This is a genomic window from Microbacterium istanbulense, assembly GCF_037204145.1.
GTDB classification, from domain to species: domain Bacteria; phylum Actinomycetota; class Actinomycetes; order Actinomycetales; family Microbacteriaceae; genus Microbacterium; species Microbacterium istanbulense.
In genome coordinates this window covers 1-54,584 of the sequence record NZ_JBBDGN010000010.1, presented here as the reverse complement: position 1 = coordinate 54,584, position 54,584 = coordinate 1, and the positions used below count along the sequence as shown (strand labels likewise).

General features: G+C 68.9%; 58 protein-coding genes, 2 tRNA genes and 1 pseudogene (1 of these 61 running past the window's edge). 34 read left to right on the top strand and 27 right to left on the bottom strand.

Translation table 11 applies throughout. The features are described from left to right. Positions 1-280, top strand: partial view of a phosphate signaling complex protein PhoU gene (gene phoU, locus WDU93_RS11080; RefSeq protein WP_337320577.1) — the 3' end only. The gene continues 416 nt to the left of window position 1, outside the view; 280 of the gene's 696 nt are visible here — the last part of the coding sequence; its start codon lies off the left edge, out of view; the stop codon is at positions 278-280. Positions 281-385: 105 nt separating this feature from the next. On the opposite strand, the gene WDU93_RS11075 is transcribed toward phoU, so the two are convergent. Next, positions 386-1,135, bottom strand: coding sequence for a phosphoglyceromutase (locus WDU93_RS11075; RefSeq protein WP_337320575.1), 750 nt, complete (start codon positions 1,133-1,135; stop codon positions 386-388). 51 nt (positions 1,136-1,186) lie between these two features. On the opposite strand from WDU93_RS11075, the gene WDU93_RS11070 reads away from it, so the two are divergent. After that, a complete protein-coding gene (locus tag WDU93_RS11070) occupies positions 1,187-2,011 on the top strand; it encodes a class I SAM-dependent methyltransferase (RefSeq protein ID WP_337320573.1) in 825 nt (274 codons plus the stop codon). A gap of 33 nt (positions 2,012-2,044) precedes the next feature. Here the strand turns inward: WDU93_RS11070 and ygfZ are convergent, their stop codons facing one another. The 3 genes from ygfZ to WDU93_RS11055 form a co-directional block, all read right to left on the bottom strand. After that, on the bottom strand, positions 2,045-3,139 hold the full coding sequence (gene ygfZ / locus WDU93_RS11065; RefSeq protein WP_337320571.1) for a CAF17-like 4Fe-4S cluster assembly/insertion protein YgfZ: 1,095 nt from the start codon (positions 3,137-3,139) through the stop codon (positions 2,045-2,047). A 2-nt stretch (positions 3,140-3,141) separates the two neighbouring features. Continuing rightward, a complete protein-coding gene (locus WDU93_RS11060; protein WP_337320569.1) occupies positions 3,142-3,744 on the bottom strand; it encodes a nitrobindin family protein in 603 nt (200 codons plus the stop codon). A gap of 142 nt (positions 3,745-3,886) precedes the next feature. Continuing rightward, the gene (locus WDU93_RS11055) at positions 3,887-4,180 is read right to left on the bottom strand and encodes a hypothetical protein (RefSeq protein ID WP_337320567.1); all 294 of its coding nucleotides are present in this window, start codon (positions 4,178-4,180) and stop codon (positions 3,887-3,889) included. 70 nt (positions 4,181-4,250) lie between these two features. Here WDU93_RS11055 and WDU93_RS11050 point away from each other — a divergent pair, with 70 nt between their 5' ends. From WDU93_RS11050 to WDU93_RS11015, 8 genes are all read left to right on the top strand, one after another. After that, positions 4,251-4,922 (top strand): response regulator transcription factor, encoded by a 672-nt coding sequence (locus tag WDU93_RS11050; RefSeq protein WP_337320565.1) that lies wholly within the window; start codon positions 4,251-4,253, stop codon positions 4,920-4,922. Between the two features lie 40 nt (positions 4,923-4,962). Next, entirely contained in the window at positions 4,963-7,128 is a 2,166-nt protein-coding gene (locus tag WDU93_RS11045) for an RNA degradosome polyphosphate kinase (protein WP_337320563.1), read from the top strand. Beyond that, the gene (locus WDU93_RS11040; RefSeq protein WP_337320561.1) at positions 7,125-8,078 is read left to right on the top strand and encodes an NUDIX hydrolase; all 954 of its coding nucleotides are present in this window, start codon (positions 7,125-7,127) and stop codon (positions 8,076-8,078) included. Before WDU93_RS11045 ends, WDU93_RS11040 begins: the two co-directional genes overlap by 4 nt. 142 nt (positions 8,079-8,220) lie before the next feature. Then, positions 8,221-9,321, top strand: a complete 1,101-nt coding sequence (locus tag WDU93_RS11035; protein WP_337320559.1) for a phosphate ABC transporter substrate-binding protein PstS — start codon at positions 8,221-8,223, stop codon at positions 9,319-9,321. 103 nt (positions 9,322-9,424) lie between these two features. Next, the gene (gene pstC / locus WDU93_RS11030) at positions 9,425-10,408 is read left to right on the top strand and encodes a phosphate ABC transporter permease subunit PstC (protein WP_337320557.1); all 984 of its coding nucleotides are present in this window, start codon (positions 9,425-9,427) and stop codon (positions 10,406-10,408) included. Between the two features lies 1 nt (position 10,409). Further along, positions 10,410-11,504: a phosphate ABC transporter permease PstA gene (pstA, locus tag WDU93_RS11025; RefSeq protein ID WP_337320556.1), complete on the top strand. Its 1,095-nt coding sequence runs from the start codon at positions 10,410-10,412 to the stop codon at positions 11,502-11,504. Positions 11,505-11,535: 31 nt separating this feature from the next. Then, a complete protein-coding gene (pstB, locus tag WDU93_RS11020) occupies positions 11,536-12,315 on the top strand; it encodes a phosphate ABC transporter ATP-binding protein PstB (protein ID WP_337320555.1) in 780 nt (259 codons plus the stop codon). A 223-nt stretch (positions 12,316-12,538) separates the two neighbouring features. After that, positions 12,539-13,393 carry a type IV toxin-antitoxin system AbiEi family antitoxin domain-containing protein gene (locus WDU93_RS11015; protein ID WP_337320553.1) on the top strand — a complete coding sequence of 285 codons (855 nt, stop codon included), beginning with the start codon at positions 12,539-12,541 and terminating at the stop codon, positions 13,391-13,393. An 83-nt stretch (positions 13,394-13,476) separates the two neighbouring features. On the opposite strand, the gene WDU93_RS11010 is transcribed toward WDU93_RS11015, so the two are convergent. The 5 genes from WDU93_RS11010 to WDU93_RS10990 form a co-directional block, all read right to left on the bottom strand. Further along, the gene (locus WDU93_RS11010) at positions 13,477-14,358 is read right to left on the bottom strand and encodes an aminodeoxychorismate lyase (RefSeq protein WP_337320551.1); all 882 of its coding nucleotides are present in this window, start codon (positions 14,356-14,358) and stop codon (positions 13,477-13,479) included. A gap of 168 nt (positions 14,359-14,526) precedes the next feature. Then, entirely contained in the window at positions 14,527-15,156 is a 630-nt protein-coding gene (locus WDU93_RS11005) for a DNA-directed RNA polymerase subunit beta (protein ID WP_337320549.1), read from the bottom strand. A 20-nt stretch (positions 15,157-15,176) separates the two neighbouring features. Beyond that, the gene (locus WDU93_RS11000) at positions 15,177-15,953 is read right to left on the bottom strand and encodes an anti-sigma factor (RefSeq protein ID WP_337320547.1); all 777 of its coding nucleotides are present in this window, start codon (positions 15,951-15,953) and stop codon (positions 15,177-15,179) included. Beyond that, positions 15,950-16,549: an ECF RNA polymerase sigma factor SigK gene (gene sigK, locus WDU93_RS10995; protein ID WP_337320545.1), complete on the bottom strand. Its 600-nt coding sequence runs from the start codon at positions 16,547-16,549 to the stop codon at positions 15,950-15,952. The genes WDU93_RS11000 and sigK overlap by 4 nt, the downstream gene beginning before the upstream one ends. Before the next feature lie 44 nt (positions 16,550-16,593). Continuing rightward, complete coding sequence (locus tag WDU93_RS10990) at positions 16,594-18,300, bottom strand: cytochrome c biogenesis protein DipZ (RefSeq protein ID WP_337320544.1); 1,707 nt, start codon at positions 18,298-18,300, stop codon at positions 16,594-16,596. 151 nt (positions 18,301-18,451) lie between these two features. Here WDU93_RS10990 and WDU93_RS10985 point away from each other — a divergent pair, with 151 nt between their 5' ends. After that, complete coding sequence (locus tag WDU93_RS10985; protein WP_337320542.1) at positions 18,452-19,111, top strand: fasciclin domain-containing protein; 660 nt, start codon at positions 18,452-18,454, stop codon at positions 19,109-19,111. Between the two features lie 71 nt (positions 19,112-19,182). Further along, positions 19,183-19,255, top strand: a tRNA-Lys gene (locus tag WDU93_RS10980). A gap of 16 nt (positions 19,256-19,271) precedes the next feature. Here the strand turns inward: WDU93_RS10980 and WDU93_RS10975 are convergent. The 3 genes from WDU93_RS10975 to WDU93_RS10965 are packed head-to-tail and all read right to left on the bottom strand — an operon-like array spanning position 19,272 to position 21,313. Next, positions 19,272-19,559, bottom strand: a complete 288-nt coding sequence (locus tag WDU93_RS10975) for a hypothetical protein (RefSeq protein ID WP_337320540.1) — start codon at positions 19,557-19,559, stop codon at positions 19,272-19,274. Between the two features lie 39 nt (positions 19,560-19,598). Beyond that, positions 19,599-20,612, bottom strand: coding sequence for an NADPH:quinone reductase (locus tag WDU93_RS10970; RefSeq protein ID WP_337320538.1), 1,014 nt, complete (start codon positions 20,610-20,612; stop codon positions 19,599-19,601). A gap of 41 nt (positions 20,613-20,653) precedes the next feature. Continuing rightward, entirely contained in the window at positions 20,654-21,313 is a 660-nt protein-coding gene (locus WDU93_RS10965) for a YigZ family protein (protein ID WP_337320537.1), read from the bottom strand. A gap of 56 nt (positions 21,314-21,369) precedes the next feature. Here WDU93_RS10965 and WDU93_RS10960 point away from each other — a divergent pair, with 56 nt between their 5' ends. Genes WDU93_RS10960 through WDU93_RS10950 form a run of 3 tightly spaced genes read left to right on the top strand, consistent with a single transcriptional unit; the run spans position 21,370 to position 24,280 of the window. After that, positions 21,370-22,047: a response regulator transcription factor gene (locus tag WDU93_RS10960; RefSeq protein WP_337320535.1), complete on the top strand. Its 678-nt coding sequence runs from the start codon at positions 21,370-21,372 to the stop codon at positions 22,045-22,047. After that, positions 22,047-23,348: a sensor histidine kinase gene (locus tag WDU93_RS10955; protein ID WP_337320534.1), complete on the top strand. Its 1,302-nt coding sequence runs from the start codon at positions 22,047-22,049 to the stop codon at positions 23,346-23,348. Before WDU93_RS10960 ends, WDU93_RS10955 begins: the two co-directional genes overlap by 1 nt. A 56-nt stretch (positions 23,349-23,404) precedes the next feature. Then, complete coding sequence (locus WDU93_RS10950; protein WP_337320532.1) at positions 23,405-24,280, top strand: flagellar basal body-associated FliL family protein; 876 nt, start codon at positions 23,405-23,407, stop codon at positions 24,278-24,280. A gap of 4 nt (positions 24,281-24,284) precedes the next feature. Here WDU93_RS10950 and WDU93_RS10945 read toward each other — a convergent pair whose 3' ends face one another. The 8 genes from WDU93_RS10945 to topA all read right to left on the bottom strand — a co-directional run bounded on the left by WDU93_RS10945 (position 24,285) and on the right by topA (position 32,521). Continuing rightward, the gene (locus tag WDU93_RS10945) at positions 24,285-24,977 is read right to left on the bottom strand and encodes an aspartate/glutamate racemase family protein (protein ID WP_337320530.1); all 693 of its coding nucleotides are present in this window, start codon (positions 24,975-24,977) and stop codon (positions 24,285-24,287) included. Further along, the gene (locus WDU93_RS10940) at positions 24,974-25,525 is read right to left on the bottom strand and encodes a DUF1697 domain-containing protein (RefSeq protein WP_337320528.1); all 552 of its coding nucleotides are present in this window, start codon (positions 25,523-25,525) and stop codon (positions 24,974-24,976) included. The genes WDU93_RS10945 and WDU93_RS10940 overlap by 4 nt, the downstream gene beginning before the upstream one ends. Then, entirely contained in the window at positions 25,522-26,103 is a 582-nt protein-coding gene (locus WDU93_RS10935; protein WP_337320526.1) for an isochorismatase family protein, read from the bottom strand. Before WDU93_RS10935 ends, WDU93_RS10940 begins: the two co-directional genes overlap by 4 nt. A 62-nt stretch (positions 26,104-26,165) precedes the next feature. Then, positions 26,166-26,241, bottom strand: a tRNA-Thr gene (locus WDU93_RS10930). Between the two features lie 70 nt (positions 26,242-26,311). Further along, the gene (locus WDU93_RS10925; RefSeq protein WP_337320524.1) at positions 26,312-27,853 is read right to left on the bottom strand and encodes an alpha/beta hydrolase; all 1,542 of its coding nucleotides are present in this window, start codon (positions 27,851-27,853) and stop codon (positions 26,312-26,314) included. Further along, a complete protein-coding gene (locus tag WDU93_RS10920; protein WP_337320522.1) occupies positions 27,850-29,007 on the bottom strand; it encodes a DNA polymerase III subunit delta' in 1,158 nt (385 codons plus the stop codon). The genes WDU93_RS10925 and WDU93_RS10920 overlap by 4 nt, the downstream gene beginning before the upstream one ends. Before the next feature lie 59 nt (positions 29,008-29,066). Continuing rightward, positions 29,067-29,693, bottom strand: a complete 627-nt coding sequence (gene tmk, locus WDU93_RS10915) for a dTMP kinase (protein WP_337320520.1) — start codon at positions 29,691-29,693, stop codon at positions 29,067-29,069. Continuing rightward, the gene (topA, locus tag WDU93_RS10910) at positions 29,690-32,521 is read right to left on the bottom strand and encodes a type I DNA topoisomerase (protein WP_337320519.1); all 2,832 of its coding nucleotides are present in this window, start codon (positions 32,519-32,521) and stop codon (positions 29,690-29,692) included. Before topA ends, tmk begins: the two co-directional genes overlap by 4 nt. 292 nt (positions 32,522-32,813) lie before the next feature. Here topA and WDU93_RS10905 point away from each other — a divergent pair, with 292 nt between their 5' ends. Beyond that, complete coding sequence (locus WDU93_RS10905) at positions 32,814-34,157, top strand: DUF222 domain-containing protein (protein WP_337320517.1); 1,344 nt, start codon at positions 32,814-32,816, stop codon at positions 34,155-34,157. Positions 34,158-34,173: 16 nt separating this feature from the next. Here the strand turns inward: WDU93_RS10905 and WDU93_RS10900 are convergent, their stop codons facing one another. The 3 genes and pseudogenes from WDU93_RS10900 to WDU93_RS10890 all read right to left on the bottom strand — a co-directional run. Then, positions 34,174-34,500 (bottom strand): Rv3654c family TadE-like protein, encoded by a 327-nt coding sequence (locus WDU93_RS10900; protein WP_337320515.1) that lies wholly within the window; start codon positions 34,498-34,500, stop codon positions 34,174-34,176. A 1-nt stretch (position 34,501) separates the two neighbouring features. Beyond that, the gene (locus WDU93_RS10895) at positions 34,502-34,840 is read right to left on the bottom strand and encodes a TadE family type IV pilus minor pilin (RefSeq protein ID WP_337320513.1); all 339 of its coding nucleotides are present in this window, start codon (positions 34,838-34,840) and stop codon (positions 34,502-34,504) included. Then, a pseudogene (locus tag WDU93_RS10890) lies at positions 34,837-34,941 on the bottom strand (DUF4244 domain-containing protein); the annotation flags it as partial. The pseudogene WDU93_RS10890 and the gene WDU93_RS10895, both read right to left, overlap by 4 nt. A 175-nt stretch (positions 34,942-35,116) precedes the next feature. On the opposite strand from WDU93_RS10890, the gene WDU93_RS10885 reads away from it, so the two are divergent. Continuing rightward, positions 35,117-35,824, top strand: a complete 708-nt coding sequence (locus WDU93_RS10885) for a hypothetical protein (RefSeq protein WP_337320511.1) — start codon at positions 35,117-35,119, stop codon at positions 35,822-35,824. Further along, on the top strand, positions 35,821-36,369 hold the full coding sequence (locus WDU93_RS10880; protein WP_337320510.1) for a helix-turn-helix domain-containing protein: 549 nt from the start codon (positions 35,821-35,823) through the stop codon (positions 36,367-36,369). Before WDU93_RS10885 ends, WDU93_RS10880 begins: the two co-directional genes overlap by 4 nt. Before the next feature lie 387 nt (positions 36,370-36,756). On the opposite strand, the gene WDU93_RS10875 is transcribed toward WDU93_RS10880, so the two are convergent. Then, positions 36,757-36,972, bottom strand: a complete 216-nt coding sequence (locus WDU93_RS10875; protein ID WP_337320508.1) for a hypothetical protein — start codon at positions 36,970-36,972, stop codon at positions 36,757-36,759. Positions 36,973-37,045: 73 nt separating this feature from the next. Between WDU93_RS10875 and WDU93_RS10870 the strand changes: the two genes are divergently transcribed. Beyond that, entirely contained in the window at positions 37,046-37,705 is a 660-nt protein-coding gene (locus WDU93_RS10870) for a hypothetical protein (protein ID WP_337320506.1), read from the top strand. Here WDU93_RS10870 and WDU93_RS10865 read toward each other — a convergent pair. Beyond that, on the bottom strand, positions 37,592-38,788 hold the full coding sequence (locus WDU93_RS10865) for a DNA-methyltransferase (protein WP_337320504.1): 1,197 nt from the start codon (positions 38,786-38,788) through the stop codon (positions 37,592-37,594). The two genes, WDU93_RS10870 and WDU93_RS10865, sit on opposite strands and share 114 nt — an antisense overlap. A 643-nt stretch (positions 38,789-39,431) precedes the next feature. On the opposite strand from WDU93_RS10865, the gene WDU93_RS10860 reads away from it, so the two are divergent. The 14 genes from WDU93_RS10860 (at position 39,432) to WDU93_RS10795 (ending at position 50,121) form a co-directional block, all read left to right on the top strand. Then, entirely contained in the window at positions 39,432-40,421 is a 990-nt protein-coding gene (locus WDU93_RS10860) for a bifunctional DNA primase/polymerase (RefSeq protein ID WP_337320503.1), read from the top strand. Further along, positions 40,418-41,989 (top strand): hypothetical protein, encoded by a 1,572-nt coding sequence (locus WDU93_RS10855; RefSeq protein WP_337320501.1) that lies wholly within the window; start codon positions 40,418-40,420, stop codon positions 41,987-41,989. Before WDU93_RS10860 ends, WDU93_RS10855 begins: the two co-directional genes overlap by 4 nt. 720 nt (positions 41,990-42,709) lie before the next feature. Further along, positions 42,710-43,075 carry a hypothetical protein gene (locus WDU93_RS10850; RefSeq protein WP_337320499.1) on the top strand — a complete coding sequence of 122 codons (366 nt, stop codon included), beginning with the start codon at positions 42,710-42,712 and terminating at the stop codon, positions 43,073-43,075. Positions 43,076-43,155: 80 nt separating this feature from the next. Beyond that, a complete protein-coding gene (locus tag WDU93_RS10845) occupies positions 43,156-43,626 on the top strand; it encodes a hypothetical protein (protein ID WP_337320497.1) in 471 nt (156 codons plus the stop codon). 57 nt (positions 43,627-43,683) lie between these two features. Continuing rightward, positions 43,684-44,061, top strand: coding sequence for a hypothetical protein (locus tag WDU93_RS10840; protein WP_337320495.1), 378 nt, complete (start codon positions 43,684-43,686; stop codon positions 44,059-44,061). Continuing rightward, on the top strand, positions 44,061-44,345 hold the full coding sequence (locus WDU93_RS10835; protein ID WP_337320493.1) for a hypothetical protein: 285 nt from the start codon (positions 44,061-44,063) through the stop codon (positions 44,343-44,345). Before WDU93_RS10840 ends, WDU93_RS10835 begins: the two co-directional genes overlap by 1 nt. Before the next feature lie 178 nt (positions 44,346-44,523). Next, positions 44,524-46,380 carry a phage tail protein gene (locus WDU93_RS10830; RefSeq protein ID WP_337320491.1) on the top strand — a complete coding sequence of 619 codons (1,857 nt, stop codon included), beginning with the start codon at positions 44,524-44,526 and terminating at the stop codon, positions 46,378-46,380. Between the two features lie 209 nt (positions 46,381-46,589). After that, positions 46,590-47,171: a WhiB family transcriptional regulator gene (locus tag WDU93_RS10825; protein ID WP_337320489.1), complete on the top strand. Its 582-nt coding sequence runs from the start codon at positions 46,590-46,592 to the stop codon at positions 47,169-47,171. A gap of 102 nt (positions 47,172-47,273) precedes the next feature. Further along, on the top strand, positions 47,274-47,546 hold the full coding sequence (locus tag WDU93_RS10820) for a hypothetical protein (RefSeq protein WP_337320487.1): 273 nt from the start codon (positions 47,274-47,276) through the stop codon (positions 47,544-47,546). After that, on the top strand, positions 47,543-47,764 hold the full coding sequence (locus WDU93_RS10815) for a hypothetical protein (protein ID WP_337320484.1): 222 nt from the start codon (positions 47,543-47,545) through the stop codon (positions 47,762-47,764). Before WDU93_RS10820 ends, WDU93_RS10815 begins: the two co-directional genes overlap by 4 nt. Beyond that, positions 47,761-48,018, top strand: coding sequence for a DUF4314 domain-containing protein (locus WDU93_RS10810; RefSeq protein ID WP_337320483.1), 258 nt, complete (start codon positions 47,761-47,763; stop codon positions 48,016-48,018). The genes WDU93_RS10815 and WDU93_RS10810 overlap by 4 nt, the downstream gene beginning before the upstream one ends. Beyond that, complete coding sequence (locus WDU93_RS10805) at positions 48,015-48,182, top strand: hypothetical protein (protein ID WP_337320481.1); 168 nt, start codon at positions 48,015-48,017, stop codon at positions 48,180-48,182. The genes WDU93_RS10810 and WDU93_RS10805 overlap by 4 nt, the downstream gene beginning before the upstream one ends. After that, positions 48,179-48,430 (top strand): hypothetical protein, encoded by a 252-nt coding sequence (locus WDU93_RS10800; RefSeq protein WP_337320479.1) that lies wholly within the window; start codon positions 48,179-48,181, stop codon positions 48,428-48,430. Before WDU93_RS10805 ends, WDU93_RS10800 begins: the two co-directional genes overlap by 4 nt. Then, complete coding sequence (locus tag WDU93_RS10795) at positions 48,427-50,121, top strand: recombinase family protein (protein ID WP_337320477.1); 1,695 nt, start codon at positions 48,427-48,429, stop codon at positions 50,119-50,121. Before WDU93_RS10800 ends, WDU93_RS10795 begins: the two co-directional genes overlap by 4 nt. A 138-nt stretch (positions 50,122-50,259) precedes the next feature. Here WDU93_RS10795 and WDU93_RS10790 read toward each other — a convergent pair whose 3' ends face one another. Further along, positions 50,260-51,192, bottom strand: a complete 933-nt coding sequence (locus tag WDU93_RS10790; RefSeq protein ID WP_337320475.1) for a type II secretion system F family protein — start codon at positions 51,190-51,192, stop codon at positions 50,260-50,262. Beyond that, entirely contained in the window at positions 51,186-52,187 is a 1,002-nt protein-coding gene (locus tag WDU93_RS10785; RefSeq protein ID WP_337320473.1) for a TadA family conjugal transfer-associated ATPase, read from the bottom strand. The genes WDU93_RS10790 and WDU93_RS10785 overlap by 7 nt, the downstream gene beginning before the upstream one ends. Positions 52,188-52,552: 365 nt before the next feature. On the opposite strand from WDU93_RS10785, the gene acs reads away from it, so the two are divergent. Then, positions 52,553-54,520: an acetate--CoA ligase gene (acs, locus tag WDU93_RS10780; protein WP_337320470.1), complete on the top strand. Its 1,968-nt coding sequence runs from the start codon at positions 52,553-52,555 to the stop codon at positions 54,518-54,520. Positions 54,521-54,584 lie beyond the last annotated feature (64 nt).

Here is a 54,584-nt window from a genome sequence, read left to right as displayed (position 1 = left end):
GCGCACGCAGGACCTGCGCTTCGCCGACGCGATCCGCAACGCGGATGACGACGTCGACGAGCTGCACGCGAGCGTGTTCGAGAAGGTGCTCTCCGACAACTGGAAGGGTGAGGCCACCGCGACCGTCGACGCCACCCTGGCCAGCCGCTACCACGAGCGCTTCGCCGACCACGCGGTCGCCGTGGCGAAGAAGGTCGTCTACCTCGCCACCGGTGACTGGACGGTCGCCGAAGAGGACATCGCCCTCGCCGCATCCGCACAGGACGACGCCGGAGCCTGACCCGCCTGTCGAAGGCCGCCGAGACCCCGCTTTACCGCCGAGACCCCCAGGTGCAGACGTCTGCACCTGGGGGTCTCGGCGGTAGCTGGGGGTGTCGGCGAGGGGTTACTTCTTGCCCTGCGCGGCGACGGCGGCAGCGCCGGCGGCGGCGGCCTCCGGGTCGAGGTACCGGCCGGGGCCGAGCGGGACGTTGTTCTCGTCGAGCTCGTAGACCAGCGGGATGCCGGTGGGGATGTTCAGCTCGGCGATGTCGTCGTCGCTGATGCCCTCAAGGTGCTTGACCAGGCCGCGCAGCGAGTTGCCGTGCGCGGTGACGAGCACGGTCTTGCCGGCCTCGAGGTCGGGCACGATCTCGTCTTCCCAGTAGGGCAGCAGACGGTCGATGACGAGCTTGAGCGACTCGGTGAGCGGAACCTCACCGTCGATGCCCACGTAGCGGGGGTCATCGACCTGGCTGAACTCGCTGTCAGCGGCGATGGGGGGCGGCGGCACGTCGAACGAACGACGCCACAGCTGGAACTGCTCGGGGCCGTACTCGGCGAGGGTCTCGGCCTTGTCCTTGCCCTGCAGGGCACCGTAGTGACGCTCGTTGAGGCGCCACGTGCGCTTGACGGGAATCCACAGCCGGTCGGCCGAGTCCAGGGCGATGTTCGCCGTCTGGATCGCGCGGCTCAGCAGCGAGGTGTGCAGCACATCAGGCAGGATGCCCGACTCGGCGAGCAGCTCGCCGCCGCGGTTCGCCTCTGCCTTGCCCTTCTCGGTGAGGCGGACATCCACCCAACCGGTGAAGAGGTTCAGTTCGTTCCACTCGCTCTGGCCGTGGCGGAGCAGGATGAGGGTGCGCTTCGCAGTCATGCGCCCAGTTTACGGGCGGCCGGGTCGCGTCTGCTGGGGCAGGATGGTCACATGACGTCATCGCCCCTCGGTCACCCCACCAGGGGCACGACGGGCACCAACCGGCTGCGACGCAATGACCGGTGGATCGCGGCGAGCGCAGCCTTCCGTCGGGCATCCGATCCGCTCGTCGTCGACCTCGGTTACGGCGCGAGCGGGGTGACCGCCTTCGAACTCGCGGCGCGGCTGGTGCGGGTGCGGGCGGATGCCGCGGTGCACGGCTTCGAACTCGATCCCGAGCGGGTCGCGACCGCGAACGCCCAGCTCGTCGAGGTGCGCGCGGGCGAGACATCCTTTCCCGCGGACCTGCCCGTGTCGTTCTCGCGCGGCGGGTTTGAAGTGCCGCTGACCGGCGGACGGCGCCCTGCCGTGATCCGCGCGATGAACGTGCTGCGGCAGTACGACGAGGCGGATGTCGCGGATGCGTGGGGGCGGATGACGGCGCGCCTCGCGCCCGGCGGGATGCTGTTCGAGGGCACGTGCGACGAGATCGGACGCATCGCCTCGTGGGTCGACGTGGATGCCACCGGCGCACCGCAGCGCTTCACGATCTCGCTGCGCTTGGCCGCCCTCGAGCGACCCGGCATCGTCGCCGAACGCCTGCCGAAGGCTCTCATTCACCGCAACGTCCCCGGCGAACGCGTGTATGACCTGCTCGTGGCACTCGACCGGGAATGGGAACGCGCCGCTCCCCTGTCGACGTTCGGGCCGAGCCAGCGCTTCATCGCTGCCGTCACGGCACTGCGCGATCAGGGGGTGCCCGTGCAGGGCGACCGTCGCCGGTGGCGTCTGGGCGAGCTCACGGTGCCGTGGGATGCCGTCGCTCCGGCATCCTGACCACCCATCCCCCTAGACGGGTGCGTGAGGGGGTCAGCCGCGGTGGCGCGGGTCTTCGCCGGCGGGGCGCCGCGACAGGCGCGTGAGACGGGGAACGTCGGCGGTCGCGCCGGCATCCGCGGGGACGATCACCTGCTGGCCAGCGGCGATGTCGACGTCCCCGGCGCGCACGATGAGGTCACCTGCGGGCGCACGGCGCGACAGGATGGCGAGCGCGATCGGACCGTCCTCGTAGTGCCGGGCCACCGAGGTCACCCGACCCACCTCGGCGTCGCCGGCGAAGACGGCATCGCCAGGAGAGGGCAGCACGTCGTCGCTGCCGTCGAGCTGCAGCAGCGCGATGCGGCGCGGCGGATGCCCCAGGTTGTGCACCTTCGCGACCGTCTCCTGCCCGCGGTAGCAGCCCTTGTTGAGGTGCACCGCGCTGCGAATCCAGTCGGTCTCATGCGGGATCGAACGCTCATCGACCTCCGCCGCCCAGCGCGGCCGCCAGGCGGCGACGCGCAGAGCCTCGGCTGCCAGCAGACCCGCGAACGGGCCTTCAGGCAGCTCGGCACCGTCAAGAACGGCGACACTCCACGCATAGTCGGACCCAGGGTGCTCCGCGGTCTCGGCGTACTGGTGCCCGCCGGCGCGTACGCCGGTCCACGGGTCGCGCCAGATCACCGGTACGCCCTGCGGGGCGAATGCCCGCACGGATGCCTCGGCATCACCACCAGCGAAGAAGCCGACCAACAGCGCCTCCGGCCGCACTGTGACCGTCACACGCGAGCGGAACACCATGCGCTGCAACCAGGTGGCCAGCGGTTCGGCATCCGCCGCATCCGCGATCAGCCAGGCGGTCTCGCCGTCGTCAAAGACGGCCGCGGCGTGCTCGACGTGCCCCTGGGGGTCGAGCACGAGCAATTCCGTGCTCTCGCCGGGGGCGAGCCGTGCCACCGACTGCGAGGTGATCGAGTCGAGCCAGGTGAGGCGGTCGGGGCCGGTGACCTCGATGAGGGTACGGTCACCGAGCGGCACGAGGGCGGCACCGGCGGCGAGCGCCCGCTGCTCGGTGCTCGGGTTGCCGAAGTGCAGGATGAGCTGCCCGTCTCTGATGGCGCCGGGGATGCCGTCGAAACCGCTCATGCTCAGACGCGCGCCAGCCGGGCCGAGGCGTGCGAGGCGAGCGGCGAGCCGACCGCGGCGATGTCCCACGCCCACAGCAGGTGGCTGTCGACCAGGCCATACATGCGCGAGGCCTCGGTGTACGCACTGGCGCCTTCGGCGCGCAGGATCATGTCGGTGGCGAGGTCGATCCGCGGACCGGCGACCCGGCCGAGGTAGTGCTCGAGCGTGCCGTCGGAGTGCGCGATGGATGCCTCGAGCGGGAAGCCGTCGGCGGTGCGCAGCGCTTCGACGTCGTCGACGGTGCGCTCGGCGCCGGACTCGGCGGCGGGAAGCAGGGCAGGGCCGGGCTCGGATGCCGTGCTCGGGCGGGCCAGACGCCAGTACCCGGTCTCGGCGATCAACGGCACGGGTTCGTCGGTGCCCTCGCGCCCGAGGAACGACGCGGTGGCCGAATAGTTCAGGTAGGAGCCGCCGTCCTGGCTGAAGCTCACGCGGTGGGAGAACTCGCCCTGATAGCGGTGCTCACCGACGGTGTAGTCGATGACACCCGTGCCCTCCCAGACTCCGATGAGCCAGGAAAGCGGTGCGAGATCGGCGGGGAGGTCGGTCGGAAGATCGAGCACGACGTCCTCCTGGTCAGCGCTGGCCGCGGAACAGGTTCAGCAGCACCACGCCAGAGACGAACACGATCGCGAGGCTGGCGAGGCCGAGCAGGCCAAGGAAGAAGAATTCGAGCGCGACGACATCCATGGCACCACTCTAGCTCTAGACGACGGTGGCCAGGGCGGCGAGACCGAAGCCCACCGAGACCAGGCCCATGAGCATCAGCGCCCCGATGACGCTGCCTGCCACCCGCACGATGAATCCCTGCGGCCTGGCGTACCAGAGCTGCACGGCGAACGAGAGCAGCACGATGCCGCCGAATGAGATCAGCAGCCAGCCGACCCGCAGGTCTTCGGCGACGAAGACGCCCAGCGCGATCGATGTGAGCAGCGCCACGATCCAGACCGCGAGCACACCATGGAAGGCATTGCGCGGTGCGAGAGCCGGTTCGGACATGCTCCTATTGTTGCGCATGGCGTCAGGGTGCGACGGTAACCGGAGCATCCGACCCCATTAGCATGGTCGGGTGGCCCAGCTCTTGGTACTCACCTCACGCGCAGAGCCCGTTCTGCCTGCGCTGGAGCTGCTGCCGCACGCGATCCGCGTCCACCCCGCCGACGCCGCGCATCTCGCGCAGGTGCCGGATGCCGAACTGCTCATCGTCGACGCTCTCACCGAGCTCGTCGCAGCCAAGGCGATGTGTGCTCTGCTGCGCACCGCCGGGCACACCGCGCCGATGTTGCTGGTGGTCAGTGAGGGCGGGATGAGCGCGATCTCGGCCGAGTGGGGGTTCGACGACGTGCTGCTGCAGACGGCGGGGCCGGCCGAGACGGATGCCCGCATCCGCCTGCTGCTGGGCCGGGCCGGCGCGGCGGAGCCGTCGCGCGTGCAGGCCTCGGGCATCACGATCGATGAGGACTCGTACTCGGCGAGGCTGCACGGCAAGCCGCTCGACCTCACGTACAAGGAGTTCCAGCTGCTGCACTACCTCGCCACGCACCCCTCGCGGGTGTTCACGCGGGAGCAGCTGCTGAGCGACGTGTGGGGCTACGACTACTTCGGGGGCACCCGTACGGTCGACGTGCACGTGCGGCGCCTGCGCGCCAAGCTCGGCGAGGCCGATCAGATCATCGGCACGGTGCGCAACGTCGGTTACCGCTTCAACCTCTATGACGATGATCACGCCCGCGAAGGCTGAGTTCACCCGCTCGTCGCAAGTGGATGCAAGGATGTACCCCATGATCGAACCCGCACTCGCCGACGCCGGTCTCGGAGATGCCGAGGACGACGACTTCGACGCCGTCGAAGCGCCGGATGCTCTGCTGCCCGACCACCGCTACCTCGACCGTGAGCTCAGCTGGCTCGCATTCAACCAGCGGGTGCTCGAATTGGCCGAAGATCCGACGCTGCCGGAGCTCGAGCGCGCGAACTTCCTGGCGATCTTCGCCAGCAACCTCGACGAGTTCTTCATGGTGCGTGTCGCCGGCCTCAAGCGCCGCATCATCACCGGCCTTGCCGTGCCGACCAACGTCGGCCGCGCCCCCACCGACGTGCTCGGCGACATCTCGCGGGAGGCGCACGCCCTGCAGCTGCGTCACGCGGACGCCTGGACGACCCAGGTGCGTCCGGCGCTGGCGGATGCCGGTATCGAGATCACCGGCTGGGACGACCTGACCGATGCGGAGCGCGCGGCACTGGGCGAGTACTTCCAGGCGCAGGTGTTCCCCGTGCTCATGCCGCTGGCGGTCGACCCGGCGCATCCGTTCCCCTACATTTCCGGACTGTCGCTGAACCTGGCCATCCGCATCCGCAACGCCCGCACCGGCCGCCAGGACTTCGCGCGCCTGAAGGTGCCGTCGATGCTGCCGCGTTTCGTCGAGGTGCCCGGCGGCGGCGAGATCAAGCGCTTCCTGCCGCTCGAAGTGCTCATCGCCAACCATCTCGAAGACCTGTTCCCGGGGATGGAGGTGCTCGACCACCACGCGTTCCGGCTCACCCGCAACGAGGACGTCGAGATCGAGGAGGACGAGAGCGAGAACCTCATCCAGGCCCTCGAGGCCGAGCTGCTCAAGCGCCGCTTCGGGCCGCCGATCCGTCTCGAGATCACCGACGATATGGATGACGTCACCCTCGACCTGCTGCTGCGCGAGCTCGACATCACCGACCAGGAGGTGTACCGCCTCCCCGGCCCGCTCGATCTGCGCGGGCTGTTCGACCTGTCCCGCGTCGACCGTCCCGACCTGCGCTACCCGCCGCATCTGCCGACGACGGCCGTCGCGTTCCAGCCCGGTGACAGCAATGAGCGCTCCGACATCTTCAAGGCCATCGGCAAGGCCGACGTGCTCGTGCATCACCCGTACGAGTCGTTCGCGACGAGCGTGCAGGCGTTCCTCGAGCAGGCGGCCCGCGACCCGCACGTGCTCGCCATCAAGCAGACCCTGTACCGCACCTCGGGCGACAGCCCGATCGTGCAGGCGCTGATCGACGCCGCACAGGCCGGCAAGCAGGTACTCGCGCTGGTCGAGGTGAAGGCGCGCTTCGACGAGGCGAACAACATCGTCTGGGCCCGCAAGCTCGAGAAGGCCGGTGTGCACGTCGTGTACGGCCTGGTCGGCCTGAAGACCCACTGCAAGCTGGCGCTCGTGATCCGCGAAGAGGACGGCGTGCTGCGCCACTACTCGCACGTGGGCACGGGAAACTACAACCCCAAGACCAGCCGCATCTACGAGGACTTCGGCCTGTTCACCGCCGACCCGCAGGTCGGCAAGGACCTCACCCGCCTGTTCAACGAGCTCAGCGGCTACGCGATCGAGAAGAAGTTCAAGCGCCTTCTCGTCGCCCCGCTGCACCTGCGCAAGGGCCTGCTGCGCCTCATCAACACCGAGCGCAAGAACGCCGAGGCGGGCAAGCCCGCGCACGTGCGCATCAAGGTCAACTCGATGGTCGATGAGCAGATTATCGACGCGCTGTACCGCGCGAGCGCGGCCGGCGTGAAGGTCGACGTCTGGGTGCGCGGCATCTGCAGCCTGCGCTCCGACCTGCCCGGCATCAGCGACAACATCACTGTGCGCAGCATCCTTGGTCGCTATCTCGAGCACTCGCGCATCTTCGCGTTCGAGAACGGCGGCGAGCCGGTGGCCTACATCGGCAGCGCCGACATGATGCACCGCAACCTCGACCGCCGGGTCGAGGCGCTGGTGCGGGTGAGCGATCCCGCCCATGTGCAGGAACTCGTCACGCTGTTCGACACCGCGATGGATGACGGCACGACGTCGTGGCATCTCGGCGCTGAGGGCGTATGGACCCGACACTCGACGGATGCCGCCGGCGAGCCGCTGATCGACCTGCAGGACCGGACCATGTCCGAGGTGCAGCGTCGCCGTCGCAAGCGATCGGTGCGATGACCCCGGCAACGAAGACGGACACCGCGGTCTACGCCGCCGGTGCCGTCGTCTGGCGCCTCGTGGACGAGAAGGTCCACATCCTGCTCATCCACCGCACGAAGTACCGTGACGTGACCCTGCCCAAGGGCAAGGTCGACCCCGGTGAGATGCTCGCCGAGACCGCCGTGCGAGAGGTGCACGAGGAGACGGGCATCCGTGTCGCACTCGGCGTTCCGGTGGGGGTCAGCCGGTACCACATGCGCCCCAAACGCCAGAAGATCGTGCATTACTGGGCGGCGGAGGCCACCGACGCGGCCATCCGCGCGTCGACCTTCGTGCCCAACAACGAGATCGCCGCGATCGAGTGGGTGAGCCTGAAGAAGGCCCGCGCCCGGCTGAGCTACCCGGTCGATGTCGAGATCCTCGACGCTTTCACGCACCTCGTCGACGACGGGGTGCTGCGCACCTTCCCGATCATCGCCCTCCGGCACGCGAAGGCCGCCTCCCGCTCGGAATGGGACGGATCGGATGCCTCGCGACCGCTGACCGAACGCGGACGCCGCCAGGCGAAGGCCATCGTCGGCCCGCTGCGCGCCTTCGGTGTGCGCCGGATCGTCACCAGTGACGCGGTGCGCTGCGTCGAGACGGTCACGCCCCTCGCGAAGAAGCTCGACCGCAAGATCGTGCAGACCTCGCTGATCAGCCAGGACTCCTGGGAAGACGGGCACGACGACATCCGCACCGTCGTCGGAAAGCGGGTGCGCGCCCGCAAGCCCGCGGTGATCTGCAGCCACGGGCCCGTGCTGCCTGGCATCCTCTCGGAGATCGCCCTGTCGACGGGCACCCTGCGCGGGTCGTATGTGAACAGCGCGAGCGCGCTCGACGTCGCCGGCTTCTCGGTGGTGCATCTGTCGGCGACCAACCCCGGCTCCGGCATCATCTCGATCGAAACGCACGAACCGCGCGTCTGATCTCCTCGCGGTGCGTCTTCTCGCCGCCGCATCCTGTTCACCTTCCGTTCACCCGCGCGGGACAGTCTCGTTAACCGTCGCTCCTAGCGTCACTGTGTGCCCTGCACCGGGCTCCACCGCACACCCACCGAACGGATCCACAGTGAAGATCTCCCGAATCGCACGTATCGGCGCCATCGGCGCCGTCGCCGCTCTCGCCCTGGCCGGCTGCGCCGCCAACGAGGGCGCTGCTCCCGAGAGCACCGGCGACACCGGAGCCTCGACCCTCGAGGGAACGCTCAAGGCAACCGGCGCATCGTCGCAGGGCGCCGCGCAGGAGGCCTGGGTCGCCGCCTTCCAGACCGCCAACACCGGCGTCACCATCAACTACGAGCCCACCGGCTCGGGCACCGGCCGCGAGAACTTCATCGCGGGCGCCAGCAACTTCATCGGCTCGGACCGCGCGTTCAAGACCGACGAGTTCGCCGACGGCTTCGCCAGCTGCTCCTCCGACGCCATCGTCGAGGTCCCGCTCTACATCTCGCCCGTCGCTGTGGCGTTCAACCTCGAGGGCATCGAGACGCTGAACCTCGACGCCGCCACCATCGCGGGCATCTTCGCCGGCGACATCACCAACTGGAACGACGCGGCCATCGCCGAGCAGAACGAGGGCGTGGAGCTGCCCGACCTCGCCATCGCCCCGGTGCACCGCTCGGACGACTCGGGCACCACCGAGACCTTCACCGCGTACCTGAACGCGACCGCTCCCGACGTGTGGACCGACGAGGCCGACGGCGTGTGGCCGCTCGAGGGCGGCGAGGCCGCTCAGGGCACCTCGGGTGTCGTGCAGGCCATCAAGTCGGGTTCCGGCACCATCGGCTACGCGGATGCCTCGCAGACCACCGGCCTCGGCCAGGTGCACGTCGGCGTCGGTGACGAGTACGTGCCGTACTCGGCTGAGGCCGCCGCGGCGCTCGTCGAGGCATCGCCTCTCGAAGAGGGCCGCACCGCCGGTGACCTCGTCTTCGCTGTCGACCCGGCTGCCGCGCCGGCCGGTGCGTACCCGATCGCCCTGGTGAGCTACCTCATCGCGTGCGAGGAGTACGAAGACACCAACACCGCCGCTCTCGTGAAGTCGTACTTCGAGTACATCGCCAGCGAAGAGGGCCAGCAGGCCGCCGCCGACAACGCCGGCAGCGCTCCGATCTCGGAGAGCCTGCGCGAGAAGGTCCTCGGCGCCATCGACCTGATCAAGGTCGACTGACCGCATATGAGCGCAGGTTGACACCGATGCCCTCGCGTCCGGACGGGCGCGAGGGCATCGGGCGGTCAGCCGGCATCCATCCTCCAGCCCGAAACAGGAGACCATGAGCACGACGACTTCGCAGGCGCCGTCCGCGCCGCCTGCCCCGGCGGCCCCTCCGGCGCCCATCAAGGCCAAGCAGCGCCTCGGCGACCGGATCTTCTCTGGCACCGCCCTGGGCGCGGGGATCATCATCCTGATCGTGCTCGCCGCGGTCGCGACCTTCCTCATCATCCAGAGCATCCCGGCGTTCAACCCCGACACCAGCGACAACCACATCCTCGAGGGTGAGTCGTTCTGGGCGTATGTGTGGCCGCTCGCCTTCGGCACGCTGTGGGCGTCGTTCATGGCGCTGCTCATCGCCGCCCCGATTTCGATCGGGATCGCCCTGTTCATCTCGCACTATTCGCACCGTCGCCTGGCCGGCTTCCTTGGGTATGTCATCGACCTGCTCGCCGCCGTGCCCTCGGTGGTCTTCGGCCTCTGGGGCGGCCTGGTGCTGGCCCCGCTGCTGCAGCCCTTCTACGTGTGGCTGAACGAGAACGCCGGCTGGATCCCGTTCTTCGGAGGCCAGGTCTCCCCCACCGGTCGCACCATCCTCACGGCGGCCCTCGTGCTCGCCGTCATGGTCATCCCGATCATGACCGCCATCTGCCGCGAGGTCTTCCTGCAGACCCCGAAGCTGCACGAAGAGGCCGCCCTCGCCCTGGGCGCCACCCGCTGGGAGATGGTGCGCATGGCTGTGCTGCCCTTCGCCCGCGGCGGCATGGTCTCGGCCGCGATGCTGGCCCTGGGCCGCGCGCTGGGCGAGACGATGGCCGTGACCATGGTGCTCTCGCCCTCGGCCGTGGTCAGCTTCCTGGTGCTCACCTCCACCAACCCGACCCCGATCCCGGCGAACATCGCCCTCGCATTCCCCGAGGCGCACGACACCGGTGTGAACACGCTGATCGCGACCGGTCTGATCCTGTTCGTCGTGACCTTCGCGGTCAACGCGCTGGCCCGCTGGATCGTCGCGCGCCGCGCCGAGTTCTCTGGAGCGAACTGACATGAACACGCTCACCGCGCCGCCCGCCACCTCCGCCCCCGCGTCGTCGCTCACCTCGGGTCGTCTGCCCCGCTGGGCACCGTGGGCTCTGCTCGGCTTCAGCCTGCTGATCTCGTTCACCGTGATCGGTGTCGCCTCGGTCGGTCAGGACCTCGCCGACTTCAACATCGTCGGGGCCGTCTTCTTCGGCGTGATCCTGTACATGGTGCTGATCACCGTCATCTCGTCGATCGCCGAGAGCCGCCGCAACGCCGTCGACCGCCTGATGACCGCCCTGGTCGCCACTGCGTTCGTGATCGCCTTGCTGCCGCTGATCTCGCTGCTGTGGACCGTGGTCGCCAACGGCATCCAGCGCTTTGACGCCGAGTTCTTCAGCTACTCGATGCGCAACGTCGTCGGAGACGGCGGCGGCATCGTGCACGCCATCTGGGGCACCGTGCTGATCACCCTCATGGCCGCCGTGATGGCCGTGCCCGTGGGGCTCATGACGGCGATCTACCTCGTCGAGTACGGCCGCGGCCGCATCGCGAAGACGATCACCTTCCTCGTCGACGTGATGACCGGCATCCCCTCGATCGTCGCGGGTCTGTTCATCTACTCGGTGTTCGCCCTGTTCATCCGCCCCGGCATCTCGATGGGTTTCATGGGTGCGCTGGCGCTGGCCGTGCTGATGACGCCCGTCGTCGTGCGAGGCAGCGAAGAGCTGCTGCGCATCGTGCCCAACGAACTGCGTGAGGCCGCCTACGCGCTGGGCGTGCCGAAGTGGCTGACGATCCTCAAGGTCGTACTGCCCACCTCGATCGCCGGCATCATGACCTCGGTGATGCTCTCGATCTCCCGCGTGATCGGTGAGACGGCGCCGCTGCTGCTGACCGCCGGATTCACCATGAGCCTGAACACGAACCTGTTCAGCGGGCAGATGATGACCCTGCCCGTGTTCGCCTATAACCAGTACATGAACCAGGGCACCAACGCCGACGCCTCCGTCGCACGCGCGTGGGCCGCCGCCCTCACCCTGATCCTCATCGTCATGCTGCTGAACCTGCTCGCGCGCCTGATCGCGAAGTGGTTCGCCCCCAAGACCGCCGGCCGCTGAGCCGCGTCCGACCCGAAGGAAACCCGACACTATGTCCAAGAGCATCGAAGTCAACGACCTCAACGTCTACTACGGCGACTTTCTCGCCGTCGAGGGTGTCTCCCTCGACATCCAGCCACGCAGCGTGACCGCCTTCATCGGTCCGTCCGGATGCGGCAAGTCCACCTTCCTGCGCACCCTGAACCGCATGCACGAGGTCATCCCCGGCGCCCGCGTCGAGGGTGAGGTGCTGCTCGACGGCAAGGACCTGTACGGTCCTGGCGTCGATCCGGTGCTCGTCCGCCGCCAGGTGGGCATGGTCTTCCAGCGCCCGAACCCGTTCCCCACGATGTCGATCAAGGAGAACGTGCTCGCGGGCGTGAAGCTGAACAACCGACGCATGTCGCGCTCGGATGAGGACGCACTGGTCGAGAAGTCCCTGGCGGGCGCCAACCTGTGGAACGAGGTCAAGGATCGCCTCGACAAGCCGGGCTCGGGCCTCTCGGGCGGTCAGCAGCAGCGTCTGTGCATCGCCCGCGCGATCGCCGTCTCGCCCGAGGTGCTGCTGATGGACGAGCCGTGCTCGGCCCTCGACCCGATCTCGACCTACGCGATCGAAGAGCTGATCGGCGAGCTGAAGAACGAGTACACGATCGTGATCGTCACCCACAACATGCAGCAGGCCAGCCGCGTGTCCGACAAGACGGCGTTCTTCAACATCTCCGGCACCGGCAAGCCCGGCAACCTCATCGAGTACGACGACACCGCCACCATCTTCACCACGCCCAGCGTGCAGGCCACCGAGGACTACGTCTCGGGTCGTTTCGGATGATCTGACGCCTGGTTCGTCTCTGGCCCGGCGTTCGGGTCGTGGGATGTGAGGGATGACCTGACGAGGGTGCGGCGTGTCGCAGTGTGACACGCCGCACCCTCTTCTTTTCGTCCCCGGCATCCTGCATCCCTTCTTCGTCCATAGGACGGATGCTGACGGGTGTTGTCCACAGGCCCCGGCCTCCGGCACAGGTGGCCGGGCCTGGGCGCGCCAGGATCGGGGGATGCGAACCCTGTCTGCTGCCGCCGCGCTCCTCGCGTGCGGTGGGATCGCGCGGACAGCGGGGCTACGACGGCGCGGGGTGAGCGAGCGCGAGCTCGCCCGAGCGGTCGGCGCAGGCGAGATCATCCGGATCCGCAAGGGTGTGTACGCGTCGGCTGACGTGTCGCCGATCCTGCGCGGCGCCGCCGAGCGCAGTGGGGTTCCCGCCTGCACGGATGCCGGTCGGCTGATCGGCCTGTGGATTCTCACCGAGACGCCGGGGCATGTGTGGGTCGGCGCGACCGGAACGGTGCACGGCGACGATCAGGGCATGCACTGGGATGCCGGGATGCCGGCGTTCGGCGAGCTGCCGCCGGTGGCCAACGTGCTGTTGCAGATCGCCGTCTGCACCGACGACGAGACGTTCTTCGCCGCGTTGGAGTCGGCCCTGCGCTGGTCGCTGATCTCCCCGGCAGGACTCGCCTGGCTGTGGCATCACCTGCCGGTGCGCATGCGGGAGTTGATGGCGCTGGCTCGCTCCGATGCCGACAGCGGCCTGGAGTCGCTCGTGCGGCTGCGGCTGCACCGGCTGGGCATCCGTGTGCGCACGCAGGTGATGATCGCGAGCGTCGGCGAAGTCGACATCCAGATCGGCGACTGCCTGCTCATCGAGTGCGACGGCCGCGAGAATCATGAGCGGGAGCAGCAGCGCCACAAAGACCTCTGGCGGGATGCTGCTGCCGCGGCCCGCGGATACCAGACCTTGCGCTTCGACTACTCGATGATCGTGCATCATTGGCCGCACGTGGAGGCGGCGATCCTGGCCGTCGTGCGCTCGGGCGCTCACCTGCGCCCGGCCGGACGCGTGGCGTCCTAGAGACCAAACCGGGTCGCCACGGCGCGCCGCGGGGGGACACGCCCGGTGCAGGATGATCCGTCCCCGGCATCCTGCACATCGACTCAGCGGGGCGAGAGCAGGTACGCGTTCAGGGCGGCCGTGAAGGCCGCATCGACCGGCAGGGGTGCACCGTCGACCGCCGTGATCGGGGCAGCGAGGCGAATGCTGGAGACCAGCCAGGCGGCATCCGCCCCGGCCAGGTCGTCGACCGTGAGCGTGGCGTACTCCGCGGTCAGCCCCTGATCGGCGAGGTACTCGTAAACGCTGAGCTGGGTGGTGCCATGCAGGATGCCACCCGACGGCGCCGGCGTGATGAACCGCTCACCACGACGAATGATGAGCGATGCCGTCGGCGCTTCGAGCACGTAGCCGTCGCGCGTAACGAAGACCGCGTCATCGGCACCCCGTCGGTGCGCCTCACGGAGCGCCGCCATGTTCACCGCATACGAGAGCGTCTTCGCGCCGAGCAGCAGCCACGGCGCCCGCTCCCCCGCGCCCAGGTCGTAGCCGCGATCGAGGGTGACGACGCGGATGCCGTCAGTGCGCGCGGCCGAGAAGTCCGATGCCGGCGCAGCCGTCGCCCACGCCGTCGGCGCGGGCCCGTGCTCGACGCCACGGCTGAGGATGAGCTTGATGACGGCCTCACCGGGCCCGCACTCCGCCGCGGCGAGCGCGATCGCCTGCCGCCACTGCTCGAGGTTCGGGGCCGGCAGGTCGCACAGCTTCGCCGAGTGCGCGAGCCGCTGCACGTGCGGCTCGACCTCCTGCGCATGCCCGTCGACCACACCGATCGACTCGAAGACGCCGTCTCCGCGCTGCGTGCTCAGCTCTCCCACGCTCAGCGCGGGGGCGGTGGGGTTGACCGCGGTGAAGCTGTCGGAGAAGTCGGCTCGCTGTTCGTCGGCGTCGACGGGGGTGATCATCAGGGCGAAACGCTGTGCCATGAGATGAGCTTAGGCCGCGGGGAATACTCCCGCCGAGAACGCGTTATTATTGATCGGCCGGGCCGCATAACCCCGGGCTCCAACTTCTGCCGCTGCGAGCGGCCTTCCGCCGAGAGGCGTTCTTGCGGTCCGGCTTTTTTCTTGCCCCGATCAGGGCGATCTGACCCGTCAGGTGAGGGTTCCGCGCCGCCAGGCCACCGCCGACGCACTGAGGTCGTCGGCGTAGGTGCTCAGCCGCAATGCCCGCCGGGTGAGCTCGCCGGCACGACCGGGCTCGGTGTTCTCGTAATCACCGGCCAGATGCACTGCCCCCGCCGCCTGCACCCGGCAGTACGACGCCGCGCGCTCCAACGCGACGGCGAAGTCACCACGGAACACGCCACGCAGAATCGTGTCGACCAGCGCCGCCAACTCCTCGGGAGACGCGGGCGCCGGAGCGCCGGCGATCACCGCATCCGCGCTGCGCAGCTCGACCCGGCCCCGCTCGTACAGCAGCGCGGTCATCCCGGCGTCATCGCGGATCGACACCTGCAACAGGTACAGCCGCCACAAGGCCCCCGGCAGAGAACGGGCCGGCGCATTCGCCCACAGCTCGGCGATGTCGTCGATGCCCTGCTCGGCGGCGAAGGCGATCATCCGCTCCGCGCTCTCACCCGTGATATCCGTACGCGCACGCTCCAGCAGAGCCGATGCCGTGGCGTGCGCGACGCGCGCCTGCTCTGCCGGGTCAGCCTGCGCGACGAGGTTGTCGAAGGCGGCGGTGGGGCGGCGGACGGGACGGTGGAACTGCTCTGGCATCCCTCCAGGCTACGCCGCGCTCAGGCGGTGGGGATGACGAGGATGGGGTCGCTCGTCGGCGCGCCTGTGGGCGAGCCGCCGTCCTGCTCGACCGTGACGGCGATGACATCACCCTCGTGCAGCGCTCCTTCGAGCGGCGCGGTGGCCGCACCCTGTTCCGGGTCGAAGACACCGGCCGCGACGGGCGTATCGCCGCGGACGAACCACAGCTGATAGGTCTGCCCCTCGCCTGCGTCATCCATGCCCGCGGTGACCAGCACGGCCTTACCGAGGTCCTCCGACCAGTAGGCGGTGGCCTCGGCACCCGAGTCCATCTCGACGGTCGCCTCCTGCACATCGTCGGCCCCGCGCACCTCGTCGAGGGCGACGACCTCGTCGGAGCGCAGCAGCTGCGGCACGATCACCGCGGCTCCGACACCGAGGCCGGCGATGAGTACGAGGGATGCCGCGAGGGTGAACAGCCTCCGCGACCAGCCGCGCCGCGGCGCGGCAGCAGCAGCACTCACGACCGGATCGGTCGCGGGATGCTCGGGGAGGGCATCCATCGTCGGATCCGCCTGCGGCTCCCCCTGGGGGGTCTGCGCGATCTGCGCCAGCAGTGCCGCCCTGATCTCTGCGGGAGGTGTCACTGAGGGCGCGACCTCGGCGAGCGCCGCGGCAGCCGCCGCATGCGCGTCGACGCGGTCGCGCCACTGCGGGTTCTCGGCGAGCGCCTCGGCGAAGCGTCGCTCGTCGGCATCCGAGAGCGCATGCAGGGCGTGCCCTGCGGCGAGCTCATCGAATTCTTCCTCGGTCATAGGATCACCCCCAGTTCTGTGCGCAGTCTGGTCAGCCCATCCCGCATCCGTGTCTTGATCGTCCCCAGCGGCGATCCGGTCAACGCGGCTATCTCGCTCTGAGAGTAGCCACCGTAGTAGGCGAGGATCAGCGCCTCCTGCTGCGCCTCGGGCAGTGCGGCGAGCGCGCTCACCACCAGTTCGCCGTCCAGCTGCGACTCGACCGTGTCGGCGACCACGTCGCGCGCGTCGGCCAGGTCGCGGATCCCGATGCGTGTGTCACGATCCGCGCTGGACTGCGACGCACGCACCCGATCGACCGCGCGGCGATGGGCGATGGTGAGCACCCAGGTTCTGCCCTGCCCCTTGTTCGGAGCGAACCGGCCAGCGGATTGCCAGACCTCGAGGAAGACCTCCTGCAGCACTTCTTCGCTCTGCGAGCGGTTGACCAGCACCCGCAGGATGAGCGCGAACACGCGCGGCGAGAGCAGATCGTAGAGTTCGGCGAAGGCGGTCTGGTCGCCGGCGGCAACGCGAACGAGGAGGTCGGCGGCGAGATCCCTCGCCGAACCGTCCTCCGGCACGTCCACGCCGTCGATGACCATCTCCTCCAGCATGCCGCATCCTCCGCTCTGCTTCGTCTTCCTCGGACCGCGTCGTCTCACCCGAAGGTGAACGAATAGACCTGCACACCGGGCGAGACGTCGATCTCGATGGTCCCCGTGCGGGAGGATTCAGCCTTGAGCAGCGCGTACGATCGCGGGGTGCCATCGACCGCGATCACGGTGGGCGCTCCCCCATCGACGCGCACGGTGATCTCTCCCGTGCCGGCGAGCACGGTGCGCACCTCGGCCGCGCGATAGTTCAGGCGGATGCCGGCGCCGCCCTGTTCCGGTGTGGCGTACTGCGTCTCGATGCGCCACTGTCCGTCGAGCGCGAAGCTGTCGGCCGGCTGCTCGTCGGGGAACGTGTAGTCGGCACTGCCGGCCCGGTAGGCGCCGTCACCGCCATAGTTGACGTCCTTCGCCGATCCGAGGAAGGTCTCGCGCGTGGTGCTGCCCACGTCGGGCGTTGCGTCCTCGACGTCAGTCGCCGCGGGTAGGTCGGCCGATGGGTCGGCGTCGAGCAGCAGTTCGCGGATCATCTTCTCCGTCGCGGCGTAGTTCCCCTCCCCGAACGAGATATGCCGCACGGTGCCGGAGGCGTCGATCAGGTAGTGCGCAGGCCAGTAGCGGTTGCGGTACGCCGTCCAGGTGGAGAGCGTGTTGTCGAGCGCGACGGGGTACTCGATGCCGAAGTCGCGGATGCCGGCGGCGACGTTTCCGGCATCCTTCTCGAAGGCGTACTCGGGCGAGTGGATGCCGATGACCTGCAGCCCCGCGTCGCGGTAGGCCTCGTCCCAGGCGACGACGTGCGGGATCGAGCGCTGGCAGTTGATGCATGAGTACGCCCAGAAGTCGATGAGCACGACCTGCCCTCGCAACTCGCCGAGATCGAGTGCGGCCCCGTCGTCGGTGTTGAGCCATTCCTGGATGCCGCGGATCGCCGGAGCCTGCCCGCACTCCTCGAGCACGGTGGCGCCGTTGGTGCAGTTGTCGAGTTCGCGGTTCTCGTCGGTCACCAGGCCGCCGAGGTCGAGGGCGTCGCCCTGCTGTTCGGCGAGATCCTGCTGGATGCCGGCGGTGTAGTCGGGCAGGAGCCGCTGCAGGGCCTGCGGCACGTTGAAGATGAGGCCCACCGCGAGGGCGATCATCGCGATGCCGGCGGCGATGCGCAGGCCGCGCTCGCGGGTGCGGAACGCTCGGATGCGCTCGATCAGTCCCCGCCCGGCGAGGGCGAAGATCAACAGCGGAAGGGCGACGCCGATCGCGAAAGACAGCGTGAGCGTGATGGTGCCGACCCCGATCTGTCCGGTGGCGCCGGCGACGATGATCGCGGCGAGCACCGGACCGGCGCACGGCACGAAGACCGCGCCGAGGGCGAGTCCGACGCCGAAGCCGTTGCCGCGGTTGCTGACTTCTTTGCGGGGCAGCCATTGGAAGGGCTTCTCCAGCAGCTGCTCGAAGCGCGGCACGAGAAGACCGACACCGAGCAGCAGAAGCACGACGATCCCGGCCCAGCGCAGCAGGTCCTGCGGTAGCCCCAGCAGACCCAGCAGCAGCGAGCCGGCGAGGGTGACGAGCGTGAAGCTGAGCACGAGGCCGGCGATCACGAAGTAGGGGCGGCTGCGGCGAGCCGGCACGCTCTCCCCTTCGAAACGTGCCGACTGCGCCCCACCCGTGAGGAAGATCACCGGGAGCACGGGCAGGATGCAGGGCGATATGCCGGTGATGAGGCCGCCGAGCAACCCGATGATGATGAGATCCATGATCCGCCTTCCGTCACCGCCTGTTCGGGTCAGAGGCGGGTTTCGGATTGGATCAGAAGATTTTCGAAGGATCTCCCATCCGATCGGCGAGGGGCGCCGAAGACCTCATGACGCCGCGGGAAGTCCGTGGCCGCGAACCTCGGAGGTTGTCATGTTCAGCACCAAGAAGAAGTTCACCGCAGCCCTCGCCCTCGGCTTCGCCGGCACGCTCGTGCTCGCGGGCTGTGCCGCGGGCAGCAGCTCGGAGTCCACTCCGTCGACGGAGCCCGAGACGACCGAGACCACAGAGGCCACGCCCGACATGATGGACCCGGCGGCGAACCTCGTCGGTCCCGGTTGCGAGGCGTACGCCGAGGCCGTTCCGGATGGCGACGGGTCGATCCAGGGCATGTCGCAGGACCCTGTCGCCGTGGCCGCCTCGAACAACCCGCTGCTGACCACGCTGGTCGCGGCCGTGAGCGGTCAGCTCAACCCGGACGTCAACCTCGTCGACACGCTCAACGGCGACGAGTTCACTGTCTTCGCGCCGGTCGATGATGCCTTCGCCAAGATCGACCCCGCCACCATCGAGGCGCTGAAGACCGACGCCGACACGCTGACGTCGATCCTCACGTACCACGTGGTCCCCGGCCAGATCGAGCCCGCCGACATCGCCGGGATGCACACCACCGTGCAGGGTGCGGACCTCGAAGTGACCGGCTCGGGGGATGAGTGGATGGTGAACGACGCGAACGTCATCTGCGGCGGCGTGCAGACCGCGAACGCCACGGTCTACCTCATCGACACGGTGCTCCTGCCGCCGGCTGAGTGACCCGTTCGTAGACAGGGGCCTGCCGACCGCGCGTCGGCGGGCCCCTTCTGTGCGCCCTAGACTGGAGGCACGGGCCTCTAGCTCAGTTGGCAGAGCATCGGACTTTTAATCCGCGGGTCGTGGGTTCGAGCCCCACGGGGCCCACCGCATTTCTTCCGTGTTATCGAGACACCGTCAACGCCGGTGCATCCGCCGCCATCCGCGCGCGCTCGTTGAGCAGGTGCCGCACGCCGGTGAGGACGACGGCGGCTGTCAGCGCGGCGGCGAGCACGACCACACTGACGATCAGCGCGGTCGTCAAAACCGTGGGCTCCCCCGGATTCGGCGGCGATGACGTGAGACCGAACAGCACGCTCAACACGACCGCGAACGCAACACCGGCGGTCACCCAGGTGACCTTTTCGAACACGGTGGCGGTCATCGCCGCCGCAGCATGAGGACCTGTCATGCCGTGAACATACTCCTCTCGCCGCCGTTTCCGCGAGAGTCAATCGGGTGGCGCCTGCGCCGGTCGCAGCACGAGCTTCACGCCATGCAGCGCACCGGCCTCGAGTCGGGCGTGCGCGTCCCGCGCCGCCGTGAGCGGCGCCTCTTCGATCCGGGGCGGCGTGAGCGTGCCGCTGGCCAGCATCCGGTTGATGAGCTCCGCCGCATCCGCGAGCTCTGCCACGGTCGCCGAGCTGATCGCGAAGCCGAGGATCGAGCCGTCACGGGTATAGAGGCCACCCACGGGCAGCTCCGGCCGCGCCCGCAGACCCGCCATGAGCACAATGCGACCGCGCGGTGCCAGAAGATCGACTGCCAGATCGAGATCGTGATGGCCCGACGTGTCGAGGTGCACATCGGCGCCGTGCGGTAGCGCCTCGCGCAGTAGCGTCCCGAGCACCGGATCCCGGTAGTCGAGGGCGACATCGGCGCCGAGCCGTCGCACGTCGTCGAGATCGGATGCCGATGCGGTGGCGATCACGCGCGCACCGGCCTCTCGCGCGATCTGCACCGCCGCGCGTCCGACGTTCCCCGCGGCGCCGGCGACGAGCGCTGTCTCGCCCGGCCGCACCCGGGCGTGGGTGTGCAGCGCGAGGAAGGCGGTCGCCGCCGCGTGCACGGTGGCGACGAGCGGGAGCTCATCGACGCCGTCGGGGATGCGGTAGAGCCGGTCGACCGGCACCACCGCGTACTCCGCCGTCGCGCCCTGGCGGCCGGCATGCCCCAGGCTGTTCGTCCACACGCGGTCGCCGACCCGAAAGCCGTCGACATCGGCGCCGAGTGCGGCGACCCGCCCCGCCAGGTCGCGCCCCAGCACGAACGGGAACGGCACCTCCGTGGCGTACGACCCGGAGCGCACGAAGGTGTCGACGGCGTTCACCGCGACTGCAGCGACCTGCACGAGCACCTCACCCGCACGGGGCGCCGGGACGAGCAGCTCGCCGATGCGGATCTCCGACACCGGGCCGAGGCGCTCGACGTACGCCGCCTGCATCGACTTCGGCGTGTCGCTCATGCCCTCAGTCTCCCGCACGATCCCACCCGCGGGTACCCGGCTCAGTTGCCGCGCGCCACGTCGATGACCCGCTCGGTGCCGGTGACCTGGGCTGTGACCGCCCCCGCCGATGCCGCAGCGACCTCAGCCACCAGCGCCGTAACGGCCGCATCCGGTGTCCAGACCGCGAATTCCGCGACGGCGGCGTACACCGTCTCGCCCAGCACCGCGCCGTGCCGCGACGTCCACTCGCGCAGCAGGTTGTCGAACCGGCCCGCCTCTGCGTGCGGCACGGCGAGGGTGACCTCGGTCAGCAGCATCCGATCCACGAGCGCCGCGTGATCCAGCGCCTCCGACACCGCCGAGGAGTACGCCCGCACCAGGCCGCCTGCCCCGAGCTTCACCCCACCGAAGTACCGCGTCACCACCGCCACCACATCGGTCAGCTCGCGCCGACGCAGAACTTCGAGCATCGGCATCCCCGCGGTGCCGGACGGCTCGCCGTCATCCGACGACCGGGCACGGTCACCCCGAAGACCCGTTACCTGGGCGCTGCAGTGGTGACGCGCATCCCAGGCCCGTCTGCGCGCTTCTGCAATCACCGCGTCCGCCTCATCCGGAGAGGAGACCGGGGCGAGATGCGTCAGGAAGCGCGACTTCTTGATCACCAGCTCGTGGTCCACCGGCGCCGCGATGGTCGCGGGAAAGGCGGAGGCAGGCACCCCGCCAGGCTACGCGCTTCAGTTGCGCTTCAGCCTCGACCCGACAGACTGTCAGCATGCGGATCCTGCTTGTCGACGACGAGGTGCGTCTCGCCGACGGCATCCGTCGCGGCCTCGAAGCCGAGGGCATGGTCGTCGACGTCGCCCATGACGGCCTCACCGGCCTGCGCCTGGGCACCGACGGCGACTACGACGCCATCGTGTTGGACGTGATGATGCCCGGCATGAGCGGGTATCGCGTATGTCAGGCGCTGCGCGCCGACGACGTGTGGACCCCGGTGCTCTTCCTCACCGCGAAGGACGGCGAATGGGACGAGGTCGAGGGACTCGACACGGGCGGCGACGACTGGCTCACCAAACCGTTCTCCTACCCCGTGCTCGTCGCCCGCCTGCGGGCGCTCGTCCGTCGCGGTGGCCGGGAGCGCCCCGTCGTGCTCGAAGCTGGCGATCTGCGCCTGGACCCCGCCGCACGACGCGTGTTCCGCGGCGATACCGAGATCTCCCTCACCGCCCGCGAGCTGACCGTGCTCGATTTCCTCCTGCGCCGCCGCGGCGAGGTCGTCACCAAACGCGAGGTCATCACGAACGTGTGGGGCGACGACTTCGACGGCGACGCGAACATCGTCGAGGTCTACGTGGGCCATCTGCGCTCCAAGATCGACCGCCCGTTCGGCCGCGCCGCCATCGAGACGGTGCGCGGCGCCGGCTACCGCCTCGCGGCCGGGGGCGGCTGATGCCCCGCCGGGTGTTCCGCTCCCTGCGCGGCCGTGTCACCGCCGGTGCGCTCATCGTCGTCGCCGTCGTGCTCGGCGTCGGCGCCGTCGCCACCGTGGGGCTGCTCGAACGCACCCTCACCGACGGCGTGCGGGTCTCGCTGGAACAGGACCTCAGCAGCATCAGTGAACGGCTCGACGGGCGCGGCGGCCCGCGTCTGGACGACATCGACGATGATCTGCTCGTGCGCCTCTCCGGCCCGCGCGGCGGCGTCAACGATGAGGATGCCGCCGCCCTCCCCACCGTGCCGGAAGACCGCACCGCACGGGTCGTGATCGACGGTGAGACGTATCTCGCCGTCTCCGACGACGTCGACGATCACACCCTCACAGTCGCCCGATCGCTCACGCACGTGCAGGACTCGGTCACCACGGCGACCGTTCTGCTGGTCATCGCCGTTCCGCTCGTGCTGCTGCTCGTCGGTGTGGTCGTGTGGGTGGTCGCCACTCGTGCGCTCGCGCCCGTCGAGCGGATGCGCCGGCAGGTCGACGAGATCGACGCGACCGACCTCGACCGACGCGTCGACGCCGGCGCCGACGACGAGCTGGGCGCACTTGCCGAGACCATGAATCGGATGCTGGATCGCATCGAACAGGGACAGATCACACAGCGTCGTTTCGTCAGCGACGCGTCGCACGAGTTGCGGTCGCCGCTGGCGACGATCCGTCAGCATGCCGAGGTCGCCCGCAGCCACCCCGAATCCATGCCAGTCGAGACCCTCAGCGAGGTCGTACTCGATGAAGGCGCCCGCATGCAGGACCTCGTCGAGGGGCTGCTGCTGTTGGCCCGCCTCGACGAACGTCGCGCGCACCCGCAGAGCCCCACCGACATTGATGACCTGGCCCTGACCGAGGTACGGCGCCTGCGCTCGCTCGGCGTCGAGGTCGATGGGCGCGGCATCGGTCCCGGCCGGGTGCTGGGCACCGAGACGCTGCTCGCGCGTGCCCTGCGCAACCTCGTCGACAACGCCGCGCGGCACGCCCACGCGCTCGTCACGATCCGTGTCTGGACCGACGGACCGTGGGTGCACGTGCAGGTCGAGGATGACGGAGACGGGATTCCCCTCACGGAGCGCGAGCATGTCTTCGACCGCTTCGCCCGCCTCGACGAGGCGCGGGCGCGCGATGCCGGCGGCAGCGGGCTCGGTCTCGCGATCGTGCGGGAGATCGTCCTCGCCCATCACGGCGCCGTCATGGTGGACGACTCCCCCACCGGGGGCGCCCGGTTCAGCATCTCACTGCCGGCCGCGACCGAAGCCTGAAGGCGGCTTCAGGGTTCTTCAGCGGGGCTTCACCGCCCGCGCGCGAGAGTGGAACCATGAACAACGACGACAACAAGACGCCCGACGCCGAGCAGCCCTCCGTGCCCGACACCGCAACTCCCGCAGCGGACTCGTCGGCGGCATCCTCCGAGGCATCCCCCGTCGCGGACGCCGAGACGCAGCGCCTGCCGGAGCAGCCCCCCGCTGCGGTGTCGAGCACCCCCGGGGAGGCGGACGCCGCCCCCGCCTCCTCTGGGCGTCGCCGACGCAACATCCTCTGGGGAGTCGCGGCCGGTGTGCTGCTGCTCGGGGTCGCCGGCGGTGCCTACGCGATCGGCGCGAACGTCGGCGACAACGACGACGATGACCGCACGACCAGCCAGCAGGGCCCCGGACAGGGCGGCCCCGGTCAGGGCGACGGCGGTCAGCATGGCCCCGGCGGACACGGTGATCGGGACGGTGATGACCGCGGCGACCGTGACGACGCCTCGACCGACGCGACCAGTTCGGTGCCCGCTGACGCGGCGTCGCTGAAGGAAGCCGCCGAGGCGGCGGTGGCGGCCGCTGACGCCGAGGGCGTCGTCTCGATCGAGGTCGAGAACGGCGGGTATGAGATCGAGGTGCGCCTCGCTGACGACACCGAACCCGACGTCTTCGTCACGACCGACGGCGCCGCGACGGTGCGCAACGATGACGACACAGACACGAGCCCCGAGCCGCTGCTCGACCTCGACAAGCTCTCGGATCTGATCGCCGCCGCCCTGGAGGCCGCCTCGGCAGAGGCCGGCACCGACGGCACGATCCACTCCGTGTCGACGAGCGATGACAGCACCCACCTGTACGAGGTGGACGTGCGGATGCCCGATGGCTCGGACGTCGACGTCGACCTCGACGCCGACCTCGCCGTGGTCAGCTCCGGCGTCGACAGCTGATCATTCAGCCGGGCAACGCGGCATCCACGACGGCCTCAGCGTGGATCCGCGTGGTCGGGAAGATGGGGATAGGGCTGTCATCAGCCGAGATGAGAAGCTCGATCTCGGTGCATCCGAGGATCACCCCGTCGGCTCCTTCCTGAACGAGGTGCCCGATGACTTCCCTGTAAGCCTGCCGGGACTGCTCCGACACGATGCCGCGGACCAGTTCGTCGTAGATCACCCGATGTACGACGGCTCGGTCTGCGGCATCGGGCGTGAGCGTCTGGATGCCGTGGGCGGCGAGGCGATCACGGTAGAACGTCTGCTCCATCGTGAACGCGGTGCCCAGCAACCCCACCCGGTCGATGCCAGCCGCGCGGATCGGCGCGGCCACAGCGTCGGCGATATGCAGCACCGGCACGGTGACGGCAGCGCTGATCTGATCGATCACCAAGTGCATCGTGTTCGTGCACAGCACGAGCACTTCTGCCCCTGCGCTCTCCAGGGCCCGCGCCCGCGCGGCGAGCAGCGTGCCCGCCTCCGCCCATCGGCCCGCTGCCTGCAGCGCTTCGACGTCGGCGAAGTCGACCGAGTCCACGATCACGCGCGCCGAATGCACGCCGCCCCGTCGATCGCGCACCAACTCATTCACCAGGCGGTAGTACTCCGCGGTCGACTCCCAGCTCATTCCGCCGAGCATCCCAATCAGTTTCATCCGTTCCCCTCGGCGGTGAGCGCGGCCAGCATCTGAACGGTGCGCAGGTTGCGGCCCGTGCCTGCCACCGCGAGCCCGCGGTCGAGCACGGTCTTGGTGAGCTTCGTGGAATGAACGCCGGCGGGTCCGTAGTCGATCCACAGGTCTCGCCCGACCAGGGCGATCCTTTCCTCTGGCAGCAGACGCGGCAGGAGGGCGTCGATCGCCCCCGGTGCCGCGTCGCCCTCGAGGAACATCACATGCAGCAGTTTGTCGGATGCGGCGTCGGGGAAGGGGTTCTCGGCGAGCGCGGCGGCCAGCTGCGCGTGGCTTCGATGGATCACCGGAGTGTCGACATCGAACGCCTCGGCAATGAGGGCGCGCACCTCGGCACACGCCGCCGAGTCGTCGTCTGGTGTGTCACAGATCACGTTGCCGCTGGCGATGTAGGTGCTGATGCCGGTGAGCGTCGTCCGTTCCGCGAGCAGGGCGCGTAGCTCGGCCATCGGTACGCGGTTGCGCCCGCTGACATTGACGGCGCGCAACAGCAGAGCCGAGCGCGCCGTCACGCGGGCGTCCCCGGCGCGAGCTCGGCACCCGCGTGAGCGAGCTCGGCTAGTGCGGCCTCGGAGGATGCGGGACCGACGCCGGCCACAAGGTCGGTGAGCACCCGCACGCGCAGACCGTGAGCGATCGCGTCGAGCGCGGAGGCCCGCACGCAGTGGTCGGTGGCAATGCCGACGACGTCGGCCTCGAGGATGCCGTGGGAGGTGAGCACCTCCCCCACGGTCGCCCCGTCGTCAGTGATGCCGTCGAACATCGAGTAGGCGGGCTTCCCCTGCCCCTTGCGCACGTGATGCGTGATCGACTCGGTGGCCAGCAGCGGGTCGTAGGCGGCGCCGTCGGTACCGGCGACACAATGCACGGGCCAGGTGTCGGTGTAGTCGGGCTGCGCGGAGAAATGCCCGCCGTTGTCGCCCTCGGCATCATGCCAGTCCCGCGAGGCGACGATGAGCGCATAGTCATCCCGGTGGGAGGCGATCCATGCCGTCACCGCGGATGCCACGGCATCCCCTCCGGCCACCGCAAGGGCGCCACCCTCGGTGAAGTCGTTCTGCACGTCGACGATGAGAAGTGCCTTGCTCATGCTCCGAGCGTACGCGGTCGGTGGGAACGACGAAGCCCCGTCCGGGTGGACGGGGCTTCGGGTGGAGCCGCCTAAGGGAATCGAACCCTTGACCTATTCATTACGAGTGAATCGCTCTGCCGTCTGAGCTAAGGCGGCGTGTGCGGCGTACCGCGGCACGATCAATGATCCTACCCTGTCGGAGCGGTCACCGCGAAACCGAGCGGCATCACTCGCAGACGAGGCCGTCTTCGGGCACCGTTCCGTCGATCAGGAAGTTGTCGACCGCGTCGTTCACGCACAGGTTGCCCTTGTTGTAGCCGGTGTGGCCCTCTCCCACGTAGGTGACGAGCACGCCCTCGGCAAGCTGGTCGGCCAGCGATTCGGCCCACTCATACGGGGTAGCCGGGTCACCGGTCGTGCCGACCACGACGATCGGGCCGCTGCCCTCGGCCGTGATGGCACCCCGGGTGCCGGTGGGCGGGTACGGCCAGTCTTCGCAGGCGTCGGGCCCCTCCCAATACGGAGCGATGGTCGGCGCACCCTCGCGGATCTTCTTCATCGCCGCATCCTCAGCAGCCTGGTCGTCGTCTGCCGGATAGTCCATGCAGTTGTAGGCGCGGAACGCCTCCGACGAGTTACTGACGTAGGTACCGTCTTCACGGTCGTTGTAGAAGTCGGCGAGGTAGATGATCGTCGAGCCATCGCCCTGCAGCGCCCCACTGAGCGCCTGGGTCAGCACGCCCCAGCTGTCGGGCGAGTAGAGCGCAGCGATGATGCCGGTCATCATCGTGTCGGCACCCACTTCGCGCCCGTCACCGGTGGGCAGCGGGTTGGCATCGGTCGAGGCCAACAGGGCACCGAGGTCACTCATCGCCTCATCGACGGTGCCGGTGAACGGGCATCCCTCGGTCTCGAGGCAGTCGGCCATGTACGCCCGCAGCGCCGACTCGAATCCGAGCGCCTGGGTCGTGCCGACGTCGATGCTGGGGATCGCCGGGTCGATCGCCCCATCGAGGACAAGCCGCGTGGCCCGCTCGGGGTACAGCTTGGCGTACGTGGCGCCGAGGAACGTGCCGTACGAGTAGCCGAGATAGTGCAGCTGCTCGTCGCCGAGCACCGCGCGCAGCAGATCCATGTCACGGGCAGAGTTCACGGTCGTGATGTACGGCAGGATGCCGCCGCTCTCTGCCTCGCACCCTTCGGCGTACGCCTTGTTGCGGGCCTTCAGCTCGGCTTCCCACTCGTCGCTACCCCGCTCGGCCTCGGGAATGTCGTAGAGGTATGCATCCATCGCCGCATCGTCGAGGCAGCTCACTGCCGTCGAGCGGCCGACGCCGCGCGGGTCGAAGCCGACGACGTCGAAATTCTCGATCAGCGAGGGGCTGACCGCGTAGTCGAGGCTGTCGGCCACGAAGTCGTAACCGCTGCCGCCGGGCCCGCCCGGGTTGATGAGCAGCGAGCCGACGGCCTGACCCTCAGCCTGGTGGCGCACCACCGCGAGCTCGATGTCACCCGCGTCCGGGTTCTCCCAGTCGAGCGGGGCGGTGACAGTGGTGCAGTCGAACGTGGTGCCGCATGAGGTCCACTTCAGCTCCTGCGAGTAGAAGGGCAGCAGATCGGCGTCGACCCCGTCGGTGACCGGCGGCTTGGTCTGCGACGGCTTGGTCTCGGGGATCGCCGCGTACAGGCAACCGGACAACGTCAGCGTGGCAGCAGCGACGACAGCGACGACGGCCGCGAGGCGGCGGGGGGCGGTGCGGTTCTTCACGGTGTCCTTCCGCTCGTGACAGTCACGAGAAGGCTTTCCAGGGCGAGCAGCGGCGCGACGTTGCGCTCCAGCGACTCACGCGTGTCGGCGATGGCGTCGAGCACCACCAGGGTACGTTCCACGGGCCAGGCAGCGGCGAGCGCGCTCAGTTCTGTGGACAGTTCACGGTTGATCAAGTCGTCGCCCCGGCCGTACTGCAGCATCATCACGTCGCGGAACATCGACTGCAGGTCGGTCAGCACGCGGTCGATCCCGTCGCGCAGCGAGCGGGTCGCCCGCTTGCGCTGATCGTCTTCCAGGGCGGACACCTGGGCGCGCACGGCAGGCGGCACCGCCTGCCCCTCGGCCACGCCCACCGTGCGCAGCAGGGCGGCGCGCTCGGCGGCATCCCGTTCGGCCGTCAGCGCCTTGGCGTCGTCGGTGGCGGTCTGAATGATGCGTCCGGCGACCTCGACGGCATCCGACACTCCACGCACGGCGAGCACGGCGCGCAGCGAGTCGTCGCGGCGGCGACGGGCGGACTCGTCGGTAGCCAGCCGCTGCGCCATACCGATGTGACGCTGCGCGTGCCGCGCGGCCTGCTCGGCGACCACGGGGTCGGTGCCCGTGCGCGCGGTGATGAGCCGGGCGACGTCGGCGACGTCGGGCTCGCGCAGACGCAGCGGGCGCACGCGGGAGCGGATCGTCGGCAGCAGGTCGGCTTCGCTGGGGGCGCACAGCACCCAGACCGTGCGCTCCGGCGGCTCTTCGAGCGCCTTGAGCAGCACGTTGGAGGTGCGCTCGACCATACGATCGGCGTCTTCGACGACGATCACGCGGTAACGGCCGGCCGACGGGGCGAAGTATGAGCGTTCAACCAGGGCACGGGCCTCGGCGATCGTGATGATCAACTTGTCGGTGCGGAGCGCCGTGACATCGGGATGCGTGCCGGCGAGCACCTGCCGCATGGTGCGCTCGTCTTCGGGCCCTTCGGCGATGAGCGCGGCCGCGAAGGCGTACGCGAGCGTGGAGCGTCCCGAACCGGGAGGGCCCGTGATCAGCCAGGCGTGCGACAGGGATGCCGGATCGGATGCCGCATGGCGCAGCGCCTCGACGGCGGCATCCTGCCCCCAGACGTCGGACCACGGAAACGGCGCGACGGTCGGGGAAGGCATGCGATCAGCCTAACCGTCGTGACCGACAGAGCCGCGCGGCAGGCGCCTGGCTGTGCGACTCAGAGTAGTGCGGCGACGCGCTCGCGCACGGTGGCGGCGAGTTGCTCAGCAGGCTGGGCGGCGTCGAGCACGAGGAATCGCTCGGGTTCGGCCTCCGCCAGCGCGAGGAAAGCGGCACGGACGCGCTCGTGGAACTCGGCCTTCTCCGCCTCGAGGCGGTCGAACGGCTTGTCGTCGGCGTCCAGCCGGTGCCGTGCGATCTGCGGGTCGAGGTCAAGCAGCACCGTCAACGCCGGCAGCGCTCCCTCGGTCGCCCACAGCGACAGATCCCGCACCTCGCCCGCATCCAGCACGCGCCCCGCGCCCTGGTAGGCGACGGAGGAGTCCAGGTAACGATCCTGGATGACCACGTCGCCGCGATCCAGCGCCGGTCGCACGACCGTCGCGACATGGTGGGCGCGGTCGGCCGCATAGAGCAGAGCCTCGGCGCGCGGGGCGATGTCGCCCCGATGGTGCAGCACGATGTCGCGAATGAGCTGGCCGACCTCGGAGCCGCCCGGCTCACGGGTGTGCAGCACCGTCCTCCCCTGCTCGCCGAGCCAGGCGGAGAGCAACGCCGACTGCGTGGTTTTGCCGGAGCCGTCTCCGCCTTCGAAGGTGATCCAGAGACCGCGCTCGGCGGTCACGAGCCCGCCTTCTTCTTGGCGGCGTTGGCGGCGCGGGTCGCGGCCGCCTTCTTCGCCGCAGCCGAGCGGGCGGCGGCCTTCTCGGCATCCGTCTTCTCGGCCTTCTTCGCCGGAGCCTTCTTCTTCGCCGGAGCCTTCTTCGCCGGAGCCTCCTTGGCCGCTGCCCGACCACGCTTGGGAGCAGGGCCCTTGGCGCGCTTGTCGGCGAGCATCTGCACGGCGATCTCGTAGGTGATCTGATCGACGGTCTGACCGCGCGGGATGGTGACGTTGGTCTCACCGTCGGTGACGTAGGCGCCGAAGCGGCCGTCGCGGATGCGGATCGGCTTACCGCTCACCGGGTCGGCATCGAACTCGGCCAGCGCACTGGACACCCGTCGCGCTCCGTACTTCGGCTGAGCGTAGATCTCGAGGGCCTGTTCCAGGGTGACATCGAAGATCTGCGATTCGCTCTCGAGCGAGCGCGAGTCGGTGCCCTTCTTCAGGTACGGGCCGTAGCGACCGTTCTGCGCCGTGATCTCGTCACCCGACTCGGGGTCGGTGCCGACCACGCGCGGCAGCGAGAGCAGCGCAAGGGCGGTGTCGAGGTCGATGGTGTCGACCGACATCGAGCGGAACAGCGATCCCGTGCGCGGCTTGGGGGCCGCTTCCTTCTTGGCTCCGCGCTTGGGCTTGGGCGCCTCGACGACCTCACCGGTCTCGGTGTCGACACCGGCGTCCTCAGATACCGGGTCGTTCTCCTGCACATACGGCCCGAAGCGGCCGTCCTTGACGACGATGATCTTGCCGTTCTCGGGGTTCTCGCCGAGCACGCGGTCGCCCGCGACGGGGGCGTCGATGAGCTCCTGCGCCTTGGCGGCAGTGAGCTCGTCGGGTGCGAGGTCTTCGGGAACGTTGACGATGCGCGGCTTCGCCTCGGGGTTCGCAGGGTCCGCGACCTCGAGGTACGGGCCGTACTTGCCGAAGCGGAGCGTGGCGGTGTCGGTGATGCGGGTGGAGTTCAGCGCCCGGGCGTCGATCTCGCCGAGATTGTCGACGACCTGACGCAGACCCACCTGCGCTTCAGAGCCGAAGTAGAACTGTCGCAACCATTCCACGCGCTTCTGCTCGCCGCGAGCGATCGCGTCGAGGTCGTCTTCCAGTGCGGCGGTGAAGTCGTAATCGATGAGGTCAGCGAAGTGCTGCTCGAGCAGTCGCACGACGCTGAACGCGAGCCACGTGGGCACGAGCGCCTGGCCGCGCTTGGTGGCGTAGCCACGGTCGATCACGGTGCCGATGATGCTCGCGAACGTCGAGGGACGCCCGATGCCGTGCTCTTCGAGTGCCTTGACCAGCGAGGCTTCCGTGTAGCGGGGCTTCGGCGTGGTGCGGTGACCCTTGGCTTCGGCATCCGCCAGCGACAACGCGTCGCCGACATGCACAATCGGCAGCGACTGGTTCTCGGCGGCGTCAGCGTCGCCGCGCTTCTCGTCGCGGCCCTCTTCATACGCCTCAAGGAAGCCCTTGAAGGTGTAGACGGTGCCGGATGCCGTGAACTCGAGCTTCTGCCCGTCGGCGACGGTCTCGATCGTGACCGTGGTGGTCTCGTACTTGGCATCCGCCATCTGGCTGGCGACGGTGCGCTTCCAGATGAGGTCGTACAGGCGCTGCTCGTCGCGGTCGAGCTGCGACGAGACGGATGCCGGCGTGCGGAAGGTCTCACCCGAGGGGCGGATGGCCTCGTGCGCCTCCTGCGCGTTCTTGCTCTTGGAGGCGTAGACGCGGGGCTTGAGGGGCACGGCGGCATCGCCGTAGAGCGAGACCGCCTGCGCACGCGCTGCCTGCACCGCCTGGGTGCTCAGCGCCGTGGAGTCGGTACGCATATAGGTGATGAAGCCCTTCTCGTACAGACGCTGAGCGGTGCTCATCGCCTGCTTGGCACTCATCGAGAGCTTGCGACCGGCCTCCTGCTGCATGGTGGAGGTGGTGAAGGGCGCATAGGGGCGACGGGTGCCGGGCTTGGCCTCGACGTTCGAGACGGTGCCCGCACCGTGGGCGCTGACGGCTGCCGCGAGGGATGCGGCACGGGCCTCGTCGAGCACGACGACGGCCTTCTTCAGCGATCCGGTGTCGTCGAAGTCGGTGCCGCGGGCGAGCTGTCCGCCGTCGACCCGTACGAGGCGCACGCTGAACTTCTGCGCCGGGGAACCGGTCGATGCGGCATCCGCTTCGACATCCCAATACTCGGCCGAGACGAACGCCATGCGTTCGCGCTCCCGGTCGACGATCATGCGGGTGGCCGCGGACTGCACACGCCCGGCAGACAGGCCGGTGCGCACCTTGTACCAGAGCACGGGCGAGACGTCCCACCCGTACAGGCGGTCGAGGATGCGGCGGGTCTCCTGCGCGTCGACGAGCGCGAGGTCGAGCTCGCGGGTGTTGCCGACGGCGGCCTGGATGGCGTCCTTGGTGATCTCGTGGAAGACCATTCGCTTGACGGGCACCTTGGGCTTGAGCGTCTCGAGCAGATGCCAGGCGATGGCTTCGCCTTCGCGGTCTTCATCGGTGGCGAGCAGGAGCTCGTCGGCCGACTTCAGCGCGCGGCGCAGTTCGGCGACGGTCTTCGTCTTTCGATCGGAGACGACGTAGTAGGGGTCGAAGTCGTTGTCGACGTCGATGGAGTACTTTCCGTACGCCTGCTTGTCGGCCGCGGGGATGTCCTTCTTGTCGGCGAGGTCGCGGATGTGGCCGACCGAGCTGAGCACCTCGTAACCGTCACCGAGGTATCCCTGAATCGACCGCATCTTCGTCGGCGACTCGACGATGACGAGCTTCTTGCCTTCAGCCAAGGGGGCATCCTTTCTTCGAAGCACACCATACACACCACCGCGATGCGGCAGACACAGCAATATTCTGAGCGTCGTCGCCGGAGCCGGTGGGAGAGGGTCGCCGTCGTCATCCTTCGGGTGGACCCGCTCGGGCGCGGGAGACGGCGTGCCTACCAGCGTACGCCGCCTGAACCTGGGTGGTCGCCACGAGTCCGTGGGCGCCAGGCACGGGTGAACACGCGACACCGCGCGCGGTGAAGGAGAGTATCGGTATACTCGAACAAATCTTCGAATTATGCGATAGAATGAGGTCATGTCCGAACACTTGACCCCGTTGCACGAGGCGATCGATGCGCTCGATGCGGCATGGGCGGGGGCAGGTTCGGCGCAGGGTTTGTCCCGTTCACAGCTGATCGCCGCGAACGATGCGGTGGGTGTGTTGCGGCGCCGGCTCGATGCGCTCCACGCCGAGATCGCCGCGGGGATCGCGCATGAGTCGCGGCCGGAGCTCGGCGCGGGGAGCCTCGCGAAGGAGCAGGGATTCCGGTCGACGGCGGGGTTGATTGCGGCGACCGGAGGCGGCACGACGGGCGATGCGGCACGGCTGGTGAAGGTCGGTGAGGCGACGGCGCCGCGAGCGAACCTGCTCGGCGAGGCATTGCCGGCGAAGTACCCGGCCGTGCAGGCGGCCCTCGCGCGGGGCGATGTGAGCGCTCCCGCTGCCGCGGCGATCATCACACTGCTCGACAGGGTCGGCATCAAGATCGGCGCCGCCCGGGTGGGCGAGGCGGAGGCGCTGTTGGTGGAGCGGGCGCCCGGCCTGTCGATGGACGACGTGCGCAAGTTGGTCACCCGCGCAGAAGCGTGGCTCGACCCGGACGGTGTCGCCCCGCGAGAAGAAACCCGCGGCGCGCGCGCCTTGACGATGTTCGAGCGTGACGGGATGCTGCACATCACCGCGAAACTCGACATTGCCGCCGGTGCCCCCGTGAAGACTGCGATCCAGGAGTACGTCAGTGCGGCGTTCCGTTCCCGCGCTCACGCGGTGGCACCGGATGCGCCCGATGCTGACCGGCGCAGTGTGCCGATGATCCAGGCCGATGCCCTGTCGGAGATCTGCGCGCACGCGCTCGGCTGCCACAACGACGACCTGCCGCTGGCGGGCGCGACCGTGATCGTCCGGGTCGACCTGAACGATCTCGAGTCCGGAAGCGGTTACGCCACCATCGACGGCATGGACAGCCCCGTCAGCATCACCAGCTGTCGGCGCTTGGCCGCCAGTGGCGGCGTCATCCCGTGGGTTCTCGGCGGCGATGGAGAGATTCTCGACTGGGGCCGCGAGCGCCGCCTGTTCACCCGGGCGCAGCGGCGGGCGCTGGCCGCACGTGACGGTGGATGCGCCATGTGCGGGATCGATCCGCAACTCACCCGCGCCCATCACATCCGCTGGTGGCATCGAGATGCCGGGCCCACTGACCTCGACAATGCCGTGCTGCTCTGTGAGAGCTGCCATCACCGCATCCATGACAACGGCTGGGACATCCGCATAGATGGCGAGGGAGCCGCGGGGCGCGTCTGGCTCATTCCGCCACCCCACGTCGACGCGCAACAGCGCCCACGGCTGGGCGGATGGGCACGGTACGACATCGCCGCGTGAAGGTGGCGTCAGCTCATCACGTTCCCGGTGGCCCGGCGCGCGCACGCGAGACGGCCCGCAGACCCGCGTACATCGCCCGCACCTGCACCGTCGCGACGAGGCCGTCGACCGCGCAGGCCACCAGCTCGGCTCCGGATGCCGCCGCCACCCGCGCCGCGATCGCGCACGGGTCGTCCACCGTGGGCACCGCACCGGACGCGGCATCCGCGGCGGCGAGCGCCGCAGCATCCGCGGCCCCCGCCGCGCGCTGAGCGGTGACGGCAGCCCCGCCGACGGCGGCAAGACCCAACGAGAGCGTGGCGGCGAGGGTGAGCACGCCCGCGGCGAGCGCAGTGCCCGCCATCTCACTTGCCTCCTGAGAGAGCGCAGCTCGAGGCCCGTAACGGCACCCGGATCAGACGCCCCACCGTGAACTCCGACGTCGCCGTCACACAGACAAGGTCGCCGCGAGCGTGCTGCGCCATCCCGGCGCCGGGTACGGCCGCGCCGATCACACCGGCGGCGGCCCCGGCATCCTCGCCGCGACCGAGCAGCCGCGCAGCATCGGCCGAGGCATCCTGCAGGCGCACCTGCTGCGCGGCGGCGCCGAGCGCACCCGCGCCCAGCAGCAGTGCGATCAGCACGGCCGGCAGGGCGAGGGCGAGCTCGGCGGCCACGGAACCGCGGTCGCCGAGGCGCTTCATGACACCGTCAGGGCCCGACGCACGAGGTCGGTGAGGATGCCGCGCACCTCGTCGCTGCGCATGATCACCACCAGCAGGCCAGCAAATGCCACCGCAGCCATCCTCCGACACCCCGCGCCTACTGGCGTTTCCGCCGGTCCTTCCGCCTTTCCGCTGGTCCGTCACGACCGAGCGAGCCGCCGCGTAGCGCGGGCGCACAAGCCCCCGGCGGCGACCGTCGTCGGGTCATCCCAACAAGGGCCGAGAGGTCCACCAGGGGAACAAAGGAGAAACACAATGGCAATCAACAAGCAGGCGCTCGTGGCCGCAGTCGCGAAGTTCCGCGCCGACACCGCCGCGGCGGTCAAGTTCGTGAACCCCGACTTCACGAACAACGCAATCACGCGTCACCGGCACGAGGGGGTGATGAAGGCGCGCGCCGAACTGCTCAAGTCGCTCCCCGCCGAACCCGAGGCCCCGAAGGTCAATCGGGCGTCGGTCATCGCGGGGCTCACTCCCACGACCGCAGACCAGATCGCGGTGCAGGCGCGGGAACTGGGGATCGTGGACCGGCTCATCGCCTCGGGCCGGACGCTGGCGGAGGTCATGCACGGGGCGAGCCCCGAGCGCCTCGCCGCTATCGCTTCGAACGCCGAGGTGATGCCTGAGGTGCTCCGCTCGGACGACCCGGCAGCAGTCGTGGCGAGCATCCACGAGCGCGTGTTCGAGGCGCTGGTCGAGGCAGGTCACCCGCAGGCGGTCATCGCTCGGGACGCTCAGGCGCAGTTCGACGAGCAGGCCGCGTGGCGCGAGGTGGTCAAGGACACCATCGAGGGGGCGCAGACCGGCGCTGGGCTCACCGCGCTGTTCAAGGCCGACCAGGAGGGGTTCGAGGCACTGATGGCATCGAACACCGAGCCTGTGGTGAACGCGGACACTGCCGAGGCGGTCCGCAAGCTCGACCGCACCATGGGCATCGGTGCGGCGAAGGCCGGGGCGGTGTGACCGTGGCGGCGGTCAAGAGCGCGGCGGGGGCTTCGGCCCCCGCCAAGGCGCGGAACCCGAACCGCACAGCGCCTGAGGTTGAGGCGCAGGTGGTCGAGCTGGCGCGTGCCGGGAAGTCCCGGAACTTCGTCAGCAAGTCGCTCAAGCTCCACCCGAGCACGGTCACTCGCATTGCGAGGGAGGCTGGAGTCGAGTGGGCGAAGGTCACCGGCCCCGGGTCGAATGGCACACCGGAGGCCATGGCACGAGCGCGCGGGGTGCAGTCCCAGCACGCCCGAAATCGGCGTGCGGTAATCTCCGAGCGCATCCTCGATGAGCAGGAGCGGGCTCTCGACCTGCTGGCGAAGTGCAACGTCCCTCGGGACTACGCGCTTCTGTCGCAGTCGCTGGCGAACCAGGCGAAGAGCTACGAGTCGCTGACGGCGCAGGATCGGAACGCCGCTCCGGACCTCAGCCACATCGCGTCGACCTTCGACATGCTCCTGATGGGTCTGAGGGCGACGTCTATCGAGGTGCCGCCCGAGCAGGGCTCCTTCGAGGAGTGACCTACTCGCCGGGGCAACCGCCCTACAGATCCCCGGCACAGCGACAGGCCCTCGGTATCGCTTCGGCGACCGGGGGTCTCGTCGTGTCTGGGTGGCACGCGGTCACGGACGCCTCTCCCGCGCGCTGAGAGCGCCGGGACCCCCGCGAATACCGGCGAGGCCGTCCGAGGTCAAGGAAGACCCCACGACGGGCCGCGCGTACCCGCCCGCGCCTGCGTAGGCTGGCGGAGTGGACGATCTGGAGCGGCAGAGGGCACTTCGGCGGGAGCGTGACGCGCTCGCGAACGATACTCCGAACTGTCCGCGCTGCTTGCACCGGATGGAGCCCGCCGAGGTTGACGGCGACCCCGGGTGGCTATGCCCTGAGTGCGGCGCTACAGCGTCGGCCTAGCGGAAGTCGTAATCCTCGTCCCTGCCGCTGGAGTCGAAGATCTCTTCCGCACCAGCGAACGGGAAGGTCTCGGGCTCCGGTTCGTAGTCCTGTAGGTCCGGGCCTTCGACGTGCTCCTCGCCGATCATGCATCGGCAACTGAACGATTCCTGCGTCGGCACCCCGTTCACAAAGCTGTTGACGAAGCGGAAGTGCAGCGGTCCTGTGGGCATGACCTGATGGTACCCAGTCGGACGAACGCACGACGTCCGCGTATCTGTCTCGACGTCGTGCTATCTATAGGTCGTGGCCGCAAATCAAGTAAACCTCTCGTACTTCAATCCGAACTTCCAGTACCCGTACGCGCTTCGGCAACTGGACTTCCAGGTCGCGATGCAGGATGTCTACGACTTCTTTGAGGACGTGAACTCGATGCTTCGGGCCAAGGGACTGCAGAGGCTCGACGACATGATGCGACCCGCCAACCTCTCGGGCACCATCTCGGACATGGTGACGGACTCCATCGCCAAAGGCGCACGTGGTCTCGTTCCGAACACCCACCACAACGGCCACCCCGACCTCCTCATGCGCGGCAAGTACGCAAACGATGCCGTGGAGAGCGGGTCCGAGGGCATTGAGGTGAAATCGACCAAGAACCCGGGCGGCGCGGTGGACACGCACGGAGCCCGCAAGCAGTGGATGACCGTGTTCGTCTATTCCGTCGACAACGAAACTCAGCCGGTCGACGCGCGCGGCCCGCTCACGTTCCGCGAGATCTACCTCGCCCAGGTCGAGCCCAGCGACTTCCGGCTGAATAGTCGCAACACCGACAAGGGCACGCGAACCGCAACGCTAGACGCTGACGGTCTCAAGAAGCTCCGACCCAACTGGATCTACCTCGACCCCACCTGGCACACGCCGACTCACGACTACCTGCGCAAGCTCGCTAATCGACCGACGAGCTAGCTCCGCGTACTTCGCGTCAAGCTCGACGCCCACTGAGCGGTAACCGACGGCCTCAGCGGCGGCGAGTGTTGAACCCGAGCCCGCGAACGGATCAAGCACGGTGCCCTCGCCGAGCGGCAGAATCGCGCGCACTACCTGTCGCAGGAACGCCTGAGGCTTGAGCGACGGGTGGTTGGCGATCGCGCGTTCCTTTGCGTGAGTCGGGGCCGAGCGGATCACGTCGCCAAACGGCTGTTCATCGGAGATCCGACGCAGGCCCCCCGTGCCCCACTTCCTCAGGTTCTGAGCGACCGTGCCCTCGGTCGGCTTGCGGAACAGCAGCCACGGCTCCCAGTTTGAGCGAGGCATGACAGACACGTCCGGGAACTCCTCGTGTGCGTTCTTCGGACGGTCACCTCCGCGCATAGTCGTGACTAGCCGCACGATCTCCCCTCGGCGCTCGTAACCCGCGCGGTCGAGCGCGTACGAGACCAGGTGACTCACCAGCGGGTTGGCCGCCACAAGCACGTGAGCGCCCGGGACCAACACCGGCATGAGGCGCTCGCCGAAGTCCTGGAAGAACAACTCCAGCTCGTCGAGCTCGTCACGGGTCAGAGTTGTAAACCTCGGGAGCGGGGCTCGTTTGTGACCGTCGAACGACGGCGGGATACGCCACGTTCCCCCGCGACCCGCGCGTAGCTTCTTGAGTTGTTCGGGCTTGTACTCGACTAGGCCGTATGGCGGGTCGGTCACGACCCCGTGTATCGAGTTCTCGGGCTGGTTCGCCAACCAATCGAGCGAATTCCCCTGGTAAAGGCGGGCCCGCCCGTGGCGTAGCACGAGCTTGCCCCGGAGCCTGACCTCGCCCGGAACCTCCACGTCGTACGGCCCTGTCCCCACCAGGCGGTATCGTCCTCGTTCGAGGCGTTCGTACTTCCCCGGCGTGTTGAGCTGGAGGTACGAGCGAACGGAGGAGGCTGGGACCGGCTGGCCGAAGACTTCGCTGAGGTAGGCGACGATTTCGGTTGAAGTAGCACCTTCGGAACCGACTCGACTAAGGGCTTCTTCGATCCCGTCGCGAATCTGTCCCGGCTGGTAGCTCATGTCGCACTCCTCGTGTTTGACGTCTAGACGTCATGTTAGGCCGGGTCGCCGACATCCACCAGTCGCTTCATGGTCGGGCGTGTCGACGGGCCCCCATGCTCGCGCGCTTCCCATAGACAGAACCCCAGATCAGAATGGTAAAATCGGCATCGGGTGAACAACGGACCCCTGAGGCCCCCGACGCCGCGAGAGCGGACGCCTCGTCGGGGGTCTCGCCGTATCACGCGGACGGGCACGCGACACGTCGAGAGCACGCGACTACTTCCTGGACCAGATTCGCCAATGGTAGAATCGGTTCTGCAAGGCGTTCAGCGCCCCAAGAAAAGAGACATCAGAGAAGAGTCCGAACCCCATAGGCGTGGGGCGAGGCGACGAGTTCAACCAGCACTCCGACGCAAGCTGGCAGTCGCCCCTTTCGAGGGACTCTTCCGTTGTCCGTTTCACCTACGTCTGGCGTTTCCGCCGACTTCACACCCGCTCCTGTAGACGACGCCGATCTGGCGTACCTGCTCCGCCTACTCATGGCCGAGCCCGCGCCCGAGCAGGCAAGCCCGCCCGCGTGCGGCCTCGATGCCGCCTTCGAGCGCGCCGACCGACACCTCCGCTGGTTCGACGCCGACGCTCGCGCTCGGGAGGTGGCCTGATGCCGCGCCTCGATGGGAAGCCCAGCGCAGGCGAGAGCATCCACTCGCCGCGCCAGTACATCAGCCGCGAAGACGCTGACGCCGGACTGGCTGAGGCCCGCCGCCTGATCCGGCTCGGGTGCGCCGTCTTCGTCGCCCGCCCCGCCCGCGACCGGGGCACCCTCCACTGGGATGCCTCATGGGGTCACGGCGGCTCCGGCTACTGGCTCCCCGAAGACTGGGAGTCGACGCCCGTGAGCCTCGGCACCCTCGACCGCTACCAGTACGGCGACGCCCTCGGGCTGGTCACCGGCCACGCCCTCGACGTGCTCGACGTGGACCCCCGAAACGGCGGCGACGACGACTTCGCCAAGCTCGTGGAGCTCGGGCTCGTGCCGACCGCCTACGCAGTCGCCGCGACCCCCTCCGGCGGTGTCCACCTGTTCACCGCGCCGCACGGCGTCCGCAAGACGAAGCGCGGCGGGCTCGACCTCCAGGCCGGGGACGCCGAGGGTAACGGGCGGGGCTTCGTCTGGATCGCGCCGACCGTCCGCCGGTCGAAGGTCTCCGGGCAGGTGCAGGCGTACCGCTGGGTCCAGCCGCTCACGCACGCAGGAGTCGGACTACCGGACGACTCGGCACGCGCGCTCGTCGAGTGGTTCCACGCGGCGAAGCCGACCACCTCGACCGCCGACGAGCACCACTGGAACGGCGACACCGACGCCTGGCTCGCCACGCACACGACCGGCAAGACGCTGAGTCGCGCCGTTGCGCGGGCCGTCCAGCCGTTCATCGACGGCGAGCCCTTCGACGGGCACCACCGGATGCTCAAGTTCCAGATCTACCTCGTGCGGCTCGCCGCCGAGGGACACAACGGCGTCCCCGAGGCGCTGACCTTCGCCAGGCAGGTCTGGCTCGATACCCCTCACACCTCCGAAGAAGACCCGGCCCAGGAATGGGACGCGGCGCTGGACCGCGCAATCCACAAGTACGGAGGAAACAACGCATGAGCCCCAAAATCCAGAAGAACGGCGGCGAGCTCGCGCCCGTCACGCCGATCACGCCCCCGCGTGAACACGACCTCAAGATGCCGAAGGACGCCGACAAGCCGAGCGCGTACAAGCTCACCCTCGACTTCCTCAACGCCACCTACGAGTTCTTCCACACGCCGGACGGCGAACCGTTCGCCGTTCCCCGCCAGGGCGTGCGCCGACCGATCATGCTGTCGGAGAAGGGCGAGGGCGGGCTCAAAGGTCAGGCCCAGTATGACTACGAGCGCACCAGCGGTAAGCCGGTGAATAGTGCCGCGCTGGTGCAGGCGCTCACGTCGCTGTACCAGGTCGCGCTCCGCGAGTCGCCGGAGCTTCGGCTTCACCTCCGCGTGGCACGCCCGACGCCTGATGTCGTCGTGCTCGACCTTGCACAGCCCGGGAACACCCGATGCGTGGTGGTGACCGGTGACGGCTGGCAAGTCGAGGATGAGCCGCCGCAGGGTGTCGCGTTCCGGCTCGCCAATTCGACCCGACCACTGCCGACGCCGACAGCAGGCGGCGAACCTGACGCCCTCCGGGGGCTGCTCGGGTGGTCGGCGACCGACCGGCGGTGGCTCCTCGTGCGTGGCTGGCTCGCGGCGGCGCTCCTGCCGGACATCGCACGCCCGGTGCTGTTCTTCCACGGACGCGCGGGCTCGTCGAAGACGACCAAAGCGGTGACGGTCGTGTCCGTCATCGACCCGCGCGATGAGCTCGGCTCGTCGTTCGGCAAGAACGAGCGCGACGAGGTGGCGATGGCGTCGAACCGGTACCTGGTCGGCTTCGATAACGTGAGCCGCGCCAGTGAGGAGACCTCCGACCGACTCTCACGCCTGGTCACCGGCACCAGCGACGAACGGCGCACGCTCTACAGCGACAACGACCAGTTCGTGATCTCGTTCCGGCGAACCGGCGTCATCACGGGCCTGTCGGTGCCGACGTTCAAATCGGACGCGCTGGAACGCCTCGTGCAGATCCAATGCGACACGATCCCGGCGAGTCAGCGACGGTCCGAGAAAGCGATCGCCGAAGAACGGGCCGCGAAGCACCCGACGATCCTCGGGGCGGTGCTGAGCGATCTCACGACGATCCTCCGGAACCTGCCCGAGAGCGAACTGCGCGAGGGTGGGAAGCCCCGCATGGCGGACTTCTCCGACGCGCTCCACGCACTCGACCCGGCAATCGAGGAGGCGTTCACGGCGGCGGCTTCGGAGGCGATGGTCGACGCGGCGGAGTCCGACCCGTTCGTGATGACAATCCAGCGGTGGCTCGCCAAGGAGACCCTGCCGGTGCGCTACACCGCGACAGAGGCTCACGCCCGAGCCGCGCGGTTCCGCGACGAGCAGGACCGCGACTTGCACGTCTGGTGGCCGAAGGACGCGCGGGCGTTCGCGGGGGCGCTCACTCGCCAGGCAGGACCGCTCGAAGCGGTCGGCATCCGCGCTGTGAGCTCCCGCAACGGGCGGTCCCGGACGTGGACCTTCGACGGCTCCGCGAACGCTCCGGAGAGCGACGAAGGGCTCTTCGAGGAAGACGAGGAGTTCTGATGGACACCCAGAAGGCACCCGCGACTCACGTCACCATCGTCACTGGTGACGCGGGTGACGCGAAACGCGGGGTGACGCGGGTGGTGACGCGAAACGCCCACATGGTGACGCGAAACGGCGTGACTCAGAGTCTCGCGTCACCAGTTTCTGCCCGTCATGACGCGGCAGAGGCCCTCTTGGTGACGCGAGTGACGCGAACAGCGGGTATTCCCTACCCCCCCTATTTGAAAAGGGGGTGGGAACGCACCGGAGGGCGACACCCCCGGAAAGGTCCCGCGCCTCGCGTCACCATCGTCACCACCCAGCCCGGAGCGCTCGCGCATGACAACAGGACAAGGCCGGCGAGGCAAACGAGGTCAACCCGACCCGCTTTCTCAACCTCGCGCGTACCCGCGAACTCGACCCGCACTTCAAGGAGCACGAAATGAACGCATCGAATGATCTGATCCCGGACGGTCTGCCCGCCTGGATCGCTGACAACCTCGCCGAGATTCTCACGTGGGGTCCGGCTCCGCAGGCTCGGGGGTGCTTCGTCCCCGGGTGCCGACGCGATGCCCACCTGAACGGCCTGTGCTCGTCGCACCGCCAGCGGGCGAAGCGCGCGTGGAACCCTTCGCCGTCGCAGGAGGGTTACCGCCGCGAGTCAGCAGGGGTCGTACCGGCGGACGACTCGGAAACAAGCCCTACACCCAACACCAACAACGACCGAGGAGGTCACTCATGAACAAGCAGGAAGCCCGAGTCGCGAAGGCTCAGGAGCAGTACGAGGCCGCGCTGGCACAGGCGCAGGCGGTGCCCTCGGGATACACGCGCCGTCAGGTGAAGAAGGCCGACAGGGCGCGCAAGCTCGCCGCCCTGCCGATGTGGAAGCGGGTCGTGCCGTCCGTGGTCCTGGTCGGGGTCTTCCTCGTGGTCGTGGTGTCGTGCGGTGCGAATGCCGCCGCCGACCGGCGCGAGGTCGAGCGGTGCATCGCCGTCCACGAGCAGGCGCTGGCGGATGCGGGTTCGGATCGCGCGCTGACGCCGGAGGAGGTCGCCGCCTGCAACGACCCCGACAAGCGCGCGTTCATCTTGGGCGACCGCTGATGTCGCTCTTGGCTCGGGCGCGACCGCCGCCGCACGACCCTGCCGCAGACAACCACCAACACCAACCAAGGAGAACAACCATGACCACCATCAATACGCCCACAGCTGACGACGCGGTACAGGCTCGACTTCTCGCGGGGCGGTCCGCGTACGGCGGCGAGCGGCGCGAGGTCCGCACCACTGAGATTCGCACGCTCGACGACCTGCACGAGAGCAATCTCCGGGAGCTCGTGCAGTACGCCGCCAACAATCCCGCCGCAGTCCCGGGCGTGTTCGTCGGAGGCGGGTTCAGCGCCGACAAGCTCGCAGACCGCCGCCGCGCGGTCCAGCGCTTCAACGCCGTGACCGCACCCCGTCTGCACGAAGCGGTCGACACCGTGAACCGCACGCCGTGGTTCCTGATGTGGCTTCCGCGTGCGCGTCGGGCCGTCCGCGACCTGCTCGTGTTCACGACCGCGACGCTCCAGAAGGTCGAGTTCGAAGACGAGTTCGCGGGGCTGGAGCAGTTCGGCCCGATCAAGCGCGCCGTCAACGAGGCGTTCCGCGACTAACCAACCCGCCGGGGGTGGCGCGGCAGTCGCCCCCGGCACACCTTCAAGGAGATCGACATGACCAACACCAAGACCCGCAAGCCCATCGACCTCGACGCGTGGGGTGCGCTCACCCCGGAGCAGGCCGTGCGCCAGCCCCGGCTGAACCCGCCGCCTGGAGACCCGATCCCCGAGGTCGCCTACGAAGACCGCACCGTCCGCCAGCTGATCTACACCTTCACGAAGGTGAACCCGGCGTGGGCGGCGACTGTCCACTCGCGTATGGAGCCCAGCCGACTGGCCGCGCGACTCGGACTCGTCGCGGTGCTACACGGGTACGACCTGGACCACGTGCCGGGGCTCCGGGAGGCGCACCGGCTGGAGGAGGCGCTCGAACGGATCGCCGTGGCTCTCCTGGACGACGCGCTGAACCTCGCCGAAGCGGAGGCCCGCTGATGGGCAAGAAGCGCGAGACCCGCGAGCGCGTGCTCAGGTGCCAACGGCTCCTCGCCCTCGGGGCGCTTGCGGGGTTGATGGACGAACGCAAGGAGCAGAAGCGTTACCTGAGGATCTACCGGCGTGAGTTCAACCTGCTCCCGCCCCGGCTCCGGCTGACGCAGGAGCACGACGCCGCCGTGGTTCGGCCCGCGCGTGAACTGTTCGACCGCTACGGTGGCCCGCTCGGTGTCCAGGAGCGCGCGGTCAATGAGCGGTGGCGCGACGAGTTCGAGGACGACTGAGGCGAGATACCCCTACCGCCCGCCTACCGAGTCGTGCGCTGGTGCGACTGGGAAACCGGGCCTGGACGACACGTCGGTCAAGTAATTGACAGGCAAATTTCGGGGTGGTTGAGTCGCCCGCGACTCACCCCAACGGGGCAGAAAACCCCAGATCAACAGACAGAACGGAGGCCAGGACATGGCACTAGACCTGGGAACCCTGGTCGCCAAGGTCAAGGTCGATGATGGTGATTTCGACCAGAAGACTGACGGCTGGAGCAAGAAGGGTGCTGGTATCGCGTCGGCCTTCGGCAACGTCGCCGCCGACGCGATCAGCCAGGCGTCCTCGATGCTCGGCGAGTTCGTGGGCGACGCCGCCGCCGCGTCCGACGCCACCGACAAGTTCAAGAAGACCCTGGAGTTCGCCGGACTCGACACGTCCAAGATCGACGAGCTGACGGCCTCGACGCAGGCGTACGCCGACCAGACCGTCTACTCGCTCGGTGACATCCAGTCGATCACCGCGACCCTCGCATCGAACGGCGTCAAGGACTACGAGACCCTCGCCGCATCGCTGGGCAACCTCAACGCCGTAGCGGGCGGCTCGCCGGAGACCTTTGGTCGCGTCGGCCAGGTGCTCACGCAGACCTCCGGTCTCGGCAAGCTCACGACCGAGAATTGGCAACAGCTCGCCGAGGCAATCCCCGGCGCGTCAGGCGTACTCCAGGACGCACTGCTCCAGGCGGGCGCGTACACGGGCGACTTCCGCACCGCGATGAGCGAGGGGCAGATCACGGCGGAGGAGTTCAACGCCGCGATTCAGCAGGTGGGCACGGACCCCATCGCGGTCGAGGCCGCGAAGAGCACGGAGACCTTCGAGGGGTCGGCGGGCAACCTCGCCGCGACCATTCAGGGCAAGCTCGTGGAGGCCCTCAACCTGGTCAAGGAGCCGTTCACCAACATCACCAACTTCCTGGCCGACTTGATCGCCAACTCCCAGGTGTTCATCCCGATAGTGGCGGGGCTCGGGGCCGTCCTGCTCGCGGCACTCGCCCCGGCGATCTGGGCCGCTGTCGTGGCGACCGCCGCGTGGACCGTCGCCCTGCTCGCGAACCCGATCACCTGGATCGTGCTCGCTATCGGTGGCCTGGTCGCGGCCATCGTGTGGCTGATCATGAACTGGGATACGGCGGTGGCGTGGATCACAGAGGTTTGGGGCGGGTTCATCGGCTGGATTACCGGCGTCATCGACGGCTTCGTGGCCTGGTGGAACGGAATCTGGGAGGCCGTGGGTGCCTGGATCTCCGAGGTTTGGTCGGGGTTCACCTCCTGGGTGCAGTCAGTCTGGGAAGGCTTCGTCGGCTTCATCCGCGCAGGGCTGGTCGCCTACGTGTCGTTCTGGGTCGGGATCTGGAACTCCGTCCGCGACTTCGTGGTCTCTGTCTGGGAGGGCTTCGTTTCGTTCATCCGGGGCGTGTGGCAGGGCTTCACCTCGTGGATCATGGGCGTGCTGTCCGGCTTCGTCGGCTTCTGGTCGGGCATCTGGAACTCGGTGACCACCGCCGCGAAGGACATCTGGAACGGCCTTATCGGCTGGTTCCGCTCCGTGCCGGGTCTCATCAAGGGCGTCTTCGACGGCGCGATGACCTGGCTGTACAACATCGGTCGTGACATCGTGCAGGGTCTCTGGAACGGCCTCAAGTCGATCTGGGACTCGGTAGCGGGCTGGTTCGAGGACACCTTCGGCGGCATCATCGACACTGTGGCGGGCCTGTTCGGGATCGCCTCGCCAAGCCGGGTCTTCCGTGGCTTCGGCGTCTACATCGGCCAGGGTCTGATCGACGGACTGGAGCGCATCCAGCCCGAGGTGAACCGCGCGTTCGAGGACATGGAGCGGGTGCCGACCACGGGCGGGTTCCGCTCGGGCGGCGAGGGCGACACGACCGGCGGCAACTCCTACAGCAAGACCGTGGTTTACAACGCCGCCGAGGGCCAGTCCCTCACGGCGGAGGAGGCGCTCTACTCGGCGCTCGGTTCGCCTCGGGTGCGCGACTGATGGGCGCGTTTCCCACAGGGACGGCAGGACGACCCGTGCCTACTGAGGGCGCGGTGGCTCCCGTGGCCTCTCCGGCGACCCGGGAGGGCCGGACCCTGCTCCAGGCCGTCCCGGGGCCCAAGAGGTCGCCGGAGGGCACGGGAGACCCCAGCGCGGGGCGCTCCCGCCCCACCGGCCCCAGCCTCTCCGCCACACAGGCCGACAAGCTGGTGGCCGAGGTCTTTGCGCGGCACTCGCAGACCAACGAGGCCACCGAGGCATTCGACGACTTGAGCCACGGCCTGTTGTTGGCTCGGGAGAAGCGGCAGGAGGTGCCCTGCCTCGGACCCGGCGCGGAAGCCTGGACGTCCGACGACGCGACGGACCAGGAGCTCGCCGCCGACCTTTGCTTGCTCTGCCCGGTGTTCGCTCTCTGCCAGCGTTACGCCGACGCGGAGGAGCCCAGCGCCGGGACGTGGGCGGGCGTCACGCGGAACAAGACCCGGGCCATCTCGGAGGAGTGGGCGGCGCGGAAGGCGCGCGGCACGACAGGTAGGGGCCGTGACCGCGCCAGTCGCCGCTTGTCTCGCAAGGGCAGACGCTGGACCCCGGGCCAGCGTGATTGCACGTGCGGGTGCGGCGGAGTCACGAAGGGCGGCTGGTATCTGAGTGGTCATGATTCGATGCACCTCGCGAGGCTCCGCGCCGACCTTCGCTCGAAGACCATCACCGCCGACGCGGCCCTGGCCGAGGTCGCACACTCGGAGGCCCTGCAGGCGAAGCTCCGCGCCCAGCTCGGGATCCGAGGGTAGAAAAGCCCAGATGAGCCAGAGATTGTGTCGAAAACACGGGTGTGTTTTCATTGAAAGTAAGGCCAGAAAAGCCCTGGTCAGAAGGTAAATAGGAGATACCCCATGAGCATCCAGATTCCCGCTGAGTTCGCGAACCAGAACCCCAACTCGAAGGCCCTCTACCGGCCCGGAGGCGACGCCCAGCACGTCGCACACCTCCTCCAGGCGTTGATCAACTCCTACGCGGACGGACAGCCCGTCACCAAGGCGGTCATCAACGGACTCGCAAAAGGACTTCCGAGCGAGCCGCTCCGTACCAAGTTCTTCCGCGCCGCCGAGCGCCTCGTCGCCAAGCAGGCCGACACCGCACAGACGAAAATCGAGGCCGCGAAGTGACTCAGTTCACCTACCCGGCAGACCCCGATTTCGGTGTCTGGAGCCGCGCGGTCGACCGGGCGATCGAGGTGCTCGACCTCGACTGGTGGCCGAACGAGGAGCTCGTCGCCGAGCTCGTCGCGGAGCACGGCCTCACCGACCCCGACATCGACGACCAGATGCAGATCCTTGAGGACGAGCTGATCGCCCTCTACAGCGAGCGAGCGGAGAAACGATGACTGAGGATTGGGCCAACCTGCCCGAGAACCTGAACCCTACCGATGCGGGCGCGCACATCGCACTCGTGTCCGTGGCGGACCCGTACACCCGACTCGAACCGAACGCGACCGGCGTGGTCGAGTCCGTGGACGACGCCGGGACCGTTCACGTCGCCTGGGACGACGGCTCGACACTCGGGCTGATCCCAGGCGTTGACCGCTGGCGACGGATTCACCCGCGCTGGCTCCCGACGCCGATGGAGGAAGTGAGATGACGACCGTGACCGCCGAGGCCACCAAGACCTGCCCGCACTGCACCCGCGACCTGCCGGTGTCAGCATTCGCCCTCCGCAAGCGCGGCGGCGAGTCCCGGCAGGCGTGGTGCCGCGACTGCATCAATGTAACCCGCCGCGAGGCTTACGCCCGGAGGAACCGATGACTGACAACGACAACACCATCACCGCCGACGAATGGCTGGTCGTCCGCCTGGTGCTCGGGAACGCCCCCGGGGCTGACCCCGCCGAGGTGATCGACACCCTCCGCGCGCTCCGCGAGCACGTCGGGGACGCGGCCCTCGCTCACGGCTTCGACCTGGACGAGCCTGTCGGGGTCGCGCTCGCCGATCAGGTGGTCCGCGAGGCTGTGCCCGCCCTCCAGCGGACCCTCATCAAGGCGGTGCCCGCATGAACGCCGCGGAGCGCAAGCGCGCCGCGATCCTCACCCGAGTGAGCACCGAGGACCAGGCGGCGGAGGGCAAGACATCCCTCGAAGACCAGGTGCGCACCTGCACGGAGTTCATCGACTCACGCGGCTGGGACTTCACGGGCGAGGTCTACGAGGACGTGATGAGCGGCACCACGCCGATCAAACAGCGCCCCGCCCTGCTCCGCGCCCTCCGCGACGCCGAGGCAGGGTCCTACGACGTGCTGGTCGTGCTCAACCTCTCCCGACTGTCCCGCAAGCTCGCGATCAGCGCCAGCGTGGCGGACGCCCTCGCCGACTCGGGCGTCGGCGTGGCGAGCGCGCAGGAGTCGATGATCGACACCTCCACGCCCTCAGGCCGGTTCGTGTTCCAGCAGTTCTGCGCAATCGCCGAACTCGACCGCGAGTCGATCCTCATCAAGACCGTGGCCGGTCAGCGGGCGCTCGCCCGCCAGAACCGCCTGCCCGGGGGCGAACCGCCCTACGGCTACCGCCGGGAGGGCTCGAAGCGGGATTCGCAGGTGGTCCCCGACGAGGCAGAGCGCGAGGTGCTCCGGCTCGGGTACGACCTGCTGGTGAAGCGCCGCATGAACGCCTACCAGGTCACCGACTGGTTGAACGACGCGGGGATCAAGCCCCGGAAGGCTGAGCGCTGGAACGCCGAGGTGGTCCGCCACATGTGGCGCAACCCGACCCACGCGACCGGCAAGGTCATGTGGGGCTTGCCGAAGACCAGCGGTGCCGGAGGCCAGCGCCGCCACAAAGCGAAGGTGGACCGCCAGGGCAACCCGGTGTACGGCGAGCCGCTGGAAATCGACCTCGGCAACCCGGTGTTCACTGCCGCCGAGCACCGCGCAATCGTCCGCGCCCTCGAACGGCGCGCGAACGGACCCGCCGCCAACCCGGCGGTGTCCCGGCTCCTCACCGGGCGGGTGTTCACCCACGAGGGCCACGCGATGTACGGCGTGAACCTGCCCCGCGAGGCGTGGAAGGGCGCTTACCGGTGCGGCACCCGCCGCCAGTCCGCCGGGGCCAACCGATGTTCCTGCCCCCAGCTTCGCGCCCTCCCGATGGAGGAGCTCGTCTGGGCGGAGGTCACCCGGCTACTGTCCGACCCGGCACGGCTGGAGGCGGCGGCTCGGGCTTACCTTGCCCTGCCCGATGAGGGCGGCGACGGCGAGGCCGACCAACGCGCGATGGACGGCGTGCGGGCTGAGGTTGAGCGGTACGAGCGCGGGCTCGTGAAAGCCGAGCGCGGGGTGCTCCTCGCGGACACGCCCGAGGACGAGCGCCGACAGGCTGAACTGGTCGCCGACCTCAAGCGGGAACTGACCGCCGCTCAGGAGCGGCTGGCAGGGTACGAGGCGCTGGTGTCGTCGGCGGAGGCTCGGGGCCAGGCGCTCCGGGACGTGGCCGCGCTGGCGGAGCGGGCGCGGGGGCGACTGCATACGCTGACCGACGCGGAGCGTGCCGAGGTGGTGCGCATCCTCCAGGTCTCGGTGGTCTGCTCGGGCCCCGTGGTCGCCGGGATGCCGGAGTCGGTCGCGATCAGCGGGGTTGTGGACCCGCGCATGTGGGGCACGGACTCCGGCACGCGGGGCTCGGATGCTGGTCCGACCCTGGACTACTCGCCCAGCGACGCTCAGTCAGCACCAGGGGTCGCTCCATCGTCGTGATCGCGTACTCCGCGGTGGCCGCACCGGACTCATCGGTGAACAAGGAGGCCGCGCGCTCTCGGGTGAGCGGCGGCAGGTCGTTCTCGTTCATGTGTTCCTTCTTTCTCTATCGGGGCGCGGACGCGCCCGTGGCCTGGGTCAGATCGGCAACGGCGTGGAGGTGAGCACGCTGAGCATGAGCGGCGCGACCCCGAGAAGCAGGAAGGCCGGCAGCGTGCAGGCGCCGAGCGGCAACAGCAGCCGCGACGAGAGCCGTGCCGCACGCAGGCGCCCCTGCACACGGGCCTCGTGTCGCTGCTGCGCGGCAGACGCCCGCAACAGCTCGCCCGCCGGAACGCCCGCCGAGCGCGACAGTTCGAGCACGGCATCCGTCTTCTCTGCCTCGTCGCGCAACCGGGCTGGGCTCTCATCGACAAGGCGCACCGCCCGGCCGATCGGCGCCCCACCCGCCAACGCGACGGCGACGAGCTCGGCGTGCATGCCGGGCGTCCCAGCTTCGGGCTGCGCTCGGCGCACGAGGGTCGCCGTCCACCAGCGGGCGAGCAGCACGAGCGCGACGCCGGCGATCACACAGGCGATGCCGAACGGATTGGTCACCAGCACGCCGATGGTGTCGAAGCCGAGCGCGAATCCCAGCAGCAGACCGGCGAACGGCAGCCACAGCAGCAACCGCGCCGTGCCTGTGGGCTCGGCGAGCGCGATCCGCACGTCGTCATCGGCACTGGCGGCATCCTGCAACGACTCGGCCAGCGCACGCAGCACGTCGGCCAGCGGGGCGCCGACGATGGTCGCCACCTCCCATGCCGCCGCGACGTCGATCCACGTGCCGCCCTCCGCCTCGATCGCCGCCGCCAACTCGACGCCATCGTCGACTCGGCCCACAATCCGCTCGGCGTGCGCATCACCGGTCGCGGCAAGATGCCGCCACGCCGTCATCGGACGCGCTCCGGCCTGCAAGAGCACGGCAAGGGTCCGCACCGCCACGGCTGCCGCCGCAGGATCTGCCGCCTCGTCCGCCCGGCGTCGCCGCACCAGGCCTGCGCGCCCGACCGGGCCTGCACCTCTCACCATGGCCGCACCTCTTCTATCCCCAGGCGATCCGCCACGAGCAGGAAGCGCCCCGCCTGTCGGATGCGTCGTGTGCCGTCCGGCTCACGCCCCAGGTGCAGCACCACGGTGAAGGCGCTGACGACCTGACGCGCCAGCGCGGTGGCATCCATTCCGGCAAGCGCACCGAGTGCTTCCATGCGGGCGGGTACATCGGCCAGTCCGCTGGCGTGCAGGGTGCCGGCACCGCCGTCGTGACCGGTGTTCAGCGCGGTGAGCAGTTCCCGCACTTCTTCACCTCGACATTCGCCGACGATCAGACGATCGGGCCGCATCCGCAGGGACTCGCGCACGAGCATGGCCAGGGTGATGCGGCCGGCACCTTCGAGGTTGGGCTGCCGGGCCTCGAGCGAGACATGGTGCGGATGCCGCGGGCGCAGCTCGGCGACATCCTCGATGGTGACGATGCGCTCCCCCACGGGCACCGCCGACAACAGGGCGGTGAGCAGTGTCGTCTTGCCCGTGCCTGTGCCGCCGGTGATCAGCACGTTCGCGCGCTCGCCGACCAACGACTCCAGCCATGCCCGCTGCCCCGGCGCGAAGCTGCCGAGAGCGGCAAGGGCATCGAGGTCGGCCGCGTGCACGCGTGGAACGCGGATCGACAGCGCGGTGCCGGAGGTGGACACCGGCGCGAGCACGGCGTGCACGCGGATGCCGGAGTCCAACCGCACGTCGACGCACGGCGACTGATCGTCGAGGTGACGCCCGCCGGCGGCGACGAGAGCGACGGCGAGGTCACGCACCTCGCGCTCCGAGGCCCGCCACTGCGGCATCCGTTCAGCACCGTCGCCGCGGTCGAGGAACAGCCCGTCGGTGCCGTTGACGAACAGGTCGGTGACCCGCTCGTCGCCGATGAACTCGGCGAGCGCACCGAAGGCGGGATCGAGGGTGGGCGCAGCGGCCACCGGCAGGCCGCCGGATGCGGTGTGGCGCGGGGCGAGGACGAACGGTTCTGGCATGCCCCGACGCTAGGACGGCCGCGCGTGCGCCCGACCCGCAGAACCCGGCCGCTGTGCACAACTCGACCGAGAACCGATCGGTGCAGAACGATTGCCGGCGCGCCTGGGAACAGGAAAGGGCGGCACCTCACGGGGGGAATGAGGGGCCGCCCACGCGCACCCACGATCGGGGGTATCGGGCGCGCAAAAGCCAGAATCAAGATATTCGGCTGAGGTCAGCATACGCGCCGCCACCGCAGGCGCAAAACCGAAACGAGTACCCTCTTTCGACAGTATTCAGCCGGGGAAGGCCACACTATATTCACCGAGCACGGCCGTATCCCGAACGCCCGTGTGAGTGTCCCCCGCAAAGGAGCGAGAGCCAAATGAGCAGCCAGATCGACCACCTTCTCGACGAGACCCGGCAGTTCCCGCCCTCGCCCGAATTCGTCGCGCACTCCATCGACGACCCCGCCCTGTACCAGCGCGCTGCCGCCGACCGCGAGGCCTTCTGGGGCGACCAGTCCCGCGAGCTGCTGACCTGGCACACCCCGTTCACCCGCACCCTGGACTGGTCGAACCCGCCGTTCGCGAAGTGGTTCGACGACGGCGAACTCAACGTCGCCTACAACTGCCTGGACCGCCATGTCGAAGCAGGCAACGGCGACCGCGTCGCCCTGCTCTGGGAGGGAGAGCCCGGCGACTCGCGGCGCATCACCTATGCGGAGCTGACCGACGAGGTCAAGCGCACGGCCAACGTGCTCGCGGGGCTCGGCATCGGACAGGGCGACCGCGTCGCCATCTACCTGCCGATGATCCCCGAGGCGATCGTGTCGATGCTCGCCGTCGCGCGCCTCGGCGCCATCCACTCCGTCGTGTTCGGCGGGTTCAGCGCCGACAGCCTGCGCTCACGCATCGACGACGCCGGCGCCAAGCTCGTCATCACCGCCGACGGCGGATACCGCAAGGGCAAGGTGTCGGCACTGAAGCCGGCCGTCGACCAGGCACTCAGCGACCGCGGCGACGGCGAGCAGCAGAGCGTCGAGCACGTGCTCGTGGTGCGCCGCGGTGAGAACGACGTGGAGTGGCAGCCGGGGCGGGACATCTGGTGGCATGACGTGGTGCCCGTGGCTCCGGCCGAGCACACCGCGGCATCCTTCCCCGCCGAGAACCCGCTGTTCATCCTCTACACCTCGGGCACCACGGGCAAGCCCAAGGGCATCCTGCACACCTCGGGCGGCTACCTCACCCAGGCCGCATACACGCACAAGTACGTGTTCGACCTGCACCCCGAGACCGACGTGTTCTGGTGCACGGCCGACATCGGCTGGATCACCGGGCACTCGTATGTCGCCTACGGCCCCCTCGCCAACGGCGCCACCCAGGTGCTGTACGAAGGCACCCCGGATGCCCCGCACCCCGGACGCTGGTGGGAGATCATCGAGAAGTACAAGGTCTCGATCTTCTACACGGCCCCGACCGCGATCCGCTCGTTCATGAAGGTCGGCCGCAGCGTGCCGCAGAAGTTCGACCTGTCCAGCCTGCGCGTACTCGGCTCGGTGGGCGAGCCCATCAACCCCGAGGCCTGGATGTGGTACCGCGAGGTCATCGGCGCCGGCACCACGCCCATCGTCGACACCTGGTGGCAGACCGAGACCGGCGCCATCATGGTCTCGCCCCTGCCCGGCATCACCGCCACCAAGCCCGGCTCCGCGCAGGTGCCCCTGCCCGGCATCTCGATCGACGTCGTCGACGAGACGGGTGAGCACGTGGGCAACGGCAACGGCGGCCTGCTGGTGGTCACCGAGCCGTGGCCGAGCATGCTGCGCGGCATCTGGGGCGACCCGGAGCGGTTCGTGGAGACGTACTGGGAGAAGTTCGCCGACCAGGGCTACTACTTCGCCGGTGACGGCGCCCGCCTGGACGACGACGGTGACCTGTGGCTGCTCGGCCGCGTGGACGACGTGATGAACGTGTCGGGACATCGCCTCTCGACCGCCGAGATCGAGTCAGCGCTCGTCGCACATGAGGCCACTGCTGAAGCCGCGGTGGTCGGCGCGAACGACGAGACGACCGGTCAGGCCGTCGTGGCGTTCGTCATCCTCAAGGAGAGCTTCCTGGCCGACCACACGCCCGAGGGGCTGGCGGCGCAGCTGCGCAGCTGGGTCGGCGAGCAGATCGGACCGATCGCCCGCCCGCGGGATGTCTACATCGTCGGCGAGCTGCCCAAGACCCGCTCCGGCAAGATCATGCGCCGCCTGCTGCGCGACGTCGCCGAGGGCCGCGAGGTCGGCGACACGACAACACTGGCCGACACCGCCGTGATGAGCATCATCTCCGCCCAGGTGAAGTGACCCGCACCCCCACCGCCTCTCGCCGAGACCCCGGGTACGCGCCGAGACCCCTGGCTGCTGACGT

Excerpts from the sequence above, each read along its gene's own strand:
- ygfZ (WP_337320571.1), bottom strand. The coding sequence starts at position 3,139 with ATGAGCGGTTTCGACGGCATCCCCGGCGCCATCAGAGACGGGCAGCTC.
- WDU93_RS10790 (WP_337320475.1), bottom strand. The coding sequence starts at position 51,192 with ATGGTGAGAGGTGCAGGCCCGGTCGGGCGCGCAGGCCTGGTGCGGCGA.
- pstA (WP_337320556.1), top strand. The coding sequence starts at position 10,410 with ATGAACACGCTCACCGCGCCGCCCGCCACCTCCGCCCCCGCGTCGTCG.
- WDU93_RS10855 (WP_337320501.1), top strand. The coding sequence starts at position 40,418 with ATGAGCCCCAAAATCCAGAAGAACGGCGGCGAGCTCGCGCCCGTCACG.
- WDU93_RS10935 (WP_337320526.1), bottom strand. The coding sequence starts at position 26,103 with ATGAGCAAGGCACTTCTCATCGTCGACGTGCAGAACGACTTCACCGAG.
- pstC (WP_337320557.1), top strand. The coding sequence starts at position 9,425 with ATGAGCACGACGACTTCGCAGGCGCCGTCCGCGCCGCCTGCCCCGGCG.
- WDU93_RS10830 (WP_337320491.1), top strand. The coding sequence starts at position 44,524 with ATGGCACTAGACCTGGGAACCCTGGTCGCCAAGGTCAAGGTCGATGAT.
- WDU93_RS11045 (WP_337320563.1), top strand. The coding sequence starts at position 4,963 with ATGATCGAACCCGCACTCGCCGACGCCGGTCTCGGAGATGCCGAGGAC.
- WDU93_RS10900 (WP_337320515.1), bottom strand. The coding sequence starts at position 34,500 with ATGGCGGGCACTGCGCTCGCCGCGGGCGTGCTCACCCTCGCCGCCACG.
- WDU93_RS11005 (WP_337320549.1), bottom strand. The coding sequence starts at position 15,156 with ATGCCAGAGCAGTTCCACCGTCCCGTCCGCCGCCCCACCGCCGCCTTC.
- WDU93_RS10970 (WP_337320538.1), bottom strand. The coding sequence starts at position 20,612 with ATGAGCGACACGCCGAAGTCGATGCAGGCGGCGTACGTCGAGCGCCTC.
- pstB (WP_337320555.1), top strand. The coding sequence starts at position 11,536 with ATGTCCAAGAGCATCGAAGTCAACGACCTCAACGTCTACTACGGCGAC.
- WDU93_RS11015 (WP_337320553.1), top strand. The coding sequence starts at position 12,539 with ATGCGAACCCTGTCTGCTGCCGCCGCGCTCCTCGCGTGCGGTGGGATC.
- WDU93_RS10850 (WP_337320499.1), top strand. The coding sequence starts at position 42,710 with ATGAACAAGCAGGAAGCCCGAGTCGCGAAGGCTCAGGAGCAGTACGAG.
- sigK (WP_337320545.1), bottom strand. The coding sequence starts at position 16,549 with ATGCTGGAGGAGATGGTCATCGACGGCGTGGACGTGCCGGAGGACGGT.
- WDU93_RS10990 (WP_337320544.1), bottom strand. The coding sequence starts at position 18,300 with ATGGATCTCATCATCATCGGGTTGCTCGGCGGCCTCATCACCGGCATA.
- WDU93_RS10920 (WP_337320522.1), bottom strand. The coding sequence starts at position 29,007 with ATGCCTTCCCCGACCGTCGCGCCGTTTCCGTGGTCCGACGTCTGGGGG.
- WDU93_RS10865 (WP_337320504.1), bottom strand. The coding sequence starts at position 38,788 with ATGAGCTACCAGCCGGGACAGATTCGCGACGGGATCGAAGAAGCCCTT.
- WDU93_RS10975 (WP_337320540.1), bottom strand. The coding sequence starts at position 19,559 with ATGACAGGTCCTCATGCTGCGGCGGCGATGACCGCCACCGTGTTCGAA.
- WDU93_RS11070 (WP_337320573.1), top strand. The coding sequence starts at position 1,187 with ATGACGTCATCGCCCCTCGGTCACCCCACCAGGGGCACGACGGGCACC.
- WDU93_RS10845 (WP_337320497.1), top strand. The coding sequence starts at position 43,156 with ATGACCACCATCAATACGCCCACAGCTGACGACGCGGTACAGGCTCGA.
- WDU93_RS10785 (WP_337320473.1), bottom strand. The coding sequence starts at position 52,187 with ATGCCAGAACCGTTCGTCCTCGCCCCGCGCCACACCGCATCCGGCGGC.
- WDU93_RS10800 (WP_337320479.1), top strand. The coding sequence starts at position 48,179 with ATGACTGACAACGACAACACCATCACCGCCGACGAATGGCTGGTCGTC.
- WDU93_RS10905 (WP_337320517.1), top strand. The coding sequence starts at position 32,814 with ATGTCCGAACACTTGACCCCGTTGCACGAGGCGATCGATGCGCTCGAT.
- WDU93_RS10840 (WP_337320495.1), top strand. The coding sequence starts at position 43,684 with ATGACCAACACCAAGACCCGCAAGCCCATCGACCTCGACGCGTGGGGT.
- WDU93_RS10895 (WP_337320513.1), bottom strand. The coding sequence starts at position 34,840 with ATGAAGCGCCTCGGCGACCGCGGTTCCGTGGCCGCCGAGCTCGCCCTC.
- WDU93_RS11075 (WP_337320575.1), bottom strand. The coding sequence starts at position 1,135 with ATGACTGCGAAGCGCACCCTCATCCTGCTCCGCCACGGCCAGAGCGAG.
- WDU93_RS11040 (WP_337320561.1), top strand. The coding sequence starts at position 7,125 with ATGACCCCGGCAACGAAGACGGACACCGCGGTCTACGCCGCCGGTGCC.
- WDU93_RS10955 (WP_337320534.1), top strand. The coding sequence starts at position 22,047 with ATGCCCCGCCGGGTGTTCCGCTCCCTGCGCGGCCGTGTCACCGCCGGT.
- WDU93_RS10810 (WP_337320483.1), top strand. The coding sequence starts at position 47,761 with ATGACTGAGGATTGGGCCAACCTGCCCGAGAACCTGAACCCTACCGAT.
- WDU93_RS10875 (WP_337320508.1), bottom strand. The coding sequence starts at position 36,972 with ATGCCCACAGGACCGCTGCACTTCCGCTTCGTCAACAGCTTTGTGAAC.
- WDU93_RS10860 (WP_337320503.1), top strand. The coding sequence starts at position 39,432 with ATGCCGCGCCTCGATGGGAAGCCCAGCGCAGGCGAGAGCATCCACTCG.
- WDU93_RS10795 (WP_337320477.1), top strand. The coding sequence starts at position 48,427 with ATGAACGCCGCGGAGCGCAAGCGCGCCGCGATCCTCACCCGAGTGAGC.
- acs (WP_337320470.1), top strand. The coding sequence starts at position 52,553 with ATGAGCAGCCAGATCGACCACCTTCTCGACGAGACCCGGCAGTTCCCG.
- WDU93_RS11055 (WP_337320567.1), bottom strand. The coding sequence starts at position 4,180 with ATGTCCGAACCGGCTCTCGCACCGCGCAATGCCTTCCATGGTGTGCTC.
- WDU93_RS11010 (WP_337320551.1), bottom strand. The coding sequence starts at position 14,358 with ATGGCACAGCGTTTCGCCCTGATGATCACCCCCGTCGACGCCGACGAA.
- WDU93_RS11000 (WP_337320547.1), bottom strand. The coding sequence starts at position 15,953 with ATGACCGAGGAAGAATTCGATGAGCTCGCCGCAGGGCACGCCCTGCAT.
- WDU93_RS10985 (WP_337320542.1), top strand. The coding sequence starts at position 18,452 with ATGTTCAGCACCAAGAAGAAGTTCACCGCAGCCCTCGCCCTCGGCTTC.
- WDU93_RS10885 (WP_337320511.1), top strand. The coding sequence starts at position 35,117 with ATGGCAATCAACAAGCAGGCGCTCGTGGCCGCAGTCGCGAAGTTCCGC.
- WDU93_RS10960 (WP_337320535.1), top strand. The coding sequence starts at position 21,370 with ATGCGGATCCTGCTTGTCGACGACGAGGTGCGTCTCGCCGACGGCATC.
- WDU93_RS10950 (WP_337320532.1), top strand. The coding sequence starts at position 23,405 with ATGAACAACGACGACAACAAGACGCCCGACGCCGAGCAGCCCTCCGTG.
- WDU93_RS10945 (WP_337320530.1), bottom strand. The coding sequence starts at position 24,977 with ATGAAACTGATTGGGATGCTCGGCGGAATGAGCTGGGAGTCGACCGCG.
- WDU93_RS10820 (WP_337320487.1), top strand. The coding sequence starts at position 47,274 with ATGAGCATCCAGATTCCCGCTGAGTTCGCGAACCAGAACCCCAACTCG.
- WDU93_RS10805 (WP_337320481.1), top strand. The coding sequence starts at position 48,015 with ATGACGACCGTGACCGCCGAGGCCACCAAGACCTGCCCGCACTGCACC.
- WDU93_RS10835 (WP_337320493.1), top strand. The coding sequence starts at position 44,061 with ATGGGCAAGAAGCGCGAGACCCGCGAGCGCGTGCTCAGGTGCCAACGG.